General features: G+C 67.1%; 53 protein-coding genes (1 of these 53 cut by a window edge). 29 read left to right on the top strand and 24 right to left on the bottom strand.

Annotation, left to right across the window (positions count from 1 at the left end):
* The 3 genes from R1H25_RS03620 to R1H25_RS03610 all read left to right on the top strand — a co-directional run.
* Positions 1-108 carry the 3' portion of a hypothetical protein gene (locus R1H25_RS03620; RefSeq protein ID WP_134957701.1) on the top strand. It extends 87 nt beyond the left edge of the window, so 108 of the gene's 195 nt are visible here — the last part of the coding sequence; the start codon falls outside the window, past its left edge; the stop codon is at positions 106-108.
* 120 nt (positions 109-228) lie between these two features.
* Positions 229-1,938, top strand: a complete 1,710-nt coding sequence (locus tag R1H25_RS03615; protein WP_317222736.1) for a PAS domain S-box protein — start codon at positions 229-231, stop codon at positions 1,936-1,938.
* A gap of 81 nt (positions 1,939-2,019) precedes the next feature.
* Positions 2,020-3,180, top strand: a complete 1,161-nt coding sequence (locus R1H25_RS03610; RefSeq protein WP_317222734.1) for a M23 family metallopeptidase — start codon at positions 2,020-2,022, stop codon at positions 3,178-3,180.
* Between the two features lie 81 nt (positions 3,181-3,261).
* Here the strand turns inward: R1H25_RS03610 and R1H25_RS03605 are convergent, their stop codons facing one another.
* Entirely contained in the window at positions 3,262-5,205 is a 1,944-nt protein-coding gene (locus R1H25_RS03605) for a MacB family efflux pump subunit (RefSeq protein ID WP_317222733.1), read from the bottom strand.
* A gap of 2 nt (positions 5,206-5,207) precedes the next feature.
* Positions 5,208-6,389 carry an efflux RND transporter periplasmic adaptor subunit gene (locus tag R1H25_RS03600; RefSeq protein ID WP_317222731.1) on the bottom strand — a complete coding sequence of 394 codons (1,182 nt, stop codon included), beginning with the start codon at positions 6,387-6,389 and terminating at the stop codon, positions 5,208-5,210.
* A gap of 236 nt (positions 6,390-6,625) precedes the next feature.
* Here R1H25_RS03600 and R1H25_RS03595 point away from each other — a divergent pair, with 236 nt between their 5' ends.
* Genes R1H25_RS03595 through R1H25_RS03585 form a run of 3 tightly spaced genes read left to right on the top strand, consistent with a single transcriptional unit; the run spans position 6,626 to position 9,042 of the window.
* Positions 6,626-7,192, top strand: coding sequence for a hypothetical protein (locus R1H25_RS03595; RefSeq protein ID WP_317222730.1), 567 nt, complete (start codon positions 6,626-6,628; stop codon positions 7,190-7,192).
* Between the two features lie 53 nt (positions 7,193-7,245).
* Positions 7,246-7,962: a response regulator gene (locus R1H25_RS03590; RefSeq protein WP_317222728.1), complete on the top strand. Its 717-nt coding sequence runs from the start codon at positions 7,246-7,248 to the stop codon at positions 7,960-7,962.
* A 3-nt stretch (positions 7,963-7,965) separates the two neighbouring features.
* Positions 7,966-9,042, top strand: coding sequence for an ATP-binding protein (locus R1H25_RS03585; RefSeq protein WP_317222727.1), 1,077 nt, complete (start codon positions 7,966-7,968; stop codon positions 9,040-9,042).
* 138 nt (positions 9,043-9,180) lie between these two features.
* On the opposite strand, the gene R1H25_RS03580 is transcribed toward R1H25_RS03585, so the two are convergent.
* Together R1H25_RS03580 and R1H25_RS03575 are read right to left on the bottom strand one after the other, a co-directional pair.
* On the bottom strand, positions 9,181-10,293 hold the full coding sequence (locus R1H25_RS03580) for a DNA glycosylase AlkZ-like family protein (protein ID WP_317222726.1): 1,113 nt from the start codon (positions 10,291-10,293) through the stop codon (positions 9,181-9,183).
* 12 nt (positions 10,294-10,305) lie between these two features.
* Positions 10,306-10,932: a TetR/AcrR family transcriptional regulator gene (locus R1H25_RS03575; protein WP_317222725.1), complete on the bottom strand. Its 627-nt coding sequence runs from the start codon at positions 10,930-10,932 to the stop codon at positions 10,306-10,308.
* Between the two features lie 229 nt (positions 10,933-11,161).
* On the opposite strand from R1H25_RS03575, the gene R1H25_RS03570 reads away from it, so the two are divergent.
* A complete protein-coding gene (locus R1H25_RS03570) occupies positions 11,162-13,357 on the top strand; it encodes a TonB-dependent siderophore receptor (protein ID WP_317222724.1) in 2,196 nt (731 codons plus the stop codon).
* Between the two features lie 146 nt (positions 13,358-13,503).
* On the opposite strand, the gene R1H25_RS03565 is transcribed toward R1H25_RS03570, so the two are convergent.
* The gene (locus R1H25_RS03565) at positions 13,504-14,184 is read right to left on the bottom strand and encodes a TraX family protein (protein ID WP_317222901.1); all 681 of its coding nucleotides are present in this window, start codon (positions 14,182-14,184) and stop codon (positions 13,504-13,506) included.
* Positions 14,185-14,297: 113 nt separating this feature from the next.
* Here R1H25_RS03565 and pip point away from each other — a divergent pair, with 113 nt between their 5' ends.
* A complete protein-coding gene (gene pip, locus R1H25_RS03560; RefSeq protein WP_317222723.1) occupies positions 14,298-15,257 on the top strand; it encodes a prolyl aminopeptidase in 960 nt (319 codons plus the stop codon).
* A gap of 9 nt (positions 15,258-15,266) precedes the next feature.
* Here the strand turns inward: pip and R1H25_RS03555 are convergent, their stop codons facing one another.
* From R1H25_RS03555 to R1H25_RS03540, 4 genes are read right to left on the bottom strand one after another with little or no spacing between them, the layout of a single operon-like run.
* A complete protein-coding gene (locus R1H25_RS03555; RefSeq protein ID WP_317222722.1) occupies positions 15,267-16,628 on the bottom strand; it encodes a heavy metal sensor histidine kinase in 1,362 nt (453 codons plus the stop codon).
* Positions 16,625-17,314, bottom strand: coding sequence for a heavy metal response regulator transcription factor (locus R1H25_RS03550; RefSeq protein WP_317222721.1), 690 nt, complete (start codon positions 17,312-17,314; stop codon positions 16,625-16,627). The genes R1H25_RS03555 and R1H25_RS03550 overlap by 4 nt, the downstream gene beginning before the upstream one ends.
* Entirely contained in the window at positions 17,311-20,424 is a 3,114-nt protein-coding gene (locus tag R1H25_RS03545; RefSeq protein ID WP_317222720.1) for a multidrug efflux RND transporter permease subunit, read from the bottom strand. The genes R1H25_RS03550 and R1H25_RS03545 overlap by 4 nt, the downstream gene beginning before the upstream one ends.
* Positions 20,421-21,590, bottom strand: a complete 1,170-nt coding sequence (locus tag R1H25_RS03540; RefSeq protein WP_317222719.1) for an efflux RND transporter periplasmic adaptor subunit — start codon at positions 21,588-21,590, stop codon at positions 20,421-20,423. Before R1H25_RS03540 ends, R1H25_RS03545 begins: the two co-directional genes overlap by 4 nt.
* A 262-nt stretch (positions 21,591-21,852) precedes the next feature.
* Here R1H25_RS03540 and R1H25_RS03535 point away from each other — a divergent pair, with 262 nt between their 5' ends.
* From R1H25_RS03535 to R1H25_RS03510, 6 genes are all read left to right on the top strand, one after another.
* Positions 21,853-22,152, top strand: coding sequence for a hypothetical protein (locus tag R1H25_RS03535; protein WP_317222718.1), 300 nt, complete (start codon positions 21,853-21,855; stop codon positions 22,150-22,152).
* Between the two features lie 293 nt (positions 22,153-22,445).
* The gene (locus tag R1H25_RS03530; RefSeq protein WP_005413574.1) at positions 22,446-22,745 is read left to right on the top strand and encodes a hypothetical protein; all 300 of its coding nucleotides are present in this window, start codon (positions 22,446-22,448) and stop codon (positions 22,743-22,745) included.
* Between the two features lie 62 nt (positions 22,746-22,807).
* The gene (mgtA, locus tag R1H25_RS03525) at positions 22,808-25,567 is read left to right on the top strand and encodes a magnesium-translocating P-type ATPase (protein WP_099589553.1); all 2,760 of its coding nucleotides are present in this window, start codon (positions 22,808-22,810) and stop codon (positions 25,565-25,567) included.
* A 31-nt stretch (positions 25,568-25,598) separates the two neighbouring features.
* Positions 25,599-26,336: an MgtC/SapB family protein gene (locus R1H25_RS03520; RefSeq protein ID WP_049448085.1), complete on the top strand. Its 738-nt coding sequence runs from the start codon at positions 25,599-25,601 to the stop codon at positions 26,334-26,336.
* A 322-nt stretch (positions 26,337-26,658) separates the two neighbouring features.
* Positions 26,659-27,714, top strand: coding sequence for a sensor histidine kinase (locus tag R1H25_RS03515; protein ID WP_057501537.1), 1,056 nt, complete (start codon positions 26,659-26,661; stop codon positions 27,712-27,714).
* Complete coding sequence (locus R1H25_RS03510; protein ID WP_317222716.1) at positions 27,707-28,348, top strand: response regulator; 642 nt, start codon at positions 27,707-27,709, stop codon at positions 28,346-28,348. Before R1H25_RS03515 ends, R1H25_RS03510 begins: the two co-directional genes overlap by 8 nt.
* Positions 28,349-28,511: 163 nt before the next feature.
* Here the strand turns inward: R1H25_RS03510 and R1H25_RS03505 are convergent, their stop codons facing one another.
* From R1H25_RS03505 to R1H25_RS03495, 3 genes are all read right to left on the bottom strand, one after another.
* Complete coding sequence (locus tag R1H25_RS03505) at positions 28,512-28,946, bottom strand: EamA family transporter (protein WP_317222714.1); 435 nt, start codon at positions 28,944-28,946, stop codon at positions 28,512-28,514.
* A gap of 85 nt (positions 28,947-29,031) precedes the next feature.
* The gene (locus R1H25_RS03500) at positions 29,032-30,204 is read right to left on the bottom strand and encodes a low temperature requirement protein A (RefSeq protein WP_317222713.1); all 1,173 of its coding nucleotides are present in this window, start codon (positions 30,202-30,204) and stop codon (positions 29,032-29,034) included.
* A gap of 9 nt (positions 30,205-30,213) precedes the next feature.
* A complete protein-coding gene (locus tag R1H25_RS03495) occupies positions 30,214-30,480 on the bottom strand; it encodes a hypothetical protein (RefSeq protein WP_049448081.1) in 267 nt (88 codons plus the stop codon).
* Between the two features lie 202 nt (positions 30,481-30,682).
* Between R1H25_RS03495 and R1H25_RS03490 the strand changes: the two genes are divergently transcribed.
* From R1H25_RS03490 to blaL1, 4 genes are all read left to right on the top strand, one after another.
* Positions 30,683-31,207, top strand: a complete 525-nt coding sequence (locus tag R1H25_RS03490) for an RNA polymerase sigma factor (RefSeq protein WP_317222712.1) — start codon at positions 30,683-30,685, stop codon at positions 31,205-31,207.
* On the top strand, positions 31,204-32,055 hold the full coding sequence (locus R1H25_RS03485) for a FecR domain-containing protein (RefSeq protein ID WP_317222710.1): 852 nt from the start codon (positions 31,204-31,206) through the stop codon (positions 32,053-32,055). Before R1H25_RS03490 ends, R1H25_RS03485 begins: the two co-directional genes overlap by 4 nt.
* Before the next feature lie 71 nt (positions 32,056-32,126).
* Positions 32,127-34,562 (top strand): TonB-dependent receptor, encoded by a 2,436-nt coding sequence (locus R1H25_RS03480; RefSeq protein ID WP_317222709.1) that lies wholly within the window; start codon positions 32,127-32,129, stop codon positions 34,560-34,562.
* Positions 34,563-34,657: 95 nt separating this feature from the next.
* The gene (gene blaL1 / locus R1H25_RS03475; RefSeq protein ID WP_057501531.1) at positions 34,658-35,530 is read left to right on the top strand and encodes a L1 family subclass B3 metallo-beta-lactamase; all 873 of its coding nucleotides are present in this window, start codon (positions 34,658-34,660) and stop codon (positions 35,528-35,530) included.
* A gap of 111 nt (positions 35,531-35,641) precedes the next feature.
* Here the strand turns inward: blaL1 and R1H25_RS03470 are convergent, their stop codons facing one another.
* Entirely contained in the window at positions 35,642-36,172 is a 531-nt protein-coding gene (locus R1H25_RS03470; protein WP_241881591.1) for a DUF411 domain-containing protein, read from the bottom strand.
* A 482-nt stretch (positions 36,173-36,654) separates the two neighbouring features.
* Positions 36,655-38,940 carry an FdhF/YdeP family oxidoreductase gene (locus R1H25_RS03465; protein WP_317222708.1) on the bottom strand — a complete coding sequence of 762 codons (2,286 nt, stop codon included), beginning with the start codon at positions 38,938-38,940 and terminating at the stop codon, positions 36,655-36,657.
* 244 nt (positions 38,941-39,184) lie between these two features.
* On the opposite strand from R1H25_RS03465, the gene fdhD reads away from it, so the two are divergent.
* The gene (gene fdhD / locus R1H25_RS03460; RefSeq protein WP_317222707.1) at positions 39,185-40,024 is read left to right on the top strand and encodes a formate dehydrogenase accessory sulfurtransferase FdhD; all 840 of its coding nucleotides are present in this window, start codon (positions 39,185-39,187) and stop codon (positions 40,022-40,024) included.
* Positions 40,025-40,170: 146 nt separating this feature from the next.
* On the opposite strand, the gene R1H25_RS03455 is transcribed toward fdhD, so the two are convergent.
* On the bottom strand, positions 40,171-40,707 hold the full coding sequence (locus R1H25_RS03455; protein ID WP_049396107.1) for a carboxymuconolactone decarboxylase family protein: 537 nt from the start codon (positions 40,705-40,707) through the stop codon (positions 40,171-40,173).
* Positions 40,708-40,813: 106 nt separating this feature from the next.
* On the opposite strand from R1H25_RS03455, the gene R1H25_RS03450 reads away from it, so the two are divergent.
* Positions 40,814-41,695: an AraC family transcriptional regulator gene (locus R1H25_RS03450; protein WP_317222706.1), complete on the top strand. Its 882-nt coding sequence runs from the start codon at positions 40,814-40,816 to the stop codon at positions 41,693-41,695.
* Between the two features lie 82 nt (positions 41,696-41,777).
* On the opposite strand, the gene R1H25_RS03445 is transcribed toward R1H25_RS03450, so the two are convergent.
* The 8 genes from R1H25_RS03445 to R1H25_RS03410 form a co-directional block, all read right to left on the bottom strand.
* Positions 41,778-42,338 (bottom strand): TetR/AcrR family transcriptional regulator, encoded by a 561-nt coding sequence (locus R1H25_RS03445; RefSeq protein WP_317222705.1) that lies wholly within the window; start codon positions 42,336-42,338, stop codon positions 41,778-41,780.
* Between the two features lie 4 nt (positions 42,339-42,342).
* Positions 42,343-43,875: an MFS transporter gene (locus R1H25_RS03440; RefSeq protein ID WP_317222704.1), complete on the bottom strand. Its 1,533-nt coding sequence runs from the start codon at positions 43,873-43,875 to the stop codon at positions 42,343-42,345.
* A gap of 184 nt (positions 43,876-44,059) precedes the next feature.
* Positions 44,060-44,806, bottom strand: a complete 747-nt coding sequence (locus R1H25_RS03435) for a hypothetical protein (RefSeq protein ID WP_317222702.1) — start codon at positions 44,804-44,806, stop codon at positions 44,060-44,062.
* The gene (locus R1H25_RS03430; protein WP_317222701.1) at positions 44,806-45,426 is read right to left on the bottom strand and encodes a DUF3299 domain-containing protein; all 621 of its coding nucleotides are present in this window, start codon (positions 45,424-45,426) and stop codon (positions 44,806-44,808) included. The genes R1H25_RS03435 and R1H25_RS03430 overlap by 1 nt, the downstream gene beginning before the upstream one ends.
* A complete protein-coding gene (locus R1H25_RS03425; RefSeq protein ID WP_317222700.1) occupies positions 45,416-45,967 on the bottom strand; it encodes a DUF3299 domain-containing protein in 552 nt (183 codons plus the stop codon). Before R1H25_RS03425 ends, R1H25_RS03430 begins: the two co-directional genes overlap by 11 nt.
* 2 nt (positions 45,968-45,969) lie before the next feature.
* Entirely contained in the window at positions 45,970-47,223 is a 1,254-nt protein-coding gene (locus R1H25_RS03420; RefSeq protein ID WP_317222699.1) for an ABC transporter permease, read from the bottom strand.
* Complete coding sequence (locus R1H25_RS03415) at positions 47,216-47,911, bottom strand: ATP-binding cassette domain-containing protein (protein ID WP_317222698.1); 696 nt, start codon at positions 47,909-47,911, stop codon at positions 47,216-47,218. The genes R1H25_RS03420 and R1H25_RS03415 overlap by 8 nt, the downstream gene beginning before the upstream one ends.
* Positions 47,908-48,441 (bottom strand): DUF2796 domain-containing protein, encoded by a 534-nt coding sequence (locus R1H25_RS03410; RefSeq protein WP_317222697.1) that lies wholly within the window; start codon positions 48,439-48,441, stop codon positions 47,908-47,910. The genes R1H25_RS03415 and R1H25_RS03410 overlap by 4 nt, the downstream gene beginning before the upstream one ends.
* Positions 48,442-48,473: 32 nt before the next feature.
* On the opposite strand from R1H25_RS03410, the gene R1H25_RS03405 reads away from it, so the two are divergent.
* A complete protein-coding gene (locus R1H25_RS03405) occupies positions 48,474-48,947 on the top strand; it encodes a MerC domain-containing protein (RefSeq protein ID WP_317222696.1) in 474 nt (157 codons plus the stop codon).
* Positions 48,948-49,011: 64 nt separating this feature from the next.
* Here the strand turns inward: R1H25_RS03405 and R1H25_RS03400 are convergent, their stop codons facing one another.
* On the bottom strand, positions 49,012-49,914 hold the full coding sequence (locus tag R1H25_RS03400) for a LysR substrate-binding domain-containing protein (RefSeq protein WP_317222695.1): 903 nt from the start codon (positions 49,912-49,914) through the stop codon (positions 49,012-49,014).
* Between the two features lie 118 nt (positions 49,915-50,032).
* On the opposite strand from R1H25_RS03400, the gene dkgB reads away from it, so the two are divergent.
* The 8 genes from dkgB to R1H25_RS03360 all read left to right on the top strand — a co-directional run bounded on the left by dkgB (position 50,033) and on the right by R1H25_RS03360 (position 56,581).
* Positions 50,033-50,836 carry a 2,5-didehydrogluconate reductase DkgB gene (dkgB, locus tag R1H25_RS03395; protein WP_317222694.1) on the top strand — a complete coding sequence of 268 codons (804 nt, stop codon included), beginning with the start codon at positions 50,033-50,035 and terminating at the stop codon, positions 50,834-50,836.
* A gap of 11 nt (positions 50,837-50,847) precedes the next feature.
* Complete coding sequence (locus R1H25_RS03390; protein WP_317222693.1) at positions 50,848-51,795, top strand: TIGR03571 family LLM class oxidoreductase; 948 nt, start codon at positions 50,848-50,850, stop codon at positions 51,793-51,795.
* A gap of 19 nt (positions 51,796-51,814) precedes the next feature.
* Positions 51,815-52,753 carry a cyclase family protein gene (locus tag R1H25_RS03385; RefSeq protein ID WP_317222692.1) on the top strand — a complete coding sequence of 313 codons (939 nt, stop codon included), beginning with the start codon at positions 51,815-51,817 and terminating at the stop codon, positions 52,751-52,753.
* Positions 52,750-53,073, top strand: coding sequence for an adenylate cyclase (locus R1H25_RS03380; RefSeq protein WP_049448058.1), 324 nt, complete (start codon positions 52,750-52,752; stop codon positions 53,071-53,073). Before R1H25_RS03385 ends, R1H25_RS03380 begins: the two co-directional genes overlap by 4 nt.
* A 127-nt stretch (positions 53,074-53,200) precedes the next feature.
* A complete protein-coding gene (copC, locus tag R1H25_RS03375) occupies positions 53,201-53,578 on the top strand; it encodes a copper homeostasis periplasmic binding protein CopC (RefSeq protein WP_088479325.1) in 378 nt (125 codons plus the stop codon).
* Between the two features lie 10 nt (positions 53,579-53,588).
* Entirely contained in the window at positions 53,589-54,473 is an 885-nt protein-coding gene (gene copD / locus R1H25_RS03370; RefSeq protein ID WP_317222690.1) for a copper homeostasis membrane protein CopD, read from the top strand.
* A 45-nt stretch (positions 54,474-54,518) separates the two neighbouring features.
* A complete protein-coding gene (locus tag R1H25_RS03365) occupies positions 54,519-55,217 on the top strand; it encodes a heavy metal response regulator transcription factor (protein ID WP_099589131.1) in 699 nt (232 codons plus the stop codon).
* Complete coding sequence (locus R1H25_RS03360) at positions 55,214-56,581, top strand: heavy metal sensor histidine kinase (protein ID WP_317222689.1); 1,368 nt, start codon at positions 55,214-55,216, stop codon at positions 56,579-56,581. Before R1H25_RS03365 ends, R1H25_RS03360 begins: the two co-directional genes overlap by 4 nt.
* The last annotated feature ends 66 nt before the right edge of the window (positions 56,582-56,647 follow it).

Below are 56,647 nucleotides of genomic sequence, written 5' to 3'. Positions count from 1 at the left end.
CTGGTTGAGAAGGGGCGACGCAAGGGCATCATCCTGCGCTGGCAGGACCTGGTATCCGGAGACGCTGCGCTGGCCGCCGCCTTGCAGGCATCGCTCCAACAACACTGAGCCAGCGCGCCCACCTCACATCGGCATCACCCCGCCGTGGCGATACATAACGGCGCGCGCGCTAGCGTAGCGCCAGACAGCCGCCGCAACCGCCCTCGCCACCCAGCCCTGAAAAGCGCCATGGACGAAGCCGAACGACTGCTCGAAATCGAACGATTGCATCTGCTGGATACGCCCCCTGAGCCGGTGTTCGATGCCATCGTCGCGGCGGCCCGCGCCGCGACCGGCCTGACCATGGGGCTGATTACCGTGGTGGCCGAAGACCGCCAATGGTTCAAGGCCAACATCGGCCTGGAGGGCGTCAGCGAAACGGCGCGCGAGATTTCATTCTGCACTCATGCCATACGCCAGGACGAGCTGTTCGAGATACCCGACGCGCGTCAGGACCCACGCTTTTCCACCAATCCACTGGTCACCGGTGGGCCGCGCATCCGCCACTATGCCGGTATCCCTCTGGGCTCGGCCCATGGCGCACGCATTGGCACGCTGTGCCTGCTCGACCCGATGCCCGGTGTGCTGTCGCCCTCGCAGCGCGAACTGATGGTTCACCTGGCACGGGTCACCACCCAGGTGCTGGAACAGCGCAGCACCCTGATGGCGCAGGTTGCCCAGGCCAAAGCACTGCATCGCGAGTTGAAACGCAGCGAAGACTTTCTGGAGCGCACGAACCGCGCGGCGCGGGTGGGCGGCTGGGAGATGGACCTGCTCACCAACGAAGTGCGCTGGACCCGCGAAACCAAGCAACTGCACGGCGTGCGCAGCAACTTCGAGCCCACGTTGGAGACCGCACTCTCGTTCTATCGCGAGGACAGCCGTAACATCATCCGCGCCGCAGTGCAGCGCTGCATCGACGAAGGCACATCCTGGGAGGTGCAGCTGCCCATGACCACCGCCGACGAGCGCGCCATCTGGACCCGCGTGGTCGGCAGCCGGCAGCAGGTCGATGGCCGCCCGCGGCTGGTCGGGGCGATCCAGGACATCACCGAAGAGCGCGCCGCGCTGGATGCGCTGGAAGCCAGCGAGACGCGCTACCGCCGCCTGTTCCACTACAGCCTCGGCCTGATCTGCACGCATACGCTGGAAGGCGTTCTTACTTCGGTGAATCCCGCGGCCGTACAGTCATTGGGATACGATGAGGGCCAGATGATCGGGCGCAGCCTGTGTGACCTGATGCCGCCTGAGAAGCGCGATGGTTTCAAGGCGTACCTGAAGCGGATCCATGCCAACCACACCGATGCCGGCGTGATCGAACTGATCGCCGCCGATGGAGCGCGCCATTACTGGGCGTATCACAACGTGCTCGACAGCGAAGCCAACCCACCCTACGTGCTGGGACATGCGCAGGACGTCACCGCGCTGCGGATGCAGGAACAGCAACTGCGCGAGATGTCCTTCAAGGATCCGCTTACCCAGAGCTACAACCGCCGCTTCCTGCCCCGCCTTGACGAACTGGCCGACCAGGCATGGGCCTGCCTGGTGTTCGATCTGGATCATTTCAAACAGGTCAACGACATCCAGGGCCATGCGCGGGGTGACGCCGTGCTGGTGGAATTCGCCGCCTTCCTGCGTTCGCCGCTGGGTACGGCGGAGAACGTGGTGCGCATGGGCGGTGACGAGTTCATGGTGGTGCTGACCGCCCCGCAACCGGGGCGGCTGGCCGCGCTGGAGCAGTGGTATGCGCAGCACGCGGGGCAATCGCCCACGCCCTTCTCGATGGGGGCGACGCACCATGCAACGGGCGAGTCGGTGGCCGATACCCTGCAACGTGCCGACAGCCACCTGTATCGCGAGCGCGCCCGCGTGCGCAAGCACCCGCGCGCGCAGCCCTGATCAACCCCTGTCCGTATATCCCTGGCCGTCACACGGCGCTATGCTCGCCATCGGCCGCCCACGGCCGACTGGGGAACGCGCATGACCCGCAGCATCTGCCTCGCCCTGCTGCTGTTGCTGCTTCCTTCACTGGCGTTGCCGACGCCGACCCCTGCGCCGGTCGAAGCAAGGATACCTTTCGCACCGACTCTCTTTGTCGGCAGCGACGGCCTGCGCCATCTGGCCTACGAGCTGCACATCACCAACTACTACGGCGATACCGGTGCGCTGCAGCCGCAATGGCTGCAGGTGCTGGGCGACGATGCCGGCACGCCGCTGCTGAGCCTGGACGCCTCTGCCCTGCGCCGCTGGGTGCGGCCGACCCCAGCGGAGGATGGCGTGGTCTCCATTGCGCCGGGCAAGCGTCTGGTGGTGTTCCTGTGGCTGTCACTGCCCGCCGCAGCCCACGCGCCGCATTCCCTCCGGCACCGCATGCTGCTGGAGACAACGAACCACGGCAGCGTGGTGCTTGACGGCGCCAGTGTTGCGGTCAACGCAGGGTCGGTCATGGCGCTGGGTCCCCCCCTGCAGGGTGGCCGATGGCTCGCCCATGAGGGACCCGGCGACGCGCAGTCACACCATTGGGGCAGCCTGGTAGCGGTGAATGGTGATCTGACCATTCCGCAGCGCTTCGCGCTCGATCTGGTCGGTGTCGACGAACACGGCCACGCACTCCGTTCGACCGCCAGGGATCTGCAGCACACGCGTCATTCGGACTGGGTAGGATACGCAGCACCCGTACTGGCGGTCGCCGATGGCATCGTGCGCGCGGTGCGAGATGGGCAATCCGAGCATCCGCCCCTCACCCCACAGCCGGAGCCTGCCTCACTGACAGCAGACGGCCTGTTCGGGAACTACGTTGTCCTGGAAATCGCGCCGGGTGCCTTTGCCAGCTACGCCCATCTGCGCACCGGCAGCATCAGGGTGAAAGCCGGGCAACGTGTCCAGCGCGGACAGCCGCTGGCCGAACTTGGGCAGTCAGGCAACTCCGCCGCTCCGCATCTGCACTTCCAGCTTTCCAACAAGGCAAGCTTCGAAGGATCCGAAGGCATTCCCTATGTCTTCCAGGCCTTCGAGGATCTCGGCCCTGAAGGCGAAGCGCAGTTGTTCGGCCAGGGGGATGCCTGGAAGCCAGCCGTGGCCGCGCCACGGCAGAACCAGCTGCCGCTGAATGACATCGTCATCGCCTTTCCGCCGCACTGACACGCTCGCTCTGCCGCCGGGAATCCTCCCGTAGAACCGAAGGTATGCTCGGCTCTCAAGGCTCCCGCAGCGCGTGCGGCCCTACTCCGCCGCCAATGCCTGGATCGGGTCCAGCTGCGCCGCGCTACGCGCCGGAAAGTAACCGAAGCCAAGCCCGATCGCAGACGAACACGCCAGCGCGGCGAGCACCGGCCCGGGCGTGAACAGGAACGGCACACCCAGCGACAGCAGGCTGGACAGCGCACCCACAGCGAAGGCCAACAGCACGCCCAGCACGCCACCGAACAGGCAGATCAGCACCGCCTCGATCAGGAACTGGCGCAGGATGTCGCGCTGCCGCGCACCCACCGCCAGCCGCACGCCAATCTCGCGCACGCGCTCCTTCACCGACACCAGCATGATGTTCATCACGCCCACGCCACCGACCACCAGCGCCACCGCCGCAATCGCCGAGACCAGCGCCGCCAGCGTCTGGCTGGACTTCATCACCGCTTTGCGGATCTGGTCCGAGTTGTAGATGAAAAAGTCCCGACGCCCATGCAGCCGCTGCAGTTCCGCACCCAGCGAGACCTCCGCTGCACGGGTCGGAACGTCATCGCGCACACGCACGGTAATGCTCTCCAGCCGCTGGCTGCCAAGCAGGCGCGAGGCCGCCGAGGTGTAAGGCACGTAGACGGTGGGCGTCGCGCCGCCTGCGAATGCACTGGCACCTACCACACCGATCACGTCCACTGGCATGCCGCCCAGCAGCACCGTGCCGCCGATCGGATTGCCGTTGAACAACGTCTTGGCCGCCTTCTGGTCGAGCACGGCCACCGCGCGATGCGCAGCCACCTCGGCATCGGTGAAGAACCGGCCCGCCTTCAGGCGCAGCCCGCGCACGCGCGGCAGATCAGCACCCACGCCAAGGACCTGTGTGTTGGCGCGCCGGTTGCCCTGCAGAGCGGCCACTGAGCTGCTCAGGTTGGGGCTTACGCTGTCGACATAACTCAATGCGGCCAGGTGATCGGCATCGTCCACGACCAGCGTTTCAATCTCGGCCGAGCGCGGGTCGCCGAAATCCGTACCCGGGAAGATCTCCAGCGTACTGGCGCCCAGTTCGTTGATCTGTGACTCGACCTGCGCCTGTGCGCCCTTGCCCAACGCCACCACGGTCACCACCGCGGCCACGCCGATGATGATGCCGAGCATGGTCAGAAGGGTGCGCAGGCGATGGGCCAGCATCGAGCGTACTGCCATGCGGGTCGCCTCGCGTATGGCATCGATGCGGGCGCGGCGTTCAGCGGCCACCGTGGGTCTGTGCCCCGACACGTCTGCATGCTGCCGCGCGGTCTGGCCTTGTTCGTGGCGATCAGCCACCACGCGTCCATCGGCGATCTCGATCACACGCGACGCGTGGGCAGCAATCGCAGCGTCATGGGTCACCAGGATCACGGTGTGGCCCTGGCCGTGCATGCGCTTCAGCTCGGCCATCACCTGCTGGCCACTGGCATGGTCCAGCGCACCGGTCGGCTCGTCGGCCAGCACGATGGCGCCGCCGTTCATCAGCGAACGCGCAATGGAGACGCGCTGCTGCTGCCCGCCGGACAGCTGACTGGGCCGGTTCGTGGTGCGCTCACCCAGCCCCAGCGTTTCCAGCAGCATGCGCGCACGGGTGGTGCGCGCATCGGCATCCACGCCGGCATAGACCGCCGGCAGCGCCACGTTCTCGGTAGCGCTCAGGTTTTCCATCAGGTTGTAGCGCTGGAAGATGAAACCGAAATGCTCGCGACGCAGGTGCGCCAGTTCATCGGGCGACATCTGCTCGGTCGCTGCCCCATCCACGCGGTAGCTGCCTTCGGTCGGCCGGTCCAGGCAGCCCAGAATGTTCATCAGCGTGGATTTGCCCGAACCGGACGGGCCGATGATGGCGATGAACTCGCCCGCCAGGATGCGCAGCGACACGTCCTTCAACACCGCCACCTCGCCGGCGGCCGAGCGATAGGCGCGCGATACGCCATGCAGTTCAAGCAGCGCGTCGGCCATGCTCACATCCCCAGCAGGCTGGTGGGCTCGGCTTCCGCGCCACTGGGCGCCTGCCCGACCACCACGTTCTCACCTGCCTTGAGGCCGGACAGGATCTGCACCGCAGTAGCGGTGCGCAGGCCGGTCGTCACCGCGCGCTCGCGGGCACGGCCCTTGGCATCGATCACCTGCACGGTCGCGCTGTTGCCCGCCTTGTCATCGCTCTCGGACACTGCCGTCAACGGCACCTGCAGCGCGTTGGCGGCGCGCGCCAGCTGGATCGTCACCTTCACCGTCATCGACGGCTTCAGTTTCAGGCCCGGATTGGGTACATCAAACAGCCCGGCGTAGTACACCGCCTTCGGCGTCTGCGCCGATCCACCGGTGTTGCCGGTGGCCACGTCGGCAATCGACGACGGCGCGGGTTCAAGCTGCTGCAGATGCGATTCGTAGCGGCGTCCGCCCGGTCCCAGCGTGGAGAACCACAGGGGTTGGCCAGGCGCGATCAACTCCACGTCGGCCTCCGCGATCTCGGTGCGAACCGTCATCGTGTCCATCTGTGCCAGCATTACGATGGTCGGCGTGGTCTGCATCGAGTTCAGCGTCTGCCCGGCCTTGGTGACGATAGCCACGATGTAGCCCTCGGAGGGTGAGACGATACGGGTGTAGCCCAGGTTGATCCGCGCGGTCTCTACCTGGGTCACGGCCTGGTCGATCTGCGCCTGGAGCGCTGCGGCGTCAGAGCGCGCCGCTTCGCGCGCCACCCGCGCGGACTCGAAACCTTCCTGCGAGACCAGCCGCGACGCCACCAGCTGCGACTGGCGCTCATGCACGCGGATGGCCTGGGCGTAGCGCGCCTGGCTGGCCGCATGCTGGGCACGCAGCGCATTGGCAGCCGCTTCGGCGCTGCGCAAGGCGATGCGCTGCGGCTGCGAATCCACTTCGGCAATCAGATCGCCAGCGTGCACACGCTGGCCCAGCACCACATGCAGGCGCTTGACCTGGCCGGACACCTGCGCGCCCACCGCCACCAACTCTTTCGGGTTGACCCGGCCCACCGCCTGTACGGTCTTCTCCAGGTCCGCAACCCTTGCCGGCGCAGTGATCAGCGCGGCATCATCGCCGCCTGTGAATGCCCACCAGCCGGCGGTGCCTGTAACGGCAGCTACGGCCGCGGCAATGATCCAGGTCCTGCGGTTGTTCATTGAAACGCCCGGCTTCGGGCGGCCACCCAGTGCGACCGCTGAGGCCGCAGTCTGCGAGCCCGGAGTGGACGTTTCTTGGAGCCACTGTGGAGATTGCATGGAGACGTGGCCGCCGTTCAGGCGCGCCACCCCCGGCTGAATCGGGCTCCCCGCGTCCACGCAATCTCGACACAATCTCGACCGAGTCTCCATCAATGGAGGCTAGCCTCGGCGCCCTTGTCGACTGCCTGCGCGCCGTGACCCGACCCTATCCAGATATGCCCTCGATCGACGTGCGTCGCGCCTATCTGGCCTGCTGCGCGCCTTCGCCGTGGCTGCTCGTGCTGGTGCTGACCTCAACCGGCGTCTGCACGCTGGCCAGCCAGCACGCGCTGCCGTCCCTGCTGGCAGGCTTCGGCGCCGCCGCACTGGTGTGGTTCCACAGCGATGGCGCCGGCCGATTGAACCACCTCGGGTCGCCCGCTGCGTTGGCCCTGATCGGCCTGGCGGCATGGTGGGCGACCCACCCGGCAAGCGGTACTGCGCTGCATCTGCTGATCACCGCTGTCGCCGTACTGGTCATCGCGCTGGCGGCCCTCCGTATGCGCGCCGTCCTGCACATGGCAATGCGCCTGCAGGCGCGGGTGGATGCAACCACGATGGCAGCGCGCTGGATCAAGCTGCCCGCCGCCGTATCCGCACTCGCTGTACAGCAGCGGCTCAGCAAGGACCCGATGCAACCGTCATTGCATCGCACCCTGGTGCTGGCAACGCTGGCGTGGGCCGCCAATGAAGAAGCACAGGCCATGGAGCGCCGACGATGACGCTGCCCCTGCCGACGCATCTGCCCACTCTCTTTCCGAATCCGCAGCACCCCATGAAACACGATCTCCGCACCCGACAACCACCTCTGGTATTGATTGCCGAAGATGAGGGTGAGATCGCAGACATTCTCGGCGCCTACCTGGCCCGCTCCGGGTTGCGCAGCGCCCGCGCCGCCGATGGCGAGGCCGCCCTGGCCAGCCACCGCCAACTGCGCCCGGACCTGGTGCTGCTGGATGTGCAGATGCCCAAACTCGATGGCTGGCAGGTGTTGAGCGAGCTGCGCCGGCGCGGCAACACGCCGGTGATCATGATCACCGCGCTCGACCAGGACGTGGACAAGCTGACCGGACTGCGCGTCGGTGCTGATGACTATGTGGCCAAGCCCTTCAATCCGGCCGAGATCGTCGCCCGTATACAGGCGGTGCTTCGGCGTAGCGCGAAGCCTGTCGCCGAGGAGCCGGACGGGGTGATCCGCCAGGGACCATTCGAGATCGACCTGCGCAGCCACGAGGTCGCCGTGCGCACCGGGGATCATGTGCACGCGTTGAACTTCACGCTTACCGAGTTCCGCCTGCTAGTGCATATGGCCCGTGCACCGCGTCAGGTGCACAGCCGGCTGGACCTGTTGCAGACCTGCCTACCTGAGGGCGATGCGCAGGAACGCACCGTGGACAGCCATGTCAGCAAGCTGCGTCGCAAGCTGGAAGAGGTAGGTGTCATTGGCATTCCTGCCACCATCCGTGGCGTTGGCTACCGCTTCCTGGACTGAATGATGAATCCCAAGGGCAAGAGCATCGGTCGTCAGATCACGCTGTCCATCACCGTCGCCTCGTTGTGCTCAACGGTGCTGTCGATCAGCGGTTTCTACCTGTTCTACTACCTGATGGAGGTGTTCTATCCGCGGTGGTACGACGAGCCGGAAACCATCATGCCGTCCGGACTGGAATGGCTGTGGATCGGGTTGACGGCCTCGGTTGTCGTCATCTTCGCAACGCTGGTCGCCTCGCGCCTGACCCGGCGCATCATCACACCATTGAACTCAGTGGCCGAGAGCCTGCGCAGGGTCGCCAGCGGTGACCTGGAGGCGCGTGCGCGCGGCGGAGACACCTCGATGACCGAGGCCGCCACGCTGGTCAGCGACTTCAACTCCATGGCCGAGCGATTGAGCCGGATGTCCGAGAACCGCGTGTTCTGGAACGCGGCCATCGCACACGAGCTGCGCACGCCGATGACCATCCTGCGTGGCCGCCTGCAGGGTATCGCCGAGGGCGTGTTCGAGCCCGGCCCCGAGCAGTTCAACAGCATGCTCACCCAGCTGGAGGGCCTGAACCGCATCATCGAGGACCTGCGCGTGGTCAGCCTGGCCGAGAGTGGCCACCTCGATCTGCGCCTGCAACGCAGCGACGTCAGCGTGCAGGTCGCGGCGGTGGTGGAGGCGATGTCCGAGGCGCTGACCGAGAGTGGTTTCTCGGTGACGTTGGACGCACGGCCCTCGCTTGCCGACTGCGATCCGGCACGCATCCGCCAGGCGGTGCTGGCACTGCTGGAAAACGCACGCCGACATGCCATTCCCTGCCCGCTGCAAGTGCACGTGTCGCTGGCTGAAGGCCATTGCACCGTGACCGTTGAAGATGGCGGCCCCGGCGTGCCAGACGACCTGCGCGACAGCATCTTCGAAGCCTTCCAGCGCACCGATGTGTCGCGCTCACGGCAGAGCGGTGGCTCAGGTCTCGGCCTGGCCGTGGTACGGGCGATTGCAGTGGCCCATCACGGAACGGCGCAGTGCCGTCCAACCGAACGCGGCGGCAGCGCGTTCGAGATCCGCTGGCCGGTGCATGCGCGTCGTTGACATTGCAACGCCAACCAACGTCGGCCACTAACGTTGCGCTGGTAGCGGCCCATCTTGGTGGGCGCCAGGTATCACGACACCACGCGCGTTGCTTCGGCACCTGGGCCCGCGCAAACAACAGCCGAGCATGGCTCGGCGCTACAGGAAATCCGCCATGCGCTGCAGCTCGTCTTCGAGCGCGCCACGAAATACCTTGTCGCGGGCCAGCGACTTCCCGGCATAGCCCACGTTCGACATCAACTCACCCTCGCGCACGCTCAGGTTGGCCCAGCCCACCACCTGCTCATGCCACAACACTGGCAGCGCGTAGTAGCCGTACTGGCGCTTCGGTGCAGGCGTATACGCCTCGAATTTGTACACCCAGCCCCACAGCAGCTCGAAGCGGCGGCGGTCCCACACCACGGGGTCGAACGGCGCCAGCAGGCGTACCTGGTCGTCCGGCGCATGGCGGCGCGAGCGCGGGTTCTCGTCCGCCGGCCAGTACCAGGTAGTGCCCTCCAGCGTGCAGCTGGCCAGTTGTTGCTTGGCCAACGCCAACGCCTGCCGGGTCTGCTCGGACAGATGCGGTGCGCCATAGCCCAGCAGGCGCACCAGATAGGTCAGGCTCGCCGAGGGCAGCGGCGCGTACTTGCGCACCACCAGATCGATCAGGGCGGCAGCACGTTCGATCTGCGCCTGTTCGCTGGAATCGGGCTCGGCATGCTCAGCCACCGCGTAGATGCGCGTACCGCTGTCGCGTCGCTGCACCCGCAGCAGGCCACGGTAGTGCATGCCGTCCAGTAGATGCGTGCTGGCATTGCTGGTGCCTCCCCAGTAGTTGGTCACCCGCCCATGCGCGAACGCCTGGTCGACCTCACGCGGGTGCACGCTGCCGCGCTCGCGCACGAAGGCCAGCACGTCGGCGGCGCGGCGATGGGTCTCGGCATCCCACTCGCGCTTGGAAACCCGTGGGTGCATCAGCGCCAGATGTTCACGCGGCAGGAAGCCGTAGTTCACCAGGCAGTCCTCTTCCACCGGCAGACGCGTGTAGCGCCGCTCAAGATCGCCCGCGCGGTAGTCCTTTACCCGGTGCCGAAGGGTCAGGTCCTGCGCGCGTGCCGGTGCACGGATCGGGTCGGCCTGCACGAAGCCCAGCCGTCGTATCGCGGTCAGCAGCGTGGTCGGCTTGAACAGGGTGCGCGCCACCGCGTGGCGGCGAAGATCATCGAGAGTAGGCGTGGCAGGCATGGCCGCATTGTAGAGTCGAGTCATGCTCGACTGCATTCATCGGGAAGATCGGTCGATCATGGCTCGACCCTGCAGGGCGCCGTCCGCCTCCACTAGCTGCAACGAGCCGATCACCAACGCCCGCATGCCCTGCTTGAACTCGGTGATCACCTGCCCTTCTTCATCGTCCGCAATCGCGTAGATGGTGTCGGCGCCGGCGATGCAGTAGAAGGCGATCGTGGCCAGCAGCCAGCGCACCTTGTCCACCGGCAGGCCGAACACATCAGCCACGTGCGCCTGGTGCGAGGCGATCTTTTCCAGCATCGACGTGGTCGCCACCGTGCGCCGCAGGAGGTATGGGGGCAGCCCGGGATGCGCCTTCACCACCTCGCACAGTGACTCCACGAACCCCATCAGGTAGGCCTCCAGCCCACCCGGTGCATCGACCGACGCACGCGGAATCTGCCAGCGCTGGAACACCGCCTCCGCCACCAGGCGCTTCAATGCCTCCAGGTTGGCCACGCGCTTGTACAGCGCCGCCTGGGTCACCGCCAGTTCGGCGGCCACGTTGGCCATGGTCAGGTTGGGCAGGCCCAGGCGGATGCCGATGTCGGCCAGGCGCTCCGGGGTGATGGTCGGTGGGCGGCCACGGGTCGGCGCCGTTGGATCTGGGTGCGTGCTCATACCCTGCTGAGGGTGCCAGTAAAGGGCCCCCCTTGTCCGCTTCGATTGATTTAGTTTAATTTACTCAACTAATTCGGAATGCGTCCAGCACGCTGCCCGTAGTCGAGCCCATGGCTCACCTCCCGCCAGGTCCCCACCCAGCCAACAACCCTGCGCTGCGCCTTCTCCCCGTGCTTGCCGTCGGCAGCGCGCCAGGCGCGATCGCGCCTGCGATTCACAGGAATCTGGCATGAACGTGTACGACTTCTCTTCTCCGCAGCATCCTGCTGCCGCCCCCTTTTCCGGTCAGATGCATCCGCCGGGCATGCCCCTGCGCTACCGGGTGTCAGCCCTCACGTTGGGGCTGCTTGCCTCGTTCGCCGCGCTGGCCGACACCGCACCGTCCACCCTGCCCTCGGTGCAGGTGCAGGAACAGCGCCGGGTCACTGCGGACTACGCGGGCGGGCAAGTGGCTGCCGGCAGCCGCGTCGGCCTGCTTGGCGACAAGGACTTCATGGACACGCCGTTCAGTACGGTCAGCTACACCGAGTCCTTCATCCGCGACCGCCAGGCCAAGGACCTGACCGACGTCATCGCCGCCACCGACCCTACGGTGTTCAGCAACGGCGTCACCGGTTCGTGGAGCGAGAACTACGCGATCCGCGGATTCGCCTCCAACACCAGCGACACCACCTTCAATGGCCTGAGCGGCATGGCGCCGTACTACCGCACCTCGCCGGAAATGTTCGAGCGCATCGAGGTGCTGAAGGGCCCCTCCGCGCTGCTCAACGGCATGCCGCCGGGCGGTTCGGTTGGTGGCAGCGTCAATCTGGTCCCCAAGCGTGCCGGCGATCAACCGCTGCTGCGGGTCAGTGCCAACTTCGCCTCCGACGCGCAGTTCGGCACCCACGTGGATATGGGCCGTCGCCTGGGCACAGACAAGCAGTTCGGCATCCGCTTCAACGGTGCCTACCGTGATGGCGATGGCGCGGTCGGCAAGCAGCGCAAGAAGGTACAGCTCGGTTCGCTGGCATTGGACTGGCGCGGCGACCGTGCGAGGCTGTCGGCGGATCTGTACAGCGCCGATGACCGCGTGGACGGCCCGGCACGTGGCGTCGGCCTGGCGCCGGGCGTCGCCATTCCGCGGCCGCCGCGTGGCGATACGCTGATCAACCCGGACTGGGCCTACGTGGACAGCCAGGACAAGGGCGCGATGCTGCGCGGCGAGCTGAACATCAACGATAGCCTGACGGCCTACCTCGCGTATGGCACCAGCAAGACCGACTACCGCTACAATGGTTCGATCAGCGCGCAGATCCTCAATCCAGCCGGCGACTTCAGCACGGTGATCGGCCAGCTCGCCTTCGATATCAGGAAGCAATCCGCAGATGCCGGCCTGCGCGGTTCGTTCCGCACCGGCGCTGTCGGCCACCAATGGGCCGCCAACGTGACCCACTACCAGCACACCCAGAACGACTATGGACGCCGCAGCGTGCCGGGCTGGGACTGGACCACCCATCTGTATAACCCGGTGTGGGGCCCGGCCGCGCCGTTCGTGGCACCGCACATCTCGCATACCGAGCTGAAGCAGCACAGCATCGGCTTCGCCGACACCCTCGCCTTCGCCGATGACCGCGTGCAGCTGACGCTGGGCGTGCGCCGCCAGGAGGTGGTCAGCGAGACCTTCGACGTGTCCACGGGTGCACGCATCTCGCGCTACGACGAGAGCGCCACCACGCCGGCAGCGGCCCTGCTGGTGAAAGCCACCGACACGATCTCCCTCTACACCAACTACATCGAAGGCCTCAGTCAGGGCGCCACCGCGCCGATGACCGCAGCCAACGCCGGCGAAGTGTTCGCACCGTTCCGCACCAGGCAGAAGGAGCTGGGCCTGAAGCTGGACCTGGGCAGCTTCGCGCACACCTTCAGCCTGTACGAGATCAAGCGACCGAGCAGCTACACCGACCCGGTCACGAATATCTTCTCGTTTGGCGGCGAACAACGTAACCGCGGCGTGGAATGGGGCTTCTTCGGTGCGCCGCTGGAAGGTGTGCACCTGCTCGGTGGCGTAGCCTATGTACAGCCGAAGCTGACCCGCACGGCCGGCGGTGTGAATGAGGGGCGAACCGCCACTGCCGTAGCGCAACGGCAGGCCAAGCTGGGTATTGAATGGGGTGTGCCGACCTTGCAGGGCCTCACCCTGACCGGCAATGCCACGGCGATGTCGAAGCAGTACATCAGTGCCGACAACAGCCTGTCTGTGCCGGGGCGCACGTTGTTCGATGTGGGGGCGCGCTACAGCACCACCGTGGCGGGTCGACCGCTTGCGCTGCGGGCCAGCGTGAACAACGTGACCAACAAGGCGTACTGGGGCATGCCGTTGCTGTCGAGTCTGGCGCTGGGTGCTCCGAGGACGGTGCTGGTGTCGGCGACGATGGATTTCTGAGCCGGGCGGCCTCCGCGCCAGACATGCATCGCCTGTAGAGTCGAGCCATGCTCGACCCGCTTTGCCGGTGACGTGTAGAGCCGAGCCATGCTCGGCTCGCCATGTCGATCCAACGACAGCATTCACGCATGGCGTGGATCTGTATTTCATTCCGGAAGCAGACGATAGATGGCATGGCTGGTCAACGCCAACACCGCCAGATGCCCCACGTAGTACCCATAAAATGCCCAGCGCCAGCGCGGCAGCTGCCACGGCACCCGCGCGGCCAACAGCACCACCGGAACGGCCAGCAGCGCCCAACCGTTATGGTTGGCCCAGCACACCGCTGCAAGCCCAACCAGCAACAGCCACCACGCCCGATGCCGGAACGCGATCCAGGCCAGCAGCACGGAGCCAACGCCGGCCCACTGGTAGTCCACGAACATCGGCAGCACGCCGGCAGCCAGCAACAGCCGCACCGGCCGATTGTTCGCCAGCGCATGCACGGCCACCGCCGCCACAGTGAAGGTGAGCAGGATGTTGAGCGGAAGCCAGGAACCGAACGCGAGTGCGTGCAATGGCTGCGCGATCAGTCCCCATAGCGCGAGCCGGCGTATCGATTTGCGCAGGTCGGCTCCGGGCCGGGCCAGGTTGCAGGCCATCACCAGCGCGAACAGCGGGAAGGCGATACGCCCCAGTTCGCTGACCACCGGCACGTAGGCGCCGAAGACCACCTTGGCCACATGATCGCCGGTCATGGCCAGCAGCGCGATCCACTTCAACAGCTCGCGCGCGCCGCTGCTGAGGCCGAGGTCGAAGGTGAACATCCGTGTCGGGGTTGCTTGCATCATCGAAGCTTATGCGCATCGGCAAGCGCATTTCCATCGCCGGGCAGGCAACCAGCGCTGCCGGATGCCGCGGGTGGGGGTATGCTGGCCGCCCCTGCTTGTGAGGCCCCGCCATGCGTACCCTGTACCCCGCCATCGAGCCCTACCGCGAGTTCACCCTGCCGGTGAGCGATCTGCATACCCTGCATATCGAAGAGTGTGGCACGCCGGAGGGCATCCCGGTGGTGTACCTGCACGGCGGCCCGGGCGCTGGCATCTCGCCGACCCATCGCCGCTTCTTCGACCCGGCACGTTACCGCATCGTGCTGATCGACCAGCGCGGCAGCGGCCACTCCACGCCGTTCGGCGAGCTGCGCGACAACACCACGCAGGACCTGGTGGCCGACATCGAGAAGGTGCGCGAGCACCTGGGCATCGAGCGTTGGCTGGTCTATGGCGGCTCCTGGGGTTCAACTCTCTCACTGGCCTACGCGCAGGCGCATCCCGAGCGCGCCACCGGCCTGATCGTGCGTGGCGTGTTCCTCGGTCGCGAGATCGAGAACCGCTGGTTTGCCGAGGCCAACGGTGGTGCGCGCTGGATCTTCCCGGAGCGCTGGGACCGCTATGAGGCCTACATTCCGGAAGCCGAGCGTAGCGACATGATCGCGGCCTACTGGGCGCGCTTGGATGGCCCGGACGAGGCGGCCCGCATCGAAGCCGCGCAGGCCTGGCTGGGCTGGGAAGACAACGCCGCCACCCTGCAGCACGATGTGGATGCCGAATCCACCGATGATCCGCTGGATACGCTGGCGAAGGCCCGTATTGAAGCGCACTACTTCCGCAACGGCATCTTCCTGGAACACGACCAGTTGCTGCGCGACATCGATCGCATCCGCCACCTGCCCGGCGTGATCGTGCAGGGGCGCTACGACATCATCTGCCCGCCGCGCAGCGCATGGGACCTGGCCAAGGCCTGGCCGGAAGCGCGCCTTGAGATGGTGACCTCCGGCCACAGCGCGAACGAACCGGCCACGGTCGACGCTCTGGTGCGGGCGACGGATGTGTTTGCCGACCGGTTCGGCAACGGCACCTGAGCCGCAGCGTCAGCACGCCACCGTGAATCCCACCGTGGTCAGCCCGTCGCGGCTGGCCACGAACACATCCCCGCCGTGCAGCACGGCGATGGCCTTGACGATCGACAGGCCCAGGCCGTGATGGCGTTCGCCCCGGTACTCGCGGGCCTCGTCAACCCGGTAGAAGCGCTCGAACAGCAGCGGCAGGTGCTCGGCTGCAACGCCCTCGCCTTCATTCAACACGGCGATGCGCGCGCCCTCGCCGTTGGCCTGCAGCTGTACCCACACCTCGGTTCCGGGCCGCGCATGCTGTACCGCGTTGTGCAGCAGGTTGGTCAGGGCGCGCCGGAACAGCGAGGGATCGATGCTGGCAGTCGCATCACCTTCGATGCGCAGGGTCAGCCCGGCTTCCTCGAACAGGAACTCCAGGAAGTCCCCGGCGGCGGCCACTTCGTCGGCCAGGGCCACCGGCCGGGTCTCCATCGCGATATCGCCCTGCCCGGCCCGCGACAGGAACAGCATGTCGTTGACGATGGCGCGCAGCCGCTCCAGCTCCTCGAGGTTGGACTGCATGACCTCCTGCAACTGCGCGTTGTCGCGCGGACGTGACAGGGCCACCTGGGTCTGTCCCATCAGGTTGGCCAGCGGCGTGCGCAGCTCATGGGCCACATCTGCGTTGAATCCATCCAGACGCGTGTATGCGGCCTCCAGGCGATCCAGTGCACCGTTGAAGGCATGCGTCAGGTGCCCCAGCTCTGCCGGCAGCGCCTGTGTGCCGAGCCGCTGGGACAGCCGCTGCGGGCTGAGCGAGCGCGCCTCGTCCGAAAGCGCGCGCAACGGTGCCAGTCCCAGGCGGGCGATCCAGTAACCGAGGCCGGCCACCAGCAGCACGCCCAGCACGCCGGCGATCCACAGCGCCACGGCGAAACGCTGCAACGCATGGGTGTAGGGTTCGGAATCAATACCGATCCACAGGTCCACCGCCGGCCGCACGCCCTTGCCGGGCACGCGCTCATACAGCGTGCGCAGCGGATGCTGGCCCTCGCGCTGCAACGTGCCCATGCCGCTGTCGTGGCCATTGGGTGGCTGCACCTGCGGGGGCTCGGCACCGATGCGGAAGGTCGGGTCCTCACTCCAGGCCCAGACCAGCGTGTCACGGTCGCCGGAAATCAGGTTGCCGACCTTGTCGCGGACCTTGTTCCAGCGTTCGCGGGTATCGCACATCGCCACACTGCCGCTGACCGCGTGCAGCTTGGTCTGCAGCTCGGCGTGCTGGTAACGCACTACCTGCCGTTCCAGTACGCCGTACACGCCGATGCCCAGCAGGGTGAACACCAGCAGCGCGGCCAGCGCGAACATCGCCGACAGGCGCTGGGCGATCGACCACCTCATCGGCCATCGCCCTCGTCTTCGCGCACCTCCAGCACGTAGCCCATGCCGCGCACGGTATGCAGCAGCTTGCTGGGGTACGGACCATCGAGCTTGCCGCGCAGGCGCTTGATCGCCACTTCCACCACGTTGGTGTTGCTGTCGAAATTGATGTCCCAGACCTGCGCGGCGATCACCGTCTTGGACAGGATCTGCCCGCGCCGTTGCACGAGCAGGGCCAGCAACGCAAATTCCTTGCCGGTCAGGTCCAGTCGCGCGCCGTCACGATAGGCGCGGCGCGCCAGCAGGTTGACCTGCAGGTCGCCCACCTGCAGTTCGGTCGGCTCCTGCTGGCGACCGCGCCGGACCAGCGCCTGAAGGCGCGCCAGCAGTTCGATGAACGAGAAAGGCTTGACCAGGTAGTCATCGGCACCCTGCCCCAGGCCATGCACACGGTCGTCCACGCGGTCGCGCGCGGTCAGCATGATCACCGGGGTCTGCTTGCTGCGGCGCAGTTCGCGCAGCACGTTGAAGCCGTCCATGCCGGGCAGCATCACGTCCAGCACGATCACGTCGTAGTCGAACTCGCGGGCAAGGTGCAGGCCGGTCACGCCGTCGGCGGCCAGGTCCACTGCCCAGCCCTGTTCGCCCAGACCGGTGCGCAGGTAGTGGGCGGTCTTGCTCTCATCCTCGACGATCAGCAGTTTCATCCGGGCTCCGTCAGCGCGGCACCGGCCGCCGCCCTGCGCTCGCGTCGGCGCTGCAGGAACAGCCGGTCCAGGGCCAGGTAGATCACCGGGGTACTGTACAGGGTCAGCAACTGGCTGATCAGCAGGCCACCGACCACCGCCACGCCCAGTGGCTGGCGCAGCTCCGAACCGGTGCCGAAGCCGATCATCAGCGGAATCGCACCCAGCAGCGCCGCCAGCGTGGTCATCATGATCGGGCGGAAGCGGGTCAGGCAGGCCTCATGGATGGCCTGCAGCGGGGTCAGCCCGCGGTTGCGCTGGGCATCCAGCGCGAAGTCGACCATCAGGATGCCGTTCTTCTTGACGATGCCGATCAGCAGCACGATGCCGATCAACGCCATGATCGAGAAATCCAGCCCCCACAGCCACAGCATCAGCACGGCACCGATACCGGCCGACGGCAGCGTGGACAGGATGGTGAGCGGGTGCACGAAGCTCTCGTACAGCACGCCGAGGATGATGTAGACGGCGAGCAGTGCGGCCAGGATCAGCAGCGGCTGACTGGCCAGCGATTCCTGGAACGCCTGTGCGGTGCCCTGGAAGCGCCCGTTGATGCTGTCGGGCATGCCGATCTGCGCCTGCGCCTGCTCAACCAGGGTGACTGCCTCACCCAGCGAGACGCCCGGCGCCAGGTTGAACGACAGGTTCACTGCCGGCAGCATGCCGTTGTGGCTGATCGACAGTGGCCCGTTGCCGGGCGGCTGCACCTGCGCCACCGCCGACAGCGGCACCATCTGCCCGGTCAGCGGCGAACGCAGGTGGAAGTAGGACAGCGCATCGACCTCGCCAAGCAGGCCGGGCGCGATCTCCAGGATCACCCGGTACTGGTTGGTCTCGGTCTGGAACTCGTTGATCTGGCGCTGGCCGAACGCATCGTAGAGCACCTGGTCGATATCGTTGGCGGTCAGGCCGAAGCGGGCCGCAGCGGTGCGATCGATCTGCAAGCGGGTAACGCTGGCGCCCACCTGCTGGTCGTTGGACACGTCGCGCAGCTGCGGCAGCCCGCGCAGGCGTTCGGTCAGCTGCTCGGCCCAGCGTGACAGATCGCGGCTGTCCTGGCCGCGCAGTGCGTACTGGTACTGCGTGCGCGCCGGCCCCGCGCCCAGGTTGATGTCCTGCGCGGCACGCATGTACACGGTGATACCCGGCACGCTGGCCATCTTCGCGCGCAGCCGGTCGATGAAGCCGTGCACATCCACGTCGCGGTCGCCACGGTCCTTCAGGATGAACCAGAAGCGGCCGTTGGAGAGGGTCTGGCTGCCACCGGTGGCGCCCACTGCATGGTTGTAAGCCTGCAGCGCCGGATCCTCGGCGGCGATCTTCGCCAGCTGCTGGTGCTTGGCGGCCATCTCCTCGAAGCCGATGTCCTGTGCCGCTTCGGTGGTGGCGAACACGAAGGCCGTGTCCTGCAGCGGGAAGAAGCCCTTGGGGATCACCACATACGAGGCCACCGCTACCGCTACCGTCGCACCGAAGCCGAGCAGCACCAGCCGCTGGTGGCCCAGCGCCCACTGCAGGCTGCGGTCGTAGCCGGCCAGCAGGCGCCCGGCCAGCGTGTCCTGCCCGTCGCGATGGGCCGGCATGCGCTTCATCAGGTGCGCAGCCATCATCGGCGCCAGGGTCAACGACGCGACGATGGAGATCAGGATCGCGACCGTGATCGTCAGCGCGAATTCGGCAAACAGGCGCCCGACCACGCCGCCCATGAACAGCAACGGGATGAACGCCGCGATCAGCGACAGGCTGATCGAGACCACGGTGAAGCCGATCTCGCCCGCACCCTTCAGTGCCGCTTCCACCGGTCCCAGCCCAGCCTCGCGATGGCGGTGGATGTTCTCCACCACCACGATGGCGTCGTCCACCACGAAGCCGACCGCCACCACCAGCGCCACCAGCGTGAGGTTGTTGAGGCTGAAGCCAGCCACATACATCGCTGCGAACGTGGCGACCAGCGCTACGACCAGCACCGCACCGACGATGAGCGTGGCCGAGAGCTGGCGCAGGAACAGCCCCATCACCAGCACCACCAGCACGATGGTCAGCACCAGGGTCAGCTCCACCTCGTGCAGCGACGCGCGGATGGTGCGCGTGCGATCGTTGAGCACGTCCACGTCGACGCTGGCCGGCAGGTTCGCGCGCAGCTCCGGCAAGGCGGCCAGCACGGCATCGGTGGTGCGAACGATATTCGCGCCCGGCTGCCGGCTGATGATCAGGCCCACGCCCGGCTGCCCGTTCGGCCACGCCTGCACATAGGCGTTCTCGGCACCGTCGACCACCTGCGCGACATCACCCAGGGTGACCGGTGAACCCTGCCGGTAGGCGACCACCAGCTGGCGGTAGTCCTGGGCATCGAACAGCTGGTCGTTGGCCTCGAAGGTGGACGTGCGCTGTTCGCCCATCAGCGCGCCCTTGGCCTGGTTGAGACTGGCGTTCTGGGCCACGCCGCGCAGGTCGGACAGGGTCATGCCCATTGCCGCCAGCCGCTCCGGTTGCGCCTGGATGCGGATGGCCGGGCGCTGCTGGCCGACGATGTTGACCTCGGACACGCCACTGATCTGGCTGATTGAACGCGCCAGGCGGCTCTCGGCCAGGTCGCTCAACTCGGTCATCGACATCTGTGCCGAGACCACGCTGAGCACCAGGATCGGGCTGTCGGCCGGATTGACCTTGCGCCAGGTTGGCAGGTTCGGCAGGTCGCTGGGCAGGCGCCCGGCCGCGGCGTTGATCGCCGCCTGTACTTCCTGCGCGGCAGTATCGATGTTCTTTTCCAGGTCGAACTGCAACGTGATCGAGGTACTGCCGAGCGCACTGGTGGAGGTCATCTCGATGATGCCGGGCACGCCGGTCAGCTGCGTTTCCAGCGGCGTGGCCACCGCCGATGCCATGGTCTCGGCACTGGCGCCGGGCAGGCTGGCATTGATGCGGATGGTCGGGAATTCCGCTTCCGGCAATGGCGCCACGGGCAACCGCGGCAACGCGGCCACACCCAGCAGTATCACCGCCAGCGTCAGCAGCGTGGTGGCCACCGGATGCCGAACAAACCAGCTGGACAGCGAAACGCGGGGACTCATGGTGCGACTCCGGCCTTGGCAGCCGGTGCGCCAGCCTCGGTAACAACCACGCCCGGACGCAGGCGTGACTGGCCATCGCGCACGATCACATCGCCCACCCGCAATTCACCCTGGACGGCCACCCGCCCGTTCTCGGCTTCACCGACGGTGACCGGCAGCACTTCGACGCTCCCATCGGCCACTACGCGGTAGACGAAGCTGCCCTCGACACCACGCTGGATTGCGGCAGCGTCCACCACCAGTGCGCCCGTGCTCTGGCCGATGCGTACCCGCACGCTGACCAGCTGGCCGGGCCACAGCCGGTCGTCGGCATTGGCGAAGCGGGCACGCAGCCGCACCGTGCCGGAGGTCTCGTCGATCTGGTTGTCGATTACCTGCAGGGTGCCTTCGGCGAGGCGCTGACCGCCATCGCGGTCCAGCGCCTGCACCGCCACGTCGCCCGCAGCCAGTGCCTCCCGCAGCTGCGGCAGCGCGTCCTGCGGCAGCGCGAACACCACCGAGATCGGATCGGTCTGCTGCACTGTCACCAGCCCCTGCGTGTCGGTGGCACGCACCAGGTTGCCGGGGTCCACCTGGCGCAGGCCGATGCGGCCATCCATCGGCGCCAGGATACGGGTGTACGACAGCTGCACCTGTGCGGCATCCACCGCCGATTGGTTGCCACGCCCGGTGGCCTGCAGCTGCTGCACCGTGGCCGCCTGCTGCTCCAGCATCTGCCGCGAAACCAGCTGGTCGATAGACAGCTGCTGCAGCCGCGCCAGGTCCGAGCGCGCGGCATCCAGCGTGGCCCGGTCGCGAACCACCGCAGCCTGTGCGCCACCCAGATCGGCACGGATCGCGCGATCATCGATACGGGCCAGCAACTGGCCCTTGCGCACCTTCTGGCCCTCCTCGAACAGCACCTCGGTCAGCACGCCATCGACCTGCGGCCGCAGCACGGTGCTCTGCAACGACTGCACCGTGCCCACGCCGCTGCGCCAATGCGCCACATCACGCTGCTCGACACGGCCGGTCACCACCGGTACCGGCGGCGGCGCATTGGCCGGTTGCGCGTCGCTGCGCGACACACCCTGGAACAGCATCACCAGCGACAACACCACCAGCAGCAACACGCCCAGGACAAGGTGGCGGCGACGCATTCGCGCGGACAGGAAGGGAATTCGCATGACAGGGGTCCATACCGGTGCCGGCGCGGGGGCTGCGCAGGCCTGATGCCATCCTCCCGGCTGGCCTCCGGCGCCTTGCTGTCGCCTGCCTGACAATTTCGTCAGGTGCCGCCGGTGCACGCATGGGGCGTGCGGGTGAACGGTGGCCCACCGCTACTTGGCGACCCGGTCGGTTCTTCGCAGCTCGCTTACAGACCCGGGCCGAAGATCCGGCCGTGGCCATCCACAACCATGGCCCACGTCCCCTCTTCTGGAGCCTGTCATGACCGGTATTCGCTACGTTCCTGCTGTCCTCATCATCACCATCGGCCTGCTGCTGGGCGCCTGCTCCAAGCCCCAGGAGGCCGGCAGACCCACCGCCGCCGAGGACGTGACCGAAGTGAAGCTCATCCCTGCCTACGAAACGCTGGACAAGGACAAGGATGGCATTGTCACGCTGGCCGAGGTGGATGCCGTGGCGCCGGACTGGGCCGAACGCCTGCATGCCTGCGATACCGACCGTGACAAGACGTTGACCCGTGGCGAGTACGACGTGTGCAAGCAGACCAGCGCTTCGCATTGATCCATCACTGAACCCTTGATTGGCGCTGCGCATGCCCGGCTATACCAAGGTATAGCCCGGCTAACCCACGAGCCTCTAGGCCTGCCCCATTCAGGGGCGGACAATAGCGCCACTGGCCAGGGCAATCCTGGCCGGCACCCTCCCCTCATGGAGACGCAGATGGACCCCGACCCTGCCAGGCGCACCGCGCCCCGGATGACCGCTTGTTGCCTGTTCCTGGCGCCTGCCCGCCGGTCCCTGCCTGCCTGAGTGACGGGGGACCGCCAGGCGCCGCCTGCCTGGAGATCGCCCCCATGTCCTACAAGATCCTCTACATCACCCTGCGCCGCCTGATTGGCGAGCGCGATGTTGCCGCCCTGCGCAGCCAGCTGCTGCAGCACGGCCCCGTGATGTTCGCCCGCTCGCTGTCGCTCGGTTCACCGCGCGTGGTGGCCGACGCGCTGTCGCTGCTGCCGATCAGCGAGCGCATCACTGTGCTGCGCCATCTGCCCTATCCCCTGCGCGATGCGATGAAGCCACTGTGCATCGGTGGCAGCCAGCGCCTGCACATGCAGCCGTGGTCGCCGGCGGTGCTGGCGATGCGCCACGCCTGACCTTTCCAACTATTCCGTTCATGTTCCGGCCGCGGCCGGCTCTGACATTCGAGGAGCGTCCCATGAGCCTGCTCAACGCCTGGTTCAACGCCTTCCTGCGCAGCCGTCGCGCAGGCAACCTGTTCCGCCGCCGTGCGATGCCCGAAGCCGGATTTGGCCCGGGTAGCACTGAAGCAGCGCCGTTCGCGCTCACCACCGGCCTGGTCACCCTCGCCCAGCAGGATGAAACCCAGCTGCTGCTCACGCTGGATTCGCATGCCGATGGCCTCAGCCCGCATGAGGCCGAGGAGCGGCTGGCGACGCTCGGTCCCAACGAGGTGGATCACGAAAAGCCGCTACCGTGGTGGCGGCACCTTTGGCAGTGCTACCGCAATCCGTTCAACCTGCTGCTGACCGTGCTGGCGGCGGTGTCTTGGCTGACCGAGGACATCAAGGCCACCATGGTGATCGGTGCAATGGTGCTGCTGTCCACGCTGATCCGCTTCGTGCAGGAGGGTCGCTCCAACCGCGCGGCCGAGCGGCTGAAGGCACTGGTCGGCAACACCGCCCGCGTGCTGCGCCGCAATCCCGGCACCGAAGCTGCGGACGTGGCCGACCAGTACTTCGGCGCGCACCTGCACAGCCGGCGCCCGGCACGCCTGCTGGACCTGCCGATCCGCGAACTGGTACCCGGCGACCACATCGTGCTGTCGGCCGGCGACATGATTCCGGCCGATTGCCGCGTGTTGACCGCCAAGGACCTGTTCGTGGCGCAGGCAGCGATGACCGGCGAATCCCTGCCGGTAGAAAAGTTCGCGCACCCGGGCGACGGGCTGGCCGGCCTGCTGGAACAACACAACCTGCTGTTCATGGGCACCAATGTGGTCTCCGGTACGGCCACTGCCATCGTGCTGGCCACCGGCAACCGCACCTACTTCGGCACGCTGGCCCAGCGCAGCACCGCTACCGACCGCGCGCCGACCGCGTTCCAGGCCGGCGTCAACAGTGTCAGCTGGCTGCTGATCCGCTTCGCGCTGGTGATGGTGCCGTTCGTGCTGCTGATCAACGGCTGGACCAAGGGCGACTGGACCGAGGCATTCCTGTTCGCGCTGTCGGTGGCAGTGGGCCTCACGCCGGAAATGCTGCCGATGATCGTCACCTCCACCCTGGCCAAGGGTGCGGTGCTGCTGTCGCGGCGCAAGGTGATCGTCAAGCGCCTGGATGCCATCCAGAACTTCGGCGCGATGGAAGTGCTGTGCACCGACAAGACCGGCACGCTCACCCAGGACAGGATCGCGCTGGAACGTCACACCGATGTGTTCGGTCACGATTCGGAAGACGTGCTGAAGTTCGCCTATCTCAACAGCCACTTCCAGACTGGCCTGATCAATCTGCTGGACCGTGCGGTACTGGAACACGTGGAGCTGCAGAGTTCGCTGCGGCTGTCCCAGGACTACCACAAGGTGGACGAGATTCCGTTCGATTTCGAGCGCCGTCGCATGTCGGTGGTGGTGTCCGAGCGCGAGGACCACCACGAGCTGATCTGCAAGGGCGCGGTGGAAGAAATGCTGGCGGTGTGCAGCACCGTGCGCGAGAACGGCCAGGACATGCCTCTGGACGAGCGCCGCCTGGCGCGGGTGCGGCAGACCACCGAGGAACTGAACGAACAGGGCCTGCGCGTGGTGGCGGTGGCGATGAAGGAGACCGCCGCCAGCCAGACCGCCTACTCGCAGGCCGACGAGTGCGGACTGACCCTGGTCGGCTACGTGGCCTTCCTGGACCCGCCGAAGGAATCGGCTGCGCAGGCGCTGCAGGCGCTGGCCGCGCATGGCGTGGAGGTCAAGGTCTTCACCGGTGACAACGAACTGGTGACCGCCCGCGTCTGCGCACAGGTGGGGCTGGACGCCGACACCATCCTGACCGGCCCGCAGATCGAGCGCATGGATGACGGTGCGCTTTCGCGGGCGCTGCACCACCATCGCGTGTTCGCACGGCTGACGCCGCTGCACAAGGAACGCCTCGTGCGCGAGCTGCGCGCGCAGGGCAAGGTGGTCGGCTTCCTCGGCGACGGCATCAACGATGCACCGGCGCTGCGTGCGGCCGATATCGGCATCAGCGTGGACAGCGCAGTAGACATCGCCAAGGAGGCGGCCGACATCATCCTGCTGGAAAAGAACCTGATGGTGCTGGAGGAAGGCGTCATCCAGGGCCGGCGCACGTTCAACAACATGCTGAAGTACATCCGCATGACCGCCAGCTCCAACTTCGGCAACGTGTTCTCGGTGCTGGTGGCCTCGGCTTTCCTGCCCTTCCTGCCGATGCTGCCGCTGCAGCTGCTGGTGCAGAACCTGCTGTACGACATCTCGCAGATCGCCATCCCGTTCGACAACGTTGACGAGGAGCTGGTGCGCAAGCCGCTGAAGTGGAACCCGGCGGACATTGGCCGCTTCATGGTGTTCTTCGGGCCGATCAGCTCGATCTTCGACCTGACCTGTTTCGCGCTGATGTGGTACGTGTTCGATGCACGCACGCCGGCCGACCAGGGCTTGTTCCAGTCCGGCTGGTTCGTGGTCGGCCTGCTGACCCAGACGCTGATCGTGCACATGATCCGTACGCCGAAGGTGCCGTTCCTGCAGAGCATCGCCGCGCCGCCGCTGCTGGTGATGACCGGCCTGATCATGGCAATCGGCGTGGCCCTGCCAATGAGCCCGCTCGCCGGCTACTTCAAGCTGCAGGCGCTGCCGGCCGGCTACTGGCCGTTCCTGGTGGCGATCCTGTTCGGTTATGCGGTGCTGACCACCGCGCTGAAGAAGTTCTACATCCGTCGCTACGGCTGGCAGTAAGCGCCCGCCGCCTTGTCCAGGGAGAATCACAATGGACATCAATCCGAACCTGCCGGCGTTCAACGCCGGCGCAACCCTGAGTTCGCTGATCAGCCTGTCGGTGGCGTTCGTGCTGGGCACGGCCATCGGCCTGGAACGGCAGCTGCGCCAACGCACCGCCGGCCTGCGTACCAATACGCTGGTGGCGGTGGGCGCGGCGGTGTTCGTCGACCTGGCCGTGCGCTTCCATGACCTGTATGGCGGACCACCCTCGCCGCTGCATGTGGTGGCCTATGTGATCTCCGGCGTCGGCTTCCTCGGCGCCGGCGCGATCATGAAGGACGGTGCGCAGGTGTCCGGCCTGAACACCGCCGCCACCCTGTGGGGATCGGCGGCAGTGGGCGCCTGTGCCGGCATCAAGCTGCTGCCCGAGGCGGTGTTGGCTGCGGTGTTTGTGCTGGCCGCCAACACCCTGTTGCGGCCGGTGGTGAACCGCATCCAGCGGCAGCCGCTGCCGGAAGCGTTCAGCGAGGCGACCTATGCGATCAACGTGGTCTGCCAGCGCGAGCAGCAGGCCGAGGTGCTGGACCAGCTGTTGCTGCTGCTTGAGCAGGCGCAGTACCCCGTACGCGCGGTGGACCAGCGCCCGTTCGGCGAGCGCGACGTGGAGATCGAGGCGGTGCTGTATGCCACCACGGTCGATGCCGGCGAACTGGATGCGGTGCTGGCCACGCTGGCGACCACACCCGGTGTGCTGCAGGGGTTCTGGAACGCCAGCCTGGAGGAGTAGTGGCGGCCGCTGGCCGGCAACTCCGTGCACCGCTTTGGTAAGTGCCGACCTGGGTAGGCACAGAACTATCAGATGCCATGCCTCCTGCGAGAGCCTGCCGACCAAGGTCGGCATCTACCAACAGCCCGCATGCATCGCTTTGGTGGGTGCCGACCGTTGGTCGGCACAAACCCTCATCGCCCCCCCTTTCAATTGCTGTGCCGACCAACGGTCGGCACCTACCAAGAGCCGGCACCCACCCCACAGGAGCCTGCCGACCAGGGTCGGCATCCACCGATGGCGGCTTTGCTATCCTTTCCGCCCACGCCAGGGAGCCGTCCCGATGCCATCGCTGTCGCCCCGTCGCCCGCTGGTGCTGCTGGCCCTGATCGTCGTGATGGCGGCGATCTTCCTGATCGACACCGTCACCGATTACGCGGTCGCCGCCGCCTGCTTCTACGCGGCGGTCATCCTCGCCGCAGCGCGCGTACTGAGCGCGCGCGGGCTGATCACCCTGGCCGTCGCCTGCATCGCACTCACCGGGCTGAGCTTCTTCCTGACCCGCTTCGGCACCTACCGCATCGGCCTGGTCAATTCGGTGATCGGCATGTTGGTGATCGGCATCACCACCTATCTCGCCCTGAACATGGAAGCGGCCAAGGCCGCCGTGCAGGAGGCGCAGGGCCGTCTGCTGCGGGTGGCGCGCGCCTCCACCGTGGGCGAGCTCACCACCTCCATCGCCCATGAAGTGAACCAGCCGCTGGCGGCCATCGCCAGCAGCGCCGAGGCCTGCCAACGCTGGCTGGCCCAAGACCCACCGAACGTGGACAAGGCACGCCAGACCGTAGCCCGCATCCTGGCCGATGCGCACCGCGCCGGTGACGTGATCGTCCGCATCCGCGGCCTGACCCAGGGCGCGGCACCGGAACGACGGGCCTTCGACCTGAACCAGGCGGTGGAGGAGATGCTGGCGCTGTCGCGCAGTGAACTGGACCAGCACGGCGTGGCGGTGGCCCTGCTGCTGGATGCCGACCTGCCGCTGGTGCAGGCCGACCGCGTGCAGGTGCAGCAGGTAATTGGCAACCTGATCCTCAATGCGGTGGACGCGATGGAGTCAGTCCCCGCCGCCGACCGTCGGCTGTCCCTGCTGACCCGGCGTGACGGCCAGCGGGTCAGTCTCAGCGTGCGCGACCGGGGCGTGGGCCTGCCCTCCGATCATCCCGAGCGCGTATTCGATGCATTCTGGACCACCAAATCACATGGGCTCGGCCTGGGCCTCAGCCTGAGCCGTTCGATGATCGAGGCCAACGACGGCCAGATCCGCGCCGAACGACCAGCAGGCGGCGGTGCCTGCTTCGTCTTCGACCTGCCCATCGCCACGGACGTTCAACATGCGTAAGCCCGCTGCCCCAGCCATCGATCCAGCACCCATCGTCTACGTGATCGACGACGACCCGTCGGTGCGCGCGGCACTGGAAGACCTGCTGGCCTCGATGGGCCTGCAGGTGCGGGCGTTCGCTTCCACCCAAGCCTTCCTCGAACACGAACTGGAAGATGCACCGGCCTGCCTGGTGCTGGACGTGCGCATGCCCGGCCAGAGTGGGCTGGAGTTCCATCGCACGATGGGCAGTCACGGCCTGCAGCTGCCGGTGGTGTTCATCACCGGCCACGGCGACATTGCGATGGGCGTCAACGCGATCAAGGACGGAGCCATCGAGTTCCTGACCAAGCCATTCCGTGACCAGGAGCTGCTGGATGCCATCCACAAGGGCATCGAGATCGACCGCCAGCGCCGCCGCGACGGCGAGGCACTCGGCGCGCTGCAACTGCGCTGGGAGACTCTCAACGCCGGCGAGCGCGAGGTGGTCGACGGTGTGGTACGCGGCCGCCTCAACAAGCAGATCGCCGGCGACCTCGGGGTCAGCGAGATCACGGTGAAGGTGCGCCGCGCGCAGGTGATGCGCAAGATGGGTGCGCGCACCCTGGTCGACCTTGTGCGGATGTATGACCGCCTGCAGGCAGGTACTGCGTGAACGCATCGGAGCCGGTAGAGTCGACTGTCAGTCGACTGCTGTTCGTCCGGATGCAGGAAACCTCACGCCTTGCGCATTAGTCGACTGACAGTCGACTCTACACGTGGGTACCGCGCGCTTCGCCCTGCATCCTGCCCTCCCTCGTTGATGGGTTTGAACGCTGCTACTTCTTCGTCGCCAGTACGATCACCCCGGCCAGCACAAGGCCGATGCCGCTCCACTCCCGCAGGGTCGGACGTTCGCCCAGCAGCAGGTAGGCCAGCACGATCACCAGCACCACACTGAATTTGTCGACCACTGCGACCTTGGCCAGCTCACCACTCTGCAGCGCGCGGAAATAGAACAGCCATGAAGCGCCGGTGGCCAGTGCCGACAGCATCAGGAACAGCTGGGTGCGGCCCGGCAGCAGCAACGGATTGGACCATTTGCCGGTGACCACCACCAGCGGCAGGATCACCGCGGCCACCACCAGGGTGCGGATCGCCATGGCCAGGTCCGAGTCGACGCCCTTGACGCCAATCCTGGCGAACAGCGCAGTCAACGCTGCGAACACGGCAGACAGTCCGGCCCACAACAACCATTGCGGCAGGTTCTGCATGAAGTGCTGCTCCCGGTTCAAAGGGGGTGCCGACAACGCTACTCTCATCGCCCGCCCGCGCAAGTACGGCCACGGCGCGTGCGGATCATGCGCGCTGCAGGCGACGCTTCAACTGCGTATCCATCAAGCCCACCGCCAGCAGCACCGCGCTGGTCAGCCAGCCAGCGGCCAGCAGATGGATGTGCGGCAGAACCACGCCCAACACGACCAACGCCACTGCACCGACCAGATGCGAATACGGGGCGCGCCCGTACACAATGCGCTTGTACAAGGCGCTGCCAAGCAGGTAGATCAATGGTCCGGCAACCAGCACCGCAGCGTAGACCGGGGTCACCGCCTCACCAGGATGGTCCATGACCAGATCATTTCCGACCGCGGTGGCGATGATGCCGGCGATCAGCAGCGCATGCACGTAGTGGAAGTTGGCCCCCATCCGCCCGGGGTCCTCGGAATGGGTGATCGCCACGGTGGCATCGCGGCTGGAGATGCCGAAATACAACCACCACATGGCGATGGTGCCGGCGAAGGTGGCCAGCACCGCCGAGACCACATCGCCGCTCCAGTGCTCGACCTCACTGAGCACGCCGCCAGTGGCCAGCAACGTCTCACCCAGTGCGACGATGACGAACAGCTGGCAACGCTCGGCCAGGTGCCCGCCTTCGATGGTCCACTCCCGGGTGTGCGAACGGCCCAGCCCCGGAAACGCGAAACCGAACATCGGCGAGATGTACTCGCAGGCCACCGCCAACGCCCACAACGCCAGGCGTAGATTGCCCTCGGCTGCAGCGCCGGCCAGCCAGAAGCAGGCCGACACGCTTACCCACGCCAGCATGCGGCGGAAATTGGGCGCCAGCGGGTGGCGGCGCCCGACCTCCAGCAGCACGAACACCGTGCGCCCGACCTGCATGGTGGCGTAGGCCCCCGCGAAGACCCAGGCGCGATCAGCGAAGGCCTCGGGAATGGACGAGGACATCAGCAGCGCCAGCAGCATGGTGACGAACAGCAGGCTGCGGATGCGTGGCGCCTCCGGATCGAACCAGTTGCTGACCCAGCAGGCGTACTGCCAGCCCAGCCAGACCGCGAACCACAGCACCAGGGTCTGCATGACGCCGGCCAGGTCCAGGTGATGCAGCAGATGGTGGCTGAGCTGGGTAACCGCAAATACGTAAACGAGGTCGAAGAACAGCTCTTCGTAGGTCACGCGGGCGTGGTGGCCATCGCGCTGGCGCAGGGCAGGCAGTCTCTGTTGTGTGCTCATGACCGTCCTTCAGCGCGCCAGGCGCCAGTACAGCAGACCGGCCAGCAAGGCCGGCACGGCGAATACCAGCAGCAGGATCGGCAGTTCCTCCCGCACGGCGTAGCCGGCCCTGCTCACGCCCACCCACATGTTGGCCACCGTCACCAGCAGCCAGGTGGCGATGAACGCGATCAGGGCCGTGGGCAGCTGTGACTGGCCTACGCTCCACAGCCGCCCGAAGAGCAGGAACACCCCCAACAACAGCACCCCACCCACCATCACCAGAAGCACGTGCATGGTCCATCTCCCTGAGCCTGCTGGCAGGCTAGCCGCGCCCGATTCTGCGCTCCAGCCGATGATCGTGGTTTCACTTTCCAGCCCCGCCGAACAATCCCGATCTCCGCGCCACATGGCAAACGCGAACGGTTCCCATTAGTATTGCGTCATCGCGCAGGGATGCCCTCCCCGTGCCCGCCCATTGCCCTTGCTTCCGGTCCGGATGTCCCAGCTGCCTTCCCCACACCCTCCTGCGCTGCCGCTGGTGTCCTCGCTGGTGCGCCACTACGAGGAACTGGTGGAGTACCTGCGCTGCCGTTTCCGTTCGCCAGGGCTGGCCCGTGAAGTGGTGCACGATGTCTGCGTGCGGCTGCTCGAACGCCCGGCCGCCTACGATGCACGGCATCCCATCGCGCTGCTGCGGCGCATCGCCCACGATGCGGCGGTGGACCGCTGCCGCGCCGAGGACCTGCGCCGGCACTGGGTGGAGGCGCGCGCCGAATTGCCCGATGACGCCTGCGAGCGCCCCGGACCCGAGCGCCAGGCACAGGGCCAGCAGGCGCTGCAGCGGCTGACCACCAGCATCGAGCGCATGCCCTGCCGGCGGCAGAAGGTGTTCATCCTGCACAAGATCCATGAGCTGCCCCAGGCCGAGGTGGCGCAGCGGATGGGCATCGGCCTGAAGGCAGTGGAACGTCATCTGCGCCTGGCCATGGCCGACTGTCGGCTGCACGGTGCGCTGCGGTGAGCCCTGCATCACCCGATCCGGTACCGCCGTCGCCGCCCGCCGAACCGTCCGCCGAGGACACGCTCGATCAGCACCGGGAGGCACTGAAGGAGCGTTTCCCGTTGCCAGGCCCGGAGCAGCTGCAGCGGCGGCGCGGCGGATCTGGCGCGAAACGGGTACTGCCGGTGCTGTTGCTGGCGGCCGCCGCGCTGCTGCTGGCCGACCCGGCCTGGCAGGTGCGTGACTACCAGACCGCCGTCGGCGAGCGCCGCGACATCGAGCTGCCGGACGGCAGCCGCGTGCTGCTCGACGCGGGAACCCACCTGCAGGTCCGTCGCCACCTGCGTTCGCGGCGGGTGCTGCTGGCGCAGGGCCATGCGCGCTTCGAGGTGCAGCATTCGGCGTGGCGCCGCTTCCAGGTCGATGCCGGGCCGGTACAGGTACGCAACTACGGCACGGTGTTCGATGTTGACCGCCAGGGTGAACTGAGCGAGGTGACACTGTGGCGCGGCGAGGTTGGCGTTCGCGTCGACGAGGGCAACAGCGAACAGCGGCTGAAGCCAGGGCAGCGCCTGTTGGCCCAGCGTGGATCGCTGTCTCCTCCGGAGGCCATCGATCCAGAGCAGGCGGACTGGACCACCGGACGCCTGCAGTTCGACCGCATGCCACTGAGCGAGGTCCTGCGCATCCTGCAGCGCTATCACGACCGTCCCATCGTATTGGATGACCCAACGCTGGGGCCTCTGCAGGTGTCGGGCGTGTTCGATGCCGACCACGCAGAGACCGTACTCACGCTGCTGCCCGAGATCCTGCCGGTGCAGGTGCACGCCGCTTCCGATGGCAGCCTGCATCTGCGCGCCCGCGATTGAATGCCACACCGAGGGTGGGTTGCGCGCCGTCCCATCCGGCAAGTGCTTGAACCCTTCCGAAGGACCCCCGCATGACCCCCCCTGTTCCGCCTGCCGCCCTGCGCCGGCTGGCCCCCACCCTGCTCGCTGCCTGCCTGTGTGCCGCCCTGCCCGCCACGGCGCAGACCGCTGCCTCCGCGCCCGTCGAGCTGCATCTGCCGGCCGGCCCGTTGCAGGCTTCGCTCAGCTCGCTTGCCCGGCAGAGTGGCATCCAGCTGCTGTTCGCGGCCGACAGCGTGAGCGGCCGCAATGCACCCGCCCTCGACGGCCGTTACACCCCGCACGACGCCCTGCAGCGCCTGTTGGCCGGGCAGGGCCTGGCGATGCAGGAACGTTCGCCAGGTGTGTTCGTGGTGAATGCCGCGCCAGCGCGCGCACCGGCCACGCCGCGCACCCCGGCCCGGGCCGCGTCATCAGCGCCGTCATCCGCAACGACAACCTCGCTGGCCCGCGTCACGGTCTCGGCCTCGACCGCGCGCATGCCGCAGGGCGAGACCGCCATGCCCAATACCATCACGGTGCTGACCCGCGAGGACATCGCCCAGCAGCTGGCGCTGGGTTCGGATGTGTCGCGGGTGCTGTCGTCACAGATTCCGGCGTTTGCCCCGGCGCGCGAGAAGATGTCCAACTACGGCGAAACCATGCGCGGCCGCGGCATCCTGTACATGGTCGACGGCGTGCCGCAGTCGACGCCGCTGCGCGATGGCTCGCGTGATTCGCACACCATCGACCCGGCGATGATCGAGCGCATCGAGGTCATCCACGGTGCCAATGCGCTGCAGGGCATCGGCGGTACCGGCGGCATCGTCAACATCATCACCCGCAGCGCGCCCAGTGAGCCGGGCGCGTTCCTGCTGGACACCAACGTCAGCTACAGCGCTGCCCTGCCCAGCCGCCACGATGACAATGGCCAGCGCGGCTCGGCCCTGGTAGGCGTGCGTGGTGAGCAGTTCGACCTGGTCGCCGGCCTGGCCTATGAGAAGCAGGGCCTGTACCACGACGGCGAGGGCCGATCGATCGGCACCAACGCGCAGGGCGAGCTGATGGACTCGACCTCATCGAACGTGTTTGCCAAGCTGGGCTGGAACATCGCCGAGGGCCACCGCCTGCAGGTGATGGCCAACCGCTTCGAACTGCGCGGGCTGGACAACTACCTGGCCATCAACGGTGACTACCGCACCGGTCGCCCGACCATTTCGGTTCCCGGTGATACGCCGCTCGATCCGCCGATGAACCGCTCGCGTTCGCTGACGGTGGACTACAGCGCCGCCGACCTGCTCGGTGGCCGTTTCCAGGCGCAGGCCTTCGCGGTGGATTTCGAAGGCCGCTACGGTGCCAGCCAGTGGGATCCGTGGGGCAACACCGGCGCCAATGCCGCCTGGGACCAGACCCAGAATGAATCGGACAAGCGCGGCTTCAAGCTGACCCAGAGCTGGAGCCGCATCGCCGACACCACGCTGGACGTGACCCTGGGCCTGGACGGCCTGCGCGACCGCACCCACCAAGTGTTGCTGGCCAGTGGCATGAACTGGGTGCCTCAGACCACCTACCAGAGCCTGTCACCGCTGCTGCAGCTGCACTGGTGGCCGACCGATCACCTGATGCTGTCCGGCGGCCTGCGTTACGAAAAGGGCGAGCTGGAAGTGGGTGACTACACTACCCTGCCCCGTTACGGCGCACGCAAGGTGGCCGGTGGCAAGCCGACGATGAGCGAGACCCTGCCCAACTTCGGCGCGGTCTGGTACATCAACGACCGCCTGAACGCCTACGCCTCGTACTCGGAGGGCTACACCGTCGCCGACGTCGGCCGTGTGCTGCGCGCGATCAACCGCGACGGCCAGCGCGTGGACAGCCTCATCGACCTGTCACCGGTAGTGTCTGACAACCGCGAGATCGGACTGGAGTACGACGATGGCCGCTTCAGCGGTGACATTGCCTACTACACCTCCGAATCCAAGCTCGGCTCGGTACTGATCTACGATCCGGGCATCGATGCCTATGCGGTGCAGCGCCAGGCCACCCGCGTGGAAGGCTTTGAAAGCAACCTGCGCCTGCGGTTGGGCAACAGCCGCCTCGGCCTGGGCTATGCACGCGCCAACGGCCGCTACGACGCCGACGTCGACGGTCGCCTCGACAGCGACCTGGCTGGTGTGAACATCGCACCGAACCGGTTGACTGCGTTCTGGGAACAGAGCTGGACGCCGCAGCTCAGCACCCGCCTGCAGGCCAGCCATGCCTTCGACAGAGACTTCGACCTGCGTGGTGCGCGGGTGGCCGAGTTCAAGGGTTACACCACTTTGGATCTGGTCGCGCGCTATACGCTGGACAAGCATGCCTTCACGCTGGGCGTGCAGAATCTGGCAGGCAAGCAGTACATCAGCTACTACTCGCAGACCACGCCGTCGAACCCGAGCTATTTCTCCGGTCGCGGCCGGGTGCTGACGCTGGGGTGGCAGTACCGGTACTGATCCATGGCGTCCTTATGGGAGCCATGAAATCTATGCGAGACGCGATGAAGGAGGCCCATGCTAGTTTCTGGGCCTCCTTCAAGCGGACGTGAATCATGCGTTTTACCCTGCTCGCCTTCGCCCTGGCCGTCGCTCTTCCGGCCGCCCACGCCAGCGCCGCCGAGGCACCGCTGCCACAGCTGCGGGCCTACACCGTGGATGCGTCCTGGCTGCAGCCGATGGCGCCGCTGCAGATTGCCGACCACACCTGGCAGATCGGCACCGAGGACCTGACTGCGCTGCTGGTGCAGACCGCCGAGGGGGCAGTACTGCTGGATGGCGGCATGCCGCAGATGGCCAGCCACCTCATCAGCAACATGAAGGTGCGCGGCGTGGCCCCGCAGGACCTGCGGTTGATCCTGCTCAGCCATGCGCATGCCGACCACGCCGGCCCGGTCGCCGAGCTCAAGCGTCGAACCGGCGCGCATGTGGCGGCCAATGCCGAATCGGCGGTGCTGCTGGCGCGCGGCGGTAGCAACGACCTGCACTTTGCTGACGGCATAACGTATCCGCCGGCCAGCGCCGACCGGATCATCATGGATGGTGAAGCGGTCACGGTGGGCGGCATCACATTCACCGCGCACTTCATGCCAGGGCATACCCCGGGCAGCACCGCCTGGACCTGGACCGACACCCGCGATGGCAAGCCGGTGCGCATCGCCTACGCCGACAGCCTGAGCGCGCCGGGTTACCAGCTGAAGGGCAACCCTCGCTATCCACGCCTGATCGAGGACTACAAGCGCAGCTTCACCACCGTGCGCGGTCTGCCCTGCGATCTGCTGCTGACCCCGCATCCGGGTGCCAGCAACTGGAACTATGCCGCCGGCAGCAAGGCCAGCGCCAATGCACTGACCTGCAGCGCCTACGCGGATGCGGCCGAGAAGAAATTCGACGCGCAGCTGGCCAAGGAAACGGCCGGGGACCGCTGATTCTGTAGAGTCGAGCTTGCTCGACTGAAACGCAGAGCAGTCGAGCATGGCTCGACGCTACACAGGGCGCATCGAAGGGTGCCGGTGAGACTGACCGGCACCCACCGTCTATCAGCCGCCCTGCCCGTGCTGTGCAAACGGCTCGGTGCTGCCGTCGGTCCGCACCAGCTCGACGGTGTATGGCTGCACGTAGCCATCCGGCATTTCCATGCCCGGCGAACCGGCCGGCATGCCGGGCAGCACCAGCCCACGCGCCGCCGGACGTTCGGCCAGCAGCCGCTTGATGTCCTCAGCCGGGATGTGGCCCTCGACCATATACCCGCCAATCTCGGCGGTATGGCACGACGCCTTGCCGACCGGCACACCCAGCCGGACCTTGATCGGATTCATGTCATCGGTGTCGCGCACATCGACCTGGAAGCCGGCGGCCTTCAGGTGGTCGACCCATATGCCGCAGCAACCGCAGCTGGCGGTCTTGTGCACGATGGCCACCGGCAAGGCCGGATCGACCTTGGCCGGGCTGGCCTGGGCCGGCGCATCGCTGGCGACCGGCGCCGCAGCGGATTCTTCGGCGGCACGAGCGCAGGCGGTCGTGGCCAAGACGGTGCCCAGCAGCAGGCCGAGGGAGAGAGTACGGTTCATTGAGTGATTCCTTTGCAAAGACGGGCAACGCGGCCCGTCGCCCGCGCATCGAAGGCGCGGGCAGAGTCGAGAGAAAGTCGAGCAGTCATGGCAGGCGCTTGAGGCCTGCAGGGAATCACGCGATGGGGGGACGCAACGGATCCGGCATCAGAGGCGGTGCGCGTTGCTGGGTGCTGGCCGGAACAGGCGCTTCGCGCCAGGGCGAGGCCGGTGTTCCGTTCAACGTCGCCAGCATGCCCAGGCAGGCGGGCGGGCATTCGCACTCACCGCTCTGGCAGGCCGCCGGGGCCGCATCAGCATCGCAACAGCCCGCCGCCATCGCGGCCGAGTGCGGTGCAGCGCAATGCGCCTGGCTGGCCGGGCCGCTGTACGAAAACGCGGCAAGCGCCAGCGCTGGTGCATTCAGCACCAGGGCGACAAGCAACATCCAACGCAGCAGCAGGCCAGGCAGGTTCACACGCCGATGATAGCCGATGCGCGCGCTACGCAATCGCCGCCGCCATCGCCCGCATCCGCACCGGGATCGACTTTGCCGCGGGGGTTCCGCTGATCCGGTCGTAGTAGTCCAGCGGCAGCAAGGGGTTCAGTTCCGGGTAGTAGCCGGCCAGCGCACCGCGCGGCATCGGGTAGTCCAGCACGGTCAGGCCCTCGATGCGCCGCTGCACGCCATCGCCGCTGATCGTCTCGAGGCTGACCAGGGCTTCCTTGTCCAGCCCGCGCGCCAGCCGGTCCTCGATGTTCATGAACAGCACCATGCGATCGTTGTACACGCCGCGATAGCGGTCGTTGTAGCTGTAGATGGTGGTGTTGTACTGGTCATGCGAGCGCACGGTGGCCAGCCGCAGCATGTCCGGATCGTGTACGGGATCGTCCACGTCCAGGCCAGGCATCACCAGGATGTTGGCCTTGCCATTGGGCGTGGGCCAGACGCGGCGGCGCGGCGGGATGTCCAGATGGAAGCCATGCGGCTGCTGGACGCGCTCGTTGAAGCCAGTGTAGATCTCCGGGTACAAGGCCGCGATCAGCTCACGGATGGGTGCGTAGTCATGCATGCAACCCGCCCAGTCGACCCTGCTGCGTGGCAGCGCGGCCATCGCCATGCGGCAGACGATCTCGACCTCGGGCAACACATCGGCACTGACCGGCTCGAGCACGCCGCGCGAGGCGGTCACGTTGGACATCGCGTCTTCAATGGTGACGAACTGCTCGCCGGCCGGCGTGACGATGCGCTCCGAGCGCGCCACCACCGGCAGGATCAGCGCATCGCGGCCATGAACAAGATGACCGCGATTGAGCTTGGTGGCGATCCCCACGGTCAGGTCCAGGCCGCGCATCGCTTCGTACGCACGCGGGGTATCGGGCACCGCATGGATGAAGTTGCCACCCAGGCCGATGAACACCTTGGCACTGCCATCCAGCATCGCCTCGATGGATTCGACCACATGGTGGCCATGCTCGCGCGGCGGGTCGAAGCCGAACACCTGCTGCACGCGGTCCAGATAGGCCTGCTTGGGCTTTTCGTCGATGCCGACGGTGCGGTCGCCCTGCACATTGGAATGGCCCCGGATCGGCCCGATGCCAGCACCGGGCTTGCCGAAATTGCCACGCAGCAACAGCAGGTTGGCGACCTGCTGCAGCAGGCGCGAGCCGTACTGGTGCTGGGTCAGCCCCATGCCGTAGCAGATCACGGTGGCATTGGAGCGGATGTAGATCTCCGCACAGCGACGGATCTGCGCCTGCGAAATGCCGGACACCTGCACGATCTCATCCCAGTCCTGCGCCATCACGTCTTCGCGCAGCCCCTCCAGGCCCACCGTGTGTTCTGACAGGAAATCATGGTCGAGCACGCGCTCGCCCTGCGCCTCGCGCTCGAACATCACCTTCATCATGCCCTTGATCAGGGCCAGGTCGCCGCCGATGCGGATGTGCACGAACTCGCTGGTGATTTCGGTTGAACCGAACGTGGCCATCTGCACCATGTCCTGCGGTTCGGCGAAACGGATCAGCGCGCGCTCGGGCATCGGGTTGACCGCCACGATCGGAATGCCACGTTTGCGCGCGTCGACCAGGTTGCTCATCATCCGCGGTGAATTGGTGCCGGTGTTCTGCCCGATCACGAAGATCGCCTCGGCATGCTCGAAATCCTGCAGCACGATGGTGCCCTTGCCCACCCCGATGGCTGGCGGCAGGCCACGGCTGGTCGGCTCGTGGCACATGTTCGAGCAGTCCGGGAAATTATTGGTGCCGAACTCGCGCACGAAGATCGAATACAGGAACGCGGCTTCGTTGGGCGTGCGGCCGGACGTGTAGAACTCGGCCTGGTGCGGGCTGTCCAGCGCCTGCAGGTGGCGGCCGATCAGCGCGAAGGCATCGTCCCAGCTGCACGGCACGTAGTGGTCGGTGGCTGCGTCGTAGCGCATCGGCTCGGTCAGCCGGCCCTGCATCTCCAGCCAGTAGTCGGTCTGCGCCATCAGTTCGGTCACGGTATACCGGGCGAACAGTTCGCGGCCGGCGCGGAACTGGGTGGCTTCCCAGGCCAGTGCCTTCGCGCCGTTCTCGCAGAACTCCAGCTTCTTGCGTTCGTCAGCGTCAGGGAACGCGCAACTGGGGCACTTGAAGCCGCCGGGCTGGTTCATCGCCAGCAACGCCTTCGACCCCTTGCCGATCACGCTCTGCTGCAGCAGCACCTTGGCCGTTGCGCCGGCGGCACCCCAGCCACCGGCGGGCTGGTTGTAGGGTTTGTAACGCGGCGGCTTCTGCTCGGACATGTTCGGGAACCTTACGGGAGGAACGCGGCAACAATGGGCACATCGCAGTCCGGCGGCGCCTTCAATCGCACGGCCAGCCCCACAGTCAAACACGGCCTGCACGGCTTCGCCAGTGGCTGCACCCTGTTTTCAGCGCAGCCTGCCATGACAACGGTTACACCTGCGTCAGCGCATGGCCACTGCGCTATTCTCGATGCCGTAGGTGGTCCACCACCTGCGTATCTCCCTAGCCCGGACGCGCTGCATGCCTGATTCGCCCCCACCGCACACCCCGCATGCCGGCACGGCCCAGCGTCCGTTGCAGCGCTGGCGCGGCGGCACGCAACAGCAGCAGGTCGACGTGGTGGCCGAAGAAGTGCCGGTGGCGCTGCGCTACAACGATGCTGCCTTTGCAGTGATGATGGCCACGCCGTGCGACCTGGAGGATTTCGCGCTCGGCTTTTCGCTCAGCGAAGGCCTGATCAACGCGCCCGCGCAGCTGCTGTCGATCGATGTCCACCCGCAGCTGGAAGGCATCGAGCTTCAGATGACGGTGGCCCAGGACGCGCCCGGCGCAAACCTGGACCCGGCCAATGGACGCCTGCTGCCCGGCCGTGGCGGCTGCGGCCTGTGTGGCACGCGCCAGCTGGAAGAGGTGCTGCGCCCACTGCCACAGATCCGCGAGCGCCGCAGCTATTCCGCTGCTGCCCTGCAACGGGCGTTGGCCACCTTGGCGCAGCACCAGCCGATGAATGCGGTAAGCGGCTCCACCCACGCTGCGGCCTGGGCCGATGCCAGCGGGCGGATCGGCTGGGTGCGCGAGGACGTCGGTCGCCACAATGCGCTGGACAAGCTGATCGGCGCGCTGCACCACAACGAACACGCCATTGAAGGCGGCCTGCTGGTGATTTCCAGCCGGGCCAGCTACGAAATGGTCAGCAAGGCGGTGCGCGCCGGTGCCAGCGTGCTGGCCGCAGTCTCGGCACCGACCGCGCTGGCGATCGACCTGGCCCGCGGTGCAGGCCTGTGCCTGGTCGGGTTCGCACGGGAGAGCGGGTTCAATGTGTATACCCATCCCGAGCGGCTGCAGGCGGACGACAAGTAGAGTCGACTGTCAGCCGACTGCTCTTCGTTCAGCCCCCCCCGAAAACCCCACGCTGCGCGCGATGGACGACTGACAGTCGAGTCTACCCGGTCGGCTCCATTCAGACCGGCCCGGGCGGCCCGCTGCCACCCGGGCCGAACCGCATCTCAGCGCAGCGCGACCTTCGGGAAGTCCACCGGTACGTCGAACGCTACGTTGACGTAGTTGGTGAACAGGTTGAGCGCCACGTGGGCGAGGATCTCAACGATCTGCTCGTCATCGAAGCCAGCCGCACGCAGCGCCTGCACATCACCGTCGGCGATCTGCGCACGCTGCTCGACCACCTTCAACGCGAAGTCCAATGCCGCCGAGGTGGCCGGATCGCTGGACTGGCCGATCTGCGCGGCGGCCATCTGCTCGCTGCTGGCACCGGCCTTGCGGCCCAGCGCGGTGTGGGCGGCCAGGCAGTATTCGCAGGCGTTGCGGTTGGCGATGGCGACGGCGATCTGCTCACCCAGCAGCGGCGACAGGCGACCGCCGCCCAGCGCGCCGAACGAACCCCACATGCTCTGCAGGGCGGCTGGCGAGTTGGCCACGGCGCGGAACATGGCCGGGGTGGCGCCGAAGGCAGCGTGGACCTGACCCAGCAGGGCCTGGCGGTCGGCGGTGGTGTTGGCGGCATCGATCAGGGGGACACGGGACATGGTGGATCTCCTTGGGAAAGCGCCCGGGATTGGACGACCCGCTCATCGTAGGTAGACTCCGTGGACGCATCAGGCGTAATTCGCCACACATGTTGTCCATTCATCCATGAGCCTACCCACAGACACTTCCGCACCCGACCGTCTCTCCTCCCTGTTGGAACGCTTCCGGGTGCAGGCCGCGCTGTTTCAAAGCGGTCCGCTGTGCGGCCACCATGTCTTCGAGCCGCAGCCCGGTCGTGCCTTCCTGCACATCCTGCGCCAGGGTGAAATGGAGGTCCGTCATCCCGACGGCGATATCGCGCTGCCCCGGTTGAAGATCGACACACCCAGCCTGCTGCTGTATCCGCAGCCGGTGCACCATGTGTTCTTCAATGCACCGCTGGATGGTCCGGATTTCACCTGCGCCACGCTGGATTTCGATGGCGGCGCGCGCAATCCGATCGTGCAGTCGCTGCCACCGGTGATGGTGGTGCCGCTGGCCGCGATCGGCGAACTGGATGACACCCTGCACCTGCTGTTCGCCGAGGCCGATCGCCAGCGCTGCGGGTCACGGCTGCTGACCAACCGCCTGTTCGAGGTGGCGCTGATCCAGATCCTGCGCTGGGTGGTGGACCACCCGGATGCGGCGGGCGTCAGCCATGGGCTGATGCGCGGGCTGTCCGATGCGCGGCTGGCCCGCACGCTGGTTGCGATGCACCAGGCGCCGCAGGACGAATGGACGCTGCCGCGCATGGCCGCGACTGCCGGCCTGTCGCGCAGCGCGTTCGCGGCCGTGTTCAAGGACGTGATGCAGGCAACGCCAGCCAGCTACCTGCTGGACTGGCGGCTGAGCCTGGCCTGCGCGCAGCTGCGGGCCGGCGTGGCGGTCAAGCAGGTGGCGATCGAGGTGGGGTTCGCCGATACCGCCTCGCTGTCGAAGGCGTTCCGCAAGCGGCTGGGGGCATCGCCGCGAGCGTGGTTGGCCGCGAGCGCAGCGCAGGTTGGGTGAACGGCTGAGGAGTAGAGTCGACTATCGCGCGAAGCGCGGGGTTTCGTTGTCTGAGCGAAGAGCAGTCGACTAACAGTCGACTCTACAAGTGCGGTGCCCCATCAGACTTCGCCAGCAGCCCGGCGATGCGCTCGGCTACCAGGGCACGTACGCCGTCGTCCAGCTGGCCTTCGTACATTGCCTCGTAGATCCACAGGCCATCGGCGGCCAGCCGCGCCACGAAATTGTCGAGCGCGGCGCTGTCTTCCGCTGCACCTGCCTCCGGCGGCAGCGGAGCCCAGCGACGTACCGCCGGCCCCCAGGGACGCTCGGCGTCCGGGTCGGCCGATTCGAGCATGAACATCAGTTCGGCACGGGTGGCACTCTGTGCCGATACGCGCACGAAGGTCTGGTAGCGCTCCAGTGCCGTCGCTTCATCCGCGCGCTTGCCGAGCAGCGTTTCCATCGACGTTTCCCAGGCCTGCACCAGGTGCTCGTCGATGCCGCGCAGCAGCGCCTCGCGCGAAGGGAAGTGGTACAGCAGGCCGCCGCGGGTCAGCTGGGCCTCGGCCGCCACCGACTCGAAGGTCACCGCACGCACGCCGTCACGATTGATCACGTTGACGGCGGCGTCGAGGATGCGGTCGCGCTTGCTGGTTCTCATTGCCTCATTTTACGCGATCGGCCGCGCCCTCGCGGCTGCCAACGCGGCCCCGCAGCAGGCGCGCCAGGATCGTCGCGCCCATCGCCAGCACCGCCGTGATCACCAGCAGCACGATCTGGTAGCCACGGTCATACGCGGCCGCAGCCAGTGCGAACCACTCGCCCTGCCCGCTCTCGCGCGCGGCATGCAGCGCCTGGGTGAAACCCTCACGGGCAAGCGCGGGCATGTCTGCCGCGACCGGCAGGAACGCGCTGTACATCGCGGCGCTCAGACTGCCCAGCATCGCCACCGCCAGCAGGCCGCCGAACTCGTAGGACACTTCTTCCACCGAAGACGCCATGCCCGCACGGTGCGCCGGCACGTTATTGAGGATGGCAGTGGACGCCACCGAGATGGCCGAACCCATGCCGAAGCCGGTGATGGCCATGCCAGCCAGCACCCAACCGAGGCCATGCGGAAAACCGAACGCCACCACGCCGACACCCGCCGCCCCTGCGGCCAGGCCGCCACAGATCAGCGGGCGCAGGCCCACCCGGTGCAGGATGCTGCCACCCAGCAGCGCACTGGGCAGGCTGCCCAGCGCCGCCACCGATACCAGCAGGCCCGCCTGCAGCGGCGTAAAGCCTGCCACCAGCTGGAAGCGCTGGGTGGTGACCAGTTGCAGGCCGGCCATCGCGAACAGGGTGAACACCGCCGACAGCGTGCCGGCCAGGAACGCCGGGTTGCGGAAGATCGCGAAGTCCAGCAGCGGATACGGCAGCTGTTGCTGGCGGCGTGCGAACGCCGCACCGCTGACGACGGCCAGCAGCAGCGCGCCCGCGCCCAGCGCATACGACGGCGGCGTAGCGATCAACGACTTGATCGCCAGCATCAGGCCGGACAGTGCAGCCAATGCCAGAACTGAGGACACCAGGTCCCACGGCCGCGAGGTGTCGCGCTGGCCTTCAGGCGCCAACAGCAGCGTGGCCACGAACGCGACCACCACCACCGGCACGTTGATCAGGAACACCGAGCCCCACCAGAAGTGCTGCAGCAGCCAGCCGCCAATGATCGGGCCGAGCGCCGCACCGACGATGGCCACCGAACCCCAGATCGCGATGGCGATGTTGCGTTCGCGGTCTTCGTGGAAGCTCAGGCCGATCAGCGCCAACGTGGCCGGCATCATCGCGGCCGCGCCTACCGCGAGGAAGGCTCGTGCGGCAATCAGCTGCGCTGCGGTGTCGGCGAACGCCGCTGCCAGCGAGGCGACGCCGAACACCACCAGGCCGATCAGGAACATGCGCCGGTGACCGATGCGGTCGCCCAGCGTGCCCGCGCCCAGCAGCAGGCCGGCCATCACCAGCGGATAGGCGTTGATGATCCACAGCGCCTGGCCGGCACTGGCCGAGAGTTCTTCGGTAAGGGTGGGCAGCGCGGTGTAGAGCACGGAGTTGTCGAGCGTGACCAGCAGCAGGCCAGCGGCGACGGTGAACAACAGCGCCCAGCGACGGGCACGCGACAGGGCCGGAGCACCGGCCAAGGGCTGGGACAAAGCCATGGGAGAACCTGATGGGGGGGTAGAGTACAGCCATAACTATACAGGATGTCCTGTATAGTTATGGCCGTCTGGATCAGCCGATTCAGCTTTTGTAGAGGCGACCTTGCTCGACTGAACGGTAAGCCAGGCATGGCCTGGCTCTACTGAAACGGGACTGGCATGGCCTGGCGCTACTGGCGCACCTCTACCGGCAGTCTTCCGGCAGCGCGGCGATCGCCGATACCACCGCCGCCTGCATGCCTTGCCCGACGGCCGTGTCCAGCTCCCCACCTGTACTCCCATGCTGGCGCCGCAATTCGTCCTCGCACAGCCCGCGCACGCGCGCCCGCGCATTCGCGCGCAGGCTGCTGCACCGCCAGTCGGTGCCACCCAGCGGCAGCACCGAATACACCACGCTGTTGCAGGCGTTGCCGGCGCGCTGCTGCAGCGACAGCCCACCGAAATCCCGCGGTTCACTGCTGCGTTGCGGGTCGAAGTAGCTGTCCGGGAACGTGCGCGCGTACTGTTCGATGTCCACGGCCATGCTGCGCCCACCGGCCAGCGGCATCTTCAGCGGCTGCCCGCACTGCGTCGCATCGGCGCGGTGCTGGATGTACTGGTAGATCGGCCGGTCCAGCGATGGGTCCTGCTGGGTCACCGCGCTGACTGCGGCCAGCACCGGCAGCGATGCACGATTGGCCATGCGCGCCAGCAGCCCCGCCTGCGCCGGCTGGCAGCGGTCGCGCAATGTCGCCGCGAGCAGGAACAGCACGTCGTTGCGAAACGCGTGGTCGTCACCCAGGCGCTGTTCGATGCGCTGCCTGGCATCGGGCGCCGGTGCCGGAAACGCGACCGCCGGCGGCGCGGTGGGTGCGCGCTGCCGCTGCCACCACACCAGCAGCACCACCGCGCCCACGAGCAGCGCGGCAGCCATGATCCATCGCCTGCGCATCAGTTGCGGATCGCCGTCAGCGTGGCTGCCGCGGCATCGTAGGACGCGCTGGCGATGTCCGCGTCAAAACGCTTCACCTGCAGGCGGCCGGCAAGCCGGTACGGATCCCACAGATCGCCCAGCGCGATCGGTGTCGCCAGGGTCACGTGGATGATCTGGTTGGGTGGCGGCGGCGGCACGTGGATGCAGGCACCGTAGAACGGCACGAACAGCAGTTCATCCACCAATCCTGCATCGTTGGTGCCGAGCGGCACCACGTAGCCATCCAGATCCACCGCGCGACCATCGACAGCATCGACCACGCGCGAAGAGCCGAACTGCTTGGCGCGGTCGGGGCTGGAATGGTCGATTTCCTGCCCCGGTGGCGTGCCCGAGCCGGTGTCGTCGATCAGGCCGCCCACGCCCTCCATCCCATTGCGTGACAGGCCGATCTGCGGGGGTGGGCGCTGGTAGGTCACTTCGTCGGGTCGCAACGCGTCCCAACGGTCAATGCGGGCATCGGCCGTGGCGGAGGGCGCCGGTTTGCCCTCCGGCGTGGCCACCACGGCATCGCCGCCTGACCCGGTGCAGCCCGCCAACCACAGGCATCCCAACGCCAGCAACAGGTGACTACGGTTCATAGGGCCTCAGCTGTGCGTCACGCATGGTGTAGGCCGAACCGGCCAGATCGTCATCCAACCGTTCGGCGCGCAGGGTGCCCGCCAGGAAGAACGGCGAGTACATGTCCGGCATCTCGATCGGGCGTGGCAGCACCACGTGTACGATCTGGTTCGGTGGTGGTGGTGGCACGTGGATGCAGGCGCCGTAGTACGGCACGAACAGGAATTCGCTCAGCCGGCCGTCCTGCGCGTTGGCCAGCGGCACCACGTAGCCCGGCAGGCGCACCGGCCGCTGCAGTACCGTGTCCACCGTGCGGAAGGTGCCGAACTGCGGCATGCGCCGGTTGCCGTTGTGCTCGACCTCCGGACCCTCGCCCCGCTCCAGTGCGGCCAGCTCGTCCTTGGGCATCATCTGCAGCCAGTCCAGTTCCTGCTCCGCAGCGTCTGCAGGGTCATCGCGGTCAACAACCGGCGAGGGCGGCAGGGCCTGTACGCCGGTATCCACAGGACGCTCACAGGCGGCCAATGACAGCACCATCAGCAGTGACAGCATCCAGCGCATGCTCAGCCTCCCGCTGAAAGGCCATCGGCCAAGGTGCGCCGGTAAGCGAGCAACGCCGGCACCAGCCCGGCCACCGCGCTGACCGCCAACACGCCCGCAACCCATGCCAGTTCACGACCATCCGGCCAGACATGGGTGATCGACAGACCGAAGGTGGCCAGTACCCAGCCACGCCCGGCAATGCTGGCGGCCACCAGCAGCGACAGGGCCAGTACGCAGGCCACCGCACTGGTCGCCATCGCTTCCACCACGAGCAGGCCGGCGATGTAACCCGGCCGCGCGCCGGTGGCACGCAGGATGGCCATCTCACGCCGCCGCTCCTGCAGGGTCGAGACCAGCAGCGCCACCAGCGAGACCATGCCCAGCAGCACCACCATTGCACTGATCAGCTGCAGTGCGCGCTCGGCGGTGCCCAGCGACTGCCACAGCTGCTGCAGGGTCACGCCGGGCAGGATCGCCAGCATCGCCTCGTCTGGATACTCGTTGATCCTGCGCTGCACCGAAAACGTGGCAATGCGCGAGTTCAGGCCGAGCATGAAGGCAGTGATGCTGGTCGGGGTCAGATCCAGATGACGCGCCTGCTCGGCGCTGACGCGCTGGCTGCGTAGCTGAACGCCCGAACGCCAGTCCACATGGATCGCCTCGATGGCCGGCAGCGAGACCAGCAGCGACGAGTCCACCGGCGTGCCGGTGCGCTGCAGGATGCCGGCAACACGGAACGGCTTGTCGGCATGCGTGGCCAGGGTGACCGCGCCGGTGCCGTGCGCCAGCACGATCTCATCGCCGAGACCTACCCTCTGTGCCTGTGCCACCTCGGCACCGATCACCACGTCATACAGGTCATCGAACGGCCGTCCGTCCGCGAACGCAAGCGCGTGCCCGGCGCCGTAGCGGTAATGCTCGAAATAGCCACCGCTGGTGCCGACCACGCGGTAGCCACGCCAGGAATCGCCCAGCGAAAGCGGCACCGCCCACTTCACCTGTGGCAACGCGGACAGCTCCTGGTAGGACTGCCAGGACACGTTGTTGGTCGGGTCGCCGATATGGAACACCGAGTACAGCAGCAGGTTCACCGGTCCCGAACGCGCACCGACGATCAGGTCGGTGCCCGATACGGTGCTGGCGAACCCCTCGTGCGCCTGCGTGCGCACACGCTCGACGCCCAGCAGCAGCACCACGCTGAGAGTGATGACCAGCACGGTCAGACCGACACTCAACGCGCGGCTGCGCAGGCTGGCCCAGGCTAGCTCAAGCATGGCCGGCACCTGCCTGGTTGATCTCGGACAGTGAAATGGTGCGGTCGAACAACGGCTGCAGGCTGTCGTCATGGCTGACCACCAGCACCGTGGTGCCGGCCGCCTGGCACTGCGCGGACATCAGCTGCAGGAAGGCGGTCGCCGCATCGCGATCGAGCGCTGAGGTGGGCTCATCGGCGAGCAGCAACGCCGGGCGACCGATCAGGGCGCGTGCCGCCGCCACGCGCTGTTGCTGGCCAACACTCAGCGTACCCGCGCGCCGCTGCATCAGCGCCGGGTCCAGCTGCAGGGCCTGCAGCAGACGGGCTATCTCGGCATTCAGTGGCCCACTGATGCGCGCACTGCGCAGGCGCGAGAAGCGCAGGCCCAGCGCGATGTTGTCGCGCACGGTGAGGAACGGCAGCAGATTGAACTGCTGGAAGATCACGCCCAGCTGATCGGCACGGAAACGGTCCCGCGCCGCACCTCCCATGTCCTGCAGTGCCTGGCGGGCCACCTCGACACGGCCCTTGCCGGGCAGCAGCACACCTGCCAGCAGCCCCAGCAGGGTGCTTTTACCGCCACCGCTGATTCCGCGCAGCAGCACGCTGCTGCCCTGCTCTATCAGAAGATGTGGGATATCCAGCACCAGGCGTGTTGCGTAACCGAACTGCACATTCTCCAGCGCGATCACCGGTGACGTGCTCACGGTACCAGCACCACGCGCAGATTATCGGGCGTCAGCACGCTGCGATCCTGGCCATTGGTGGTTGCGCTGTTGACGATGACTTCGTGCAGGCCCGGGAACAGCACGGGCAGGCGAATCACCAGGGCGCGAAGCGCCGCCGTATTCGCACAGCGGTATTGCAGGTTCGCACTGAAGCCGGCATGACGATGCTGCCCGGCCATGGGTGCGGCAGCAGTCGCATCGAAGCCTTCGGCCTTGGCATCACCACCGACCAGACGACAATGGGCCGCCGTGGGCAAGGTGACCCAGCTGCCGCTCTTCAGCACGGCGGTGGCACGTGCCAGCGCGGCCTGCTCGGCTGCATTGGCCGGCGGTCGCTCGTAATCGAGGATCCCTATGCCGGGGGCCTGAAGGGCGAATTCCAGGGTCTGCTGGTCAAGCGCAACATCGACGGTGGCCTGGCCGTGCACATGTGCGCCCAGCTGGCGCACGTCATGGGCCTGCGCGGCGCTGGCAGCCAGCAGCAGGAAAAGAGCGGCGGGAAGCTTCATGGGAAAGACTCCAATTGTTACTATGTAACATTATGGACCACATTCCCACGACCCCCGCAAGGGCCCCGGCCCAGCCGCCAACTTCGGCACGCTGGCACCCCCGCTTCGATCTTGCCGGTGCCTGGCTGTCCCTGGCCTGCGCCGCCCACTGCATCGCCCTGCCCCTGCTGCTGGCCTTCGTGCCGGCAGCGATGATGGCGCTGCGCTCGTTCCAGCATCCCGGCCATGGCGCGATGACATTGCTGCTGATGATGTCGCGCTGGGAGTGGCTGTTCGCGCTGCTGGCCTCCTCGTTGGCCTTGGCGAGTACCTCGGCCGGCGTGCACTGGCATGGGCGCTGGCGGCCTGCAAGATTGGCCTGCGTTGGCGCCACCCTGCTGCTGTCAGCCTCTCTGTATCTGCCGCTGAAGGAATCGCTGCTCTGGCATGGTGTGGCCACCGCGTGCGGCGGCGTGTTGCTGGCGGCGGCGCACATCGGCAATCGGCGGGCGTTGCGCACCCGGTAGTGCCGGGCGCTGGCCGGCAACCGCGAGGATCAGGCAGCCGGCCAGCGGCCGGCTCTACCCCTCCCTATTCGTCGAACGGACGCTGCCCCAGCGTCTGCGTCACATGGTCGACGAAACAGGTGATGCGCGCAGCCAGCGCGGTGTTGCGGTAGTAGACCGCGTTGATCGGCTGCCGCACTTCCTGCGTCTGCTTGGCGAACAGCTGTACCAGGCGGCCATCACGCCGGTCCTGGCGGGTCAGGAAGTCGGACAGGCAGGCGATGCCCAGCCCGGCCACCGCCATCTGCCGCAGCGTCTCGCCACTGGACGAAGCGATCGCCGGCTCGATCACGAAAGGCCCACCATCGGCATCCTGCAGCGGCCATTCGTTCAATGAACTGGGCTGGGTGAAGCCCAGCAGGTCGTGCTCGCGCAGCTGCTCCACCCGCGTGGGCGTGCCGTGCCGGCGCAGGTACTCGGGGCTTGCCACCACGCGGATGCGGCTATGGCCGATCGGTCGCGCATGCAGGGTGGAATCGCGCAGCACGCCGATGCGGAACGCTATGTCGGTGCGCTTCTCGATCAGGTCGGTGATGCCTTCATTGGAATTCAGCTCCAGCTCCACCTGCGGGTAGCGCTCACGGAACCCTTCAAGCAGCGGCACGATCACGTGCAGCATGAAGGGTGTGGCCGCATCCACGCGCAGGCGCCCGACCGGCTGCAGCCGCCGCGCGGCCATCTGTTCTTCGGCCTCGTCCACCGTGGCCAGGATCGTGCGCGCGTACTCCAGGAACGCCGCGCCTTCCTCGGTCAGTTCCAGCCGCCGCGTGGTCCGCCGCAGCAGGGTGGTCTGCAGCTTGTCCTCCAGCCGCGCCAGAGTGCGGCTGGTGGCCGAGATGGTCAGTTCCAGCGCCTCGGCCGCCGCCGTGATGGAACCACTGTCGACCACGGCCACGAAGGCCTTCAGCTCATCCAGAGTGGTTTTCATTTTTTACCTCGGCGCAAAAGCGTTTCCCGTATACACGGCTTAATCAACAAATGTAAAGCGCCCACACTTCGCCCTGTCCCGAGCCCGCCGGCTCTCAACGAAGTCCCTGGAGTCCATCATGAGCGTTCCTTCCTTTGGCGTCGGCACCTTCCGCCTGACCGGCCAGACCGTCATCGATTCGGTGCGCAACGCCCTCGAGGTCGGCTACCGTGCGGTCGATACCGCGCAGATCTACGGCAATGAAGCCGAAGTCGGCCAGGCCATCGCCGAATCCGGCGTAGCACGCGACCAGCTGTTCCTGACCACCAAGATCTGGGTGGACAACTACGCCGCTGACAAGCTGATCCCGAGCCTGCGCGACAGCCTGGCCAAGCTGCGCACCGACCATGTGGACCTGCTGCTGATCCACTGGCCGGCGCCGGGCAATGGCGTTGAACTGCGCGAGTACATGACCGCGCTGGCCGACGCCAAGGCGCAGGGCCTGACCCGACAGATCGGTGTGTCCAACTTCAACATCGAGCTGACCCGGCAGGCCATCGAGGTGGTCGGCGCCAGCGAGATCGCCACCAATCAGATCGAACTGAGCCCCTACCTGCAGAACCCGGCACTGACTGCCTTCCTGCAGGACCAGGGCATCACCCTGACCTCCTACATGACCCTGGCCTACGGCAAGGTGCTGAAGGATCCGGTGCTGGCCGCCATCGCCGACAAGCACCAGGCCACCGTGGCCCAGGTAGCGCTGGCGTGGGCACTGCAGCGGGGTTACTCGGTCATCCCGTCTTCAACCAAGCGCGAGAACCTGGCCAGCAACCTGCTCGCCCAGGACCTGCACCTGGATGCCGATGACATGGCCGCGATCGCTGCGCTTGACCGCAACGGCCGCGAAGTCGATCCGCCGGGCCTGGCCCCGGCCTGGGACTGAGGAGCCTCGCCATGGGCAGTGCGCTGGCGCGGCTGCAGGCCGGTGGTTTCAGCATCGGTATCGAAGCACCGCTGGACAATGACTGGACGCCGCTGGGCGAACAGGCACGACGTGCCGCGCGACGCCTGCCCGGCGAACCGGACCTGCAGCGCCATGCGGAGCTGGCACGGTTGGCCGACCGCCTCGGCTTCCGTGCGCTGTGGGTACGCGATGTACCGGTGTACGACCCGGCCTTCGGCGATGCGGCACAGGTGTTCGAGGTATTCAGTTATCTCGGCTACCTGGCCGGCATCACCGAGGACATCCTGCTGGGTACTGGTGCGGTGGTGCTGCCGATCCGCGAGCCGTTGCTGACCCTGAAGTCGGCGCGCAGCGTGCAGCGGCTCAGCGGTGACCGCCTGCTGCTGGGCGTGGCCAGTGGCGACCGCCCGGTGGAGTACCCGCTGTTCGGCCGCGACTTCGACACGCGTGGCAGCCGCTTCCGCGAGCAGATCGCACTGCTGCGCGAAGGCGCGGCTTCGCATCTGCCGCAGGGCCTGGACGTGCTGCCCGCGGATGGCCCGGCCCTGCCGCTGTTCGTGGCCGGACTGGCCCAGCAGCAGCCGGCGTGGATCGGCCAGCACATGGATGGTTGCCTGGCTTACCCGGGCACGCCAGAGGACCATGCGCAACGCGTGGCGGCCTGGCGCGCCGTGGCCGGCAACAAGCCCTATGCCAGCTTCATCCACCTGGACCTCGTGGCCGATGCCGATGCCCCCCTGCAGCGCTGGCGCTTCGGCCTGCGCGGCGGCCGCAACGCCCTGCTGGCCGAGCTGCACGCCCTGCAGGCAGCCGGTGTCGACCACATCGGCCTGCAGTTCCGCCGCAACGAGCGGCCGCTGGCCGAAACCTTCCACGAAATCGCCGAGTACGTGCTGCCGCACGTCCCGGCCCATGCCGGCGCCGCCGCGACGGCCTGACAGTTACCGGAGCTTTGCCATGAAGATGAAGACCCTGGCCGCGCTTGCGCTGGCCACCCTGCCGCTGTCCTTCCAGGCCACCGCCGAGGACTGGTATCTCTCTGCCTACGGCGCCAACGACGAGATCGGCGCGGCCAACCTGCTGACCGCGGACGTGGTCAAGCACGCAGTATCGCTGGTCAGGACCGGCAAGACCTATCCGCTGGCGGTGCCGGTGGACAAGAACCTGCCCGCGTTCCGCCACCGCAGCTTCCGCCTGTACAACGTGCAGGTCGGCCAGCAGGCCGGCAAGTCGCTGGGCCCCAACAAGTTCACCTTCAACGATGAACTGGTGAACGCCTGGACCGGCGTTGGCACCCAGCTCAACGGCATCGGCCATATCGGCATCGACAACGTCTACTACAACGGCAACAAGGCCGCCGACTTCGTCACCGTGGACGGCGTACGCAAGCTCGGCGTCGAGAAGGTGCCGCCAATGGTCACCCGCGGCGTCGTGCTGGACATGACCGCGTACTACGGCAAGGCGATCGTGCCCGGCGGCACCGAGTTCACCGTGGCCGACATCCAGGCCGTGCTGAAGAAGCAGGGCCTGAGCCTGCGCAAGGGCGACGTGGTGCTGTTCAACACCGGCTGGCTGGAACTGATCGGAAAGGACGACAAACAGTTCCTGGAAGTGGAACCGGGTATCGGCATGGACGCCGCGAAGTGGCTGGCCGACCAGGGCATCGTCGCCTTCGGTGGCGACACCTGGGCCTCGGAGGTCTACCCGAACCCGAACGGTGCCGAAGAGTTCCCGATCAACCAGTACATGCTGGCCAAGCGCGGCATCTACAACCTGGAGCTGATCGACAGCCGCGCGCTGGTGCGCGACAAGGCCTGGGAATTCCTGTTCGTACTTGGCCAGCCGCTGTACGTCGGCTCGACCCAGGTCAACATCAACCCGGTGGCGATCCGATGAACACCGCCGCTGATCTTCCCGTGTTCGCCGGCCGCCGCTTCCGCGTCAGCTATGACGGGCTGGCCGCCGACAATGTCTACAGCGCCGATGGCCGCCACGTGCAGTACGCCATCGTCTCCGGCGCCTATGCCGGTGCGCAGGGCGAAGCCGCCTGTGAGTGGCAGAGGATCAGCGAAGGGGTCTATGCCATTTCGTGGCAGGAAGCCGATGGCGCTACGGTCGTGCATGTCGACGATTTCGTGGGTGGGCGTTCGCTGGCCTGGTTCACCGCCACCGATGGCAGTTTCCATCGCATGCAAGGGCCGCTGGCAGCGCTGTGATGCCGGCCAGCGGCCGGCACTACCTTGCTAGTGGGCCGAACATTACAGATCGGTAATGTGCGGGTCAGGGCAGCGAAAGGCGCTGCCCTCCACCCTGTGGGCCACGTCTTCCACAGGTGTCCCGCGCATGACCCGCCCCCTGCTCCGCTCCACCACCCTTGTTCTTCTCCTGTCCGGCCTCGCGGCTGCGCCGCTGGCGCTGGCCCATCCCAGCCTGGTGCGCTCGACGCCGGCCGCCGACGCCACCATTGCCCCGGCGACCGAGATCGCGCTGCAGTTCAGCGAGAAGGTGATGCCGCGTGCCACCCGCATCGAGCTGAGCATGGACCATGGCCGCATGAAGATGGCCATGCCCACCACCGCGCAGGAGCTCTCCGAAGATGGCCACACCCTGCGTGCGCGCTTCGCCACGCCGCTGCCGGCAGGCAGCTACGCACTGCAGTGGCGCGCGGTCGGCCAGGACAGCCACCCGATCACTGGCACGTACCGTTTCACCGTGAAGTAAGACTGCCGTCGTGGCCGAGCTCTCGCCGTATGCGCTGCGGCTGGCGCTGTACCTGGTGCTGATGCTGCTGTTCGGGCGGCTGCTGTTCGTCCGTCCGAGGCTGCCGCGCGGCGTCTCGCTGGGGCTCGCCCTGATCGCGTTGGCTTTGGTGGTCACCGATGCCATCACCCGGTTGTCCGGTGTCCTCGGCATCGCGCCGGCCGACATCGACCCTGCAACGGCGCACTGGTTCCTCACCGGTACGCCGGTGGGTAAAGCCGGCCTGCTGCGTACCGTGGCGGTGCTGGCGATGCTGCCCCTGCTGGCATTCGCCACGCCGCTGCCGGGCCTGCGCCGCGTGGCCCTGCTCGCATTGTCTGCCACGGCGTTGGCCAGCCTGTCCTGGAACGGCCACGCCGCTGCGGGCGATGGGTTCGGTGGCACGCTGCGGCTGCTGGCCGGCATCGTGCACCTGCTGGCCGCCGGCGCCTGGGTCGGTGCGATCGCCGCCATTGTGCAGCTGGCGCTGCGTCCACAAGGCCTGCACCTGCGCGAACGCACCCATGCACTGTGGCAGGCCGCCCACAGCTTCGCCCTGCCCGGCACGGTCATCGTCGCCACCCTGGCGATGACCGGCACCTATACCTATGTCGATCTCGGAGGTTCCGTGCAGACCCTGACCGGTACCGCACACGGGCGCTGGCTGCTGCTCAAGCTGGCCCTGGTGGGCGGCATGCTGGGGCTCGCAGCGCTGCATCGCTGGCGATTGGTACCGGCCTTGGCCACCTCCATCCGCGAAGGCTGGCAACCGCGGCCATTGCGCTCCCTGCGCCACAGCCTGGCCTGCGAGTCGGCCTTGGCGCTGCTGGTGCTGGCCTGCGTGGCGGTGCTTGGTACGCTGGACCCGTTGGCGTGAGCCTGCGCAGCCAGCCCACGTGCAAGCTGCGATGATGGGCGCATCATGAAACTGCTGATCGTCGAAGACGAACCCAAGACCGGCAACTACCTGCGCCAGGGCCTGATCGAAGCCGGCTACGTGGTCGATCTCGCCTGCAACGGCGTCGACGGGCTGCACCTGGCCGGCAGCGGCGAGTACCAGCTGGTCATCCTCGACGTGATGCTGCCCGGCCTGGATGGCTGGAGCGTGCTGTCACGGCTGCGCGAGGCCGGATGGCAGGTGCCGGTGCTGTTCCTGACCGCACGCAGCAGCATCGCCGACCGCGTGCAGGGCCTGGAACTGGGCGCGGATGACTACCTGGCCAAACCATTCGCCTTCGCCGAGCTGCTGGCGCGCGTGCGCACCCTGCTGCGTCGCGGCCAGGCACTGCCGCAGGCCGAGCGCATCGTTATCGCCGACCTGGTGGTGGACACTCTACGCCGCCGGGTCGAACGCGGTGGCCAGCGCATCCCCCTCAGCCAGAAGGAGTACACCCTGCTGGAGCTGCTGGCGCGTCGCCAGGGCGAAGTGCTGCCACGCTCGCTGATCGCCTCGCAGGTGTGGGACATGAACTTTGACAGCGACACCAACGTGATCGACGTGGCGATCCGCCGCCTGCGCGCGAAGATCGACGATGACTTCGATGCCAAGCTGATCGTCACCGTGCGCGGCATGGGCTATGTGCTGGAGGCACCGGACGACGGTGCAGTGCACAGCGGATGAACCTGCGCCGTTCCATCGCGGTACGGCTGACGCTGCTGTTCGCCACCGTGGCCACGCTGGTACTGGCTGCATTGGGCGTGGCGATCTATGTCAGCGCCCGCCACGACCTGGTGGCCCAGGACTTCATTGAACTGGAAAACAAGGTTGCGCTGATCCGTGACCTGGCCGGCAATGGAGCTGCTTCCGAGCGCGGGCAGCGATTGGCAGAGGCGCTGGGCCACCATCCAGATATCGCCTTCCATATTGTTGATGGGAGCGGCGCGGTGCTCTTCTCCACCGCACCGACACTGTTGCGCCAGCATGCACGCAGCCAACCGATCGACGCCGCGCCACGCCGGCACGACTGGATCCTCACTGATGGCCGCTGCATGCATGCCCTGCACCTGCGCCAGACGCTGGCCGACGGCAGCCAGCTGGTCATCCTGCTGGCCATCGATGACAACCGCCATGCTGATTTCCTGCAGCGCTTCCGCCATCTGCTGGCGATCGCGATCATCGGCGCCGCCGTGGCCAGCAGCCTGCTCGGCGGTTATGTGGTGCGGCGTACGCTGCGACCGCTGCGCACGCTGGCCGATGAAGCCCGACAGATCACCGCCGGCCGCCTGCAGCGGCGCTTGAGCGCACGCAGTGCACCGGCCGAACTGGAGCAGCTGGCGCAAACCCTCAATGGCATGCTGGCGCGCCTGCAGCAGGACTTCGCGCGGCTGACCGAGTTCTCTGGTGATCTCGCCCACGAGCTGCGCACGCCGATCACCAACATGCTGACCCAGGTGCAGGTGGTGCTGGCCCACCCGCGCAGCAACGAGGCCTATCGCGAGACGCTGGCGTCGTGTGCCGAAGAGCTGCAGCAGCTGGCGCAGACCGTGGGCGACCTGCTGTACCTGGCGCAGGCCGAAGCGCCGGGCGCGCTTCCCTCGCGCGAGCCGGTGGCGCTGGATGAGGTGGTGGATTCACTGCTGGAGTTCTACGACCTGCTGGCCGAGGACCGGCAGTTGACCCTGCGCCGCGACGGTGTGGCGAGCGTGGAAGGCAACCGCTTGATGCTGCACCGGGCGATTGCCAACCTGCTGTCCAACGCGTTGAAGCACGCAGCCGTGGGCAGCGAAGTGCGGGTGCGGCTGGTCGAGGCCGATGGCGTGTGCAGGGTCAGCGTGCACAACGTCGGCACGCCGATTTCCGCCGAAGCGCTGCCGCGCCTGTTCGATCGTTTCTACCGCAGCGAGCGTGGCCGCCACGAGGGCGCCGGACTGGGCCTGGCGATCACCCGCGCGATTGCACAGGCGCACGGCGGCAGCGTGAGTGTTGTGTCGGATGTCACCGGCACCCTGTTCGAGCTGGTGCTGCCGGGCGCCGCAGCCCGGTAGTGGCGGCCGCTGGCCGGCCCCCCCGGTGCATCAAGCGCATTGCAGTTGCCGGCCAGCGGCCGGCAC

The sequence above is a fragment of the Stenotrophomonas veracruzanensis genome (genome assembly GCF_032911525.1).
Classification (GTDB): Bacteria; Pseudomonadota; Gammaproteobacteria; order Xanthomonadales; family Xanthomonadaceae; genus Stenotrophomonas; species Stenotrophomonas africana.
Note: the sequence above shows the minus strand (reverse complement) of the source record. Positions and strands in the feature narration are given on the sequence as shown.

Bases quoted from the DNA above. Each gene is read 5' to 3' on its own strand.
- R1H25_RS03365 (WP_099589131.1), top strand. From the start codon at position 54,519: ATGAAACTGCTGATCGTCGAAGACGAACCCAAGACCGGCAACTACCTG.
- R1H25_RS03435 (WP_317222702.1), bottom strand. From the start codon at position 44,806: ATGCGCAGGCGATGGATCATGGCTGCCGCGCTGCTCGTGGGCGCGGTG.
- R1H25_RS03570 (WP_317222724.1), top strand. From the start codon at position 11,162: ATGAACGTGTACGACTTCTCTTCTCCGCAGCATCCTGCTGCCGCCCCC.
- R1H25_RS03360 (WP_317222689.1), top strand. From the start codon at position 55,214: ATGAACCTGCGCCGTTCCATCGCGGTACGGCTGACGCTGCTGTTCGCC.
- mgtA (WP_099589553.1), top strand. From the start codon at position 22,808: ATGAGCCTGCTCAACGCCTGGTTCAACGCCTTCCTGCGCAGCCGTCGC.
- R1H25_RS03550 (WP_317222721.1), bottom strand. From the start codon at position 17,314: ATGAAACTGCTGATCGTCGAGGATGAGAGCAAGACCGCCCACTACCTG.
- R1H25_RS03545 (WP_317222720.1), bottom strand. From the start codon at position 20,424: ATGAGTCCCCGCGTTTCGCTGTCCAGCTGGTTTGTTCGGCATCCGGTG.
- R1H25_RS03610 (WP_317222734.1), top strand. From the start codon at position 2,020: ATGACCCGCAGCATCTGCCTCGCCCTGCTGCTGTTGCTGCTTCCTTCA.
- blaL1 (WP_057501531.1), top strand. From the start codon at position 34,658: ATGCGTTTTACCCTGCTCGCCTTCGCCCTGGCCGTCGCTCTTCCGGCC.
- R1H25_RS03515 (WP_057501537.1), top strand. From the start codon at position 26,659: ATGCCATCGCTGTCGCCCCGTCGCCCGCTGGTGCTGCTGGCCCTGATC.
- R1H25_RS03470 (WP_241881591.1), bottom strand. From the start codon at position 36,172: ATGAACCGTACTCTCTCCCTCGGCCTGCTGCTGGGCACCGTCTTGGCC.
- copC (WP_088479325.1), top strand. From the start codon at position 53,201: ATGACCCGCCCCCTGCTCCGCTCCACCACCCTTGTTCTTCTCCTGTCC.
- R1H25_RS03495 (WP_049448081.1), bottom strand. From the start codon at position 30,480: ATGCACGTGCTTCTGGTGATGGTGGGTGGGGTGCTGTTGTTGGGGGTG.
- R1H25_RS03530 (WP_005413574.1), top strand. From the start codon at position 22,446: ATGTCCTACAAGATCCTCTACATCACCCTGCGCCGCCTGATTGGCGAG.
- R1H25_RS03445 (WP_317222705.1), bottom strand. From the start codon at position 42,338: ATGAGAACCAGCAAGCGCGACCGCATCCTCGACGCCGCCGTCAACGTG.
- R1H25_RS03430 (WP_317222701.1), bottom strand. From the start codon at position 45,426: ATGAACCGTAGTCACCTGTTGCTGGCGTTGGGATGCCTGTGGTTGGCG.
- R1H25_RS03480 (WP_317222709.1), top strand. From the start codon at position 32,127: ATGACCCCCCCTGTTCCGCCTGCCGCCCTGCGCCGGCTGGCCCCCACC.
- dkgB (WP_317222694.1), top strand. From the start codon at position 50,033: ATGAGCGTTCCTTCCTTTGGCGTCGGCACCTTCCGCCTGACCGGCCAG.
- R1H25_RS03490 (WP_317222712.1), top strand. From the start codon at position 30,683: ATGTCCCAGCTGCCTTCCCCACACCCTCCTGCGCTGCCGCTGGTGTCC.
- R1H25_RS03500 (WP_317222713.1), bottom strand. From the start codon at position 30,204: ATGAGCACACAACAGAGACTGCCTGCCCTGCGCCAGCGCGATGGCCAC.
- fdhD (WP_317222707.1), top strand. From the start codon at position 39,185: ATGCCTGATTCGCCCCCACCGCACACCCCGCATGCCGGCACGGCCCAG.
- R1H25_RS03455 (WP_049396107.1), bottom strand. From the start codon at position 40,707: ATGTCCCGTGTCCCCCTGATCGATGCCGCCAACACCACCGCCGACCGC.
- R1H25_RS03385 (WP_317222692.1), top strand. From the start codon at position 51,815: ATGAAGATGAAGACCCTGGCCGCGCTTGCGCTGGCCACCCTGCCGCTG.
- R1H25_RS03510 (WP_317222716.1), top strand. From the start codon at position 27,707: ATGCGTAAGCCCGCTGCCCCAGCCATCGATCCAGCACCCATCGTCTAC.
- R1H25_RS03520 (WP_049448085.1), top strand. From the start codon at position 25,599: ATGGACATCAATCCGAACCTGCCGGCGTTCAACGCCGGCGCAACCCTG.
- R1H25_RS03590 (WP_317222728.1), top strand. From the start codon at position 7,246: ATGAAACACGATCTCCGCACCCGACAACCACCTCTGGTATTGATTGCC.
- R1H25_RS03400 (WP_317222695.1), bottom strand. From the start codon at position 49,914: ATGAAAACCACTCTGGATGAGCTGAAGGCCTTCGTGGCCGTGGTCGAC.
- R1H25_RS03535 (WP_317222718.1), top strand. From the start codon at position 21,853: ATGACCGGTATTCGCTACGTTCCTGCTGTCCTCATCATCACCATCGGC.
- R1H25_RS03555 (WP_317222722.1), bottom strand. From the start codon at position 16,628: ATGAGGTGGTCGATCGCCCAGCGCCTGTCGGCGATGTTCGCGCTGGCC.
- R1H25_RS03600 (WP_317222731.1), bottom strand. From the start codon at position 6,389: ATGAACAACCGCAGGACCTGGATCATTGCCGCGGCCGTAGCTGCCGTT.
- R1H25_RS03440 (WP_317222704.1), bottom strand. From the start codon at position 43,875: ATGGCTTTGTCCCAGCCCTTGGCCGGTGCTCCGGCCCTGTCGCGTGCC.
- R1H25_RS03380 (WP_049448058.1), top strand. From the start codon at position 52,750: ATGAACACCGCCGCTGATCTTCCCGTGTTCGCCGGCCGCCGCTTCCGC.
- R1H25_RS03410 (WP_317222697.1), bottom strand. From the start codon at position 48,441: ATGAAGCTTCCCGCCGCTCTTTTCCTGCTGCTGGCTGCCAGCGCCGCG.
- R1H25_RS03425 (WP_317222700.1), bottom strand. From the start codon at position 45,967: ATGCGCTGGATGCTGTCACTGCTGATGGTGCTGTCATTGGCCGCCTGT.
- R1H25_RS03405 (WP_317222696.1), top strand. From the start codon at position 48,474: ATGGACCACATTCCCACGACCCCCGCAAGGGCCCCGGCCCAGCCGCCA.
- R1H25_RS03540 (WP_317222719.1), bottom strand. From the start codon at position 21,590: ATGCGAATTCCCTTCCTGTCCGCGCGAATGCGTCGCCGCCACCTTGTC.
- R1H25_RS03390 (WP_317222693.1), top strand. From the start codon at position 50,848: ATGGGCAGTGCGCTGGCGCGGCTGCAGGCCGGTGGTTTCAGCATCGGT.
- R1H25_RS03465 (WP_317222708.1), bottom strand. From the start codon at position 38,940: ATGTCCGAGCAGAAGCCGCCGCGTTACAAACCCTACAACCAGCCCGCC.
- R1H25_RS03505 (WP_317222714.1), bottom strand. From the start codon at position 28,946: ATGCAGAACCTGCCGCAATGGTTGTTGTGGGCCGGACTGTCTGCCGTG.
- R1H25_RS03580 (WP_317222726.1), bottom strand. From the start codon at position 10,293: ATGACTCGACTCTACAATGCGGCCATGCCTGCCACGCCTACTCTCGAT.
- pip (WP_317222723.1), top strand. From the start codon at position 14,298: ATGCGTACCCTGTACCCCGCCATCGAGCCCTACCGCGAGTTCACCCTG.
- R1H25_RS03585 (WP_317222727.1), top strand. From the start codon at position 7,966: ATGAATCCCAAGGGCAAGAGCATCGGTCGTCAGATCACGCTGTCCATC.
- R1H25_RS03565 (WP_317222901.1), bottom strand. From the start codon at position 14,184: ATGCAAGCAACCCCGACACGGATGTTCACCTTCGACCTCGGCCTCAGC.
- R1H25_RS03605 (WP_317222733.1), bottom strand. From the start codon at position 5,205: ATGGCCGACGCGCTGCTTGAACTGCATGGCGTATCGCGCGCCTATCGC.
- R1H25_RS03420 (WP_317222699.1), bottom strand. From the start codon at position 47,223: ATGCTTGAGCTAGCCTGGGCCAGCCTGCGCAGCCGCGCGTTGAGTGTC.
- R1H25_RS03575 (WP_317222725.1), bottom strand. From the start codon at position 10,932: ATGAGCACGCACCCAGATCCAACGGCGCCGACCCGTGGCCGCCCACCG.
- R1H25_RS03615 (WP_317222736.1), top strand. From the start codon at position 229: ATGGACGAAGCCGAACGACTGCTCGAAATCGAACGATTGCATCTGCTG.
- R1H25_RS03450 (WP_317222706.1), top strand. From the start codon at position 40,814: ATGAGCCTACCCACAGACACTTCCGCACCCGACCGTCTCTCCTCCCTG.